At 69.6% G+C, this 57,671-nt stretch carries 50 protein-coding genes (2 of these 50 cut by a window edge); 22 read left to right on the top strand and 28 right to left on the bottom strand.

Going from position 1 to position 57,671, the window contains the following annotated elements; genetic code table 11:
- The 3 genes from ACZ45T_RS10840 to ACZ45T_RS10830 form a co-directional block, all read right to left on the bottom strand.
- Positions 1 to 83 carry the start of a transglycosylase family protein gene (locus ACZ45T_RS10840; protein WP_468439634.1) on the bottom strand. The gene continues 280 nt to the left of window position 1, outside the view, so 83 of the gene's 363 nt are visible here — the first part of the coding sequence; the start codon lies at positions 81 to 83; the stop codon falls past the left edge of the window.
- Between the two features lie 300 nt (positions 84 to 383).
- A complete protein-coding gene (locus tag ACZ45T_RS10835) occupies positions 384 to 1,583 on the bottom strand; it encodes a S8 family peptidase (protein WP_468439632.1) in 1,200 nt (399 codons plus the stop codon).
- Between the two features lie 210 nt (positions 1,584 to 1,793).
- Positions 1,794 to 3,269: a DUF6056 family protein gene (locus tag ACZ45T_RS10830; RefSeq protein WP_468439630.1), complete on the bottom strand. Its 1,476-nt coding sequence runs from the start codon at positions 3,267 to 3,269 to the stop codon at positions 1,794 to 1,796.
- A gap of 198 nt (positions 3,270 to 3,467) precedes the next feature.
- Here ACZ45T_RS10830 and ACZ45T_RS10825 point away from each other — a divergent pair, with 198 nt between their 5' ends.
- A complete protein-coding gene (locus ACZ45T_RS10825) occupies positions 3,468 to 4,952 on the top strand; it encodes a glycoside hydrolase family 15 protein (protein ID WP_468439628.1) in 1,485 nt (494 codons plus the stop codon).
- 32 nt (positions 4,953 to 4,984) lie between these two features.
- Here ACZ45T_RS10825 and ACZ45T_RS10820 read toward each other — a convergent pair whose 3' ends face one another.
- From ACZ45T_RS10820 to ACZ45T_RS10810, 3 genes are all read right to left on the bottom strand, one after another.
- Entirely contained in the window at positions 4,985 to 5,443 is a 459-nt protein-coding gene (locus ACZ45T_RS10820; RefSeq protein WP_468439626.1) for a hypothetical protein, read from the bottom strand.
- A gap of 170 nt (positions 5,444 to 5,613) precedes the next feature.
- Entirely contained in the window at positions 5,614 to 7,770 is a 2,157-nt protein-coding gene (locus ACZ45T_RS10815) for a PIG-L family deacetylase (protein WP_468439624.1), read from the bottom strand.
- 195 nt (positions 7,771 to 7,965) lie between these two features.
- Positions 7,966 to 8,199 (bottom strand): helix-turn-helix domain-containing protein, encoded by a 234-nt coding sequence (locus tag ACZ45T_RS10810; protein WP_468439622.1) that lies wholly within the window; start codon positions 8,197 to 8,199, stop codon positions 7,966 to 7,968.
- 644 nt (positions 8,200 to 8,843) lie between these two features.
- Between ACZ45T_RS10810 and ACZ45T_RS10805 the strand changes: the two genes are divergently transcribed.
- The 12 genes from ACZ45T_RS10805 (at position 8,844) to ACZ45T_RS10750 (ending at position 21,767) form a co-directional block, all read left to right on the top strand.
- Positions 8,844 to 9,539, top strand: a complete 696-nt coding sequence (locus tag ACZ45T_RS10805; protein ID WP_468439620.1) for a response regulator transcription factor — start codon at positions 8,844 to 8,846, stop codon at positions 9,537 to 9,539.
- Between the two features lie 46 nt (positions 9,540 to 9,585).
- The gene (locus ACZ45T_RS10800; protein WP_468439618.1) at positions 9,586 to 11,001 is read left to right on the top strand and encodes a sensor histidine kinase; all 1,416 of its coding nucleotides are present in this window, start codon (positions 9,586 to 9,588) and stop codon (positions 10,999 to 11,001) included.
- Between the two features lie 202 nt (positions 11,002 to 11,203).
- Positions 11,204 to 13,465, top strand: a complete 2,262-nt coding sequence (locus ACZ45T_RS10795) for an MMPL family transporter (protein WP_468439616.1) — start codon at positions 11,204 to 11,206, stop codon at positions 13,463 to 13,465.
- A gap of 265 nt (positions 13,466 to 13,730) precedes the next feature.
- Complete coding sequence (locus ACZ45T_RS10790) at positions 13,731 to 14,864, top strand: acyl-CoA dehydrogenase family protein (RefSeq protein WP_468439614.1); 1,134 nt, start codon at positions 13,731 to 13,733, stop codon at positions 14,862 to 14,864.
- A gap of 87 nt (positions 14,865 to 14,951) precedes the next feature.
- Complete coding sequence (locus ACZ45T_RS10785; RefSeq protein WP_468439612.1) at positions 14,952 to 16,028, top strand: SDR family oxidoreductase; 1,077 nt, start codon at positions 14,952 to 14,954, stop codon at positions 16,026 to 16,028.
- Positions 16,025 to 17,320, top strand: coding sequence for an aspartate aminotransferase family protein (locus tag ACZ45T_RS10780; RefSeq protein WP_468439610.1), 1,296 nt, complete (start codon positions 16,025 to 16,027; stop codon positions 17,318 to 17,320). The genes ACZ45T_RS10785 and ACZ45T_RS10780 overlap by 4 nt, the downstream gene beginning before the upstream one ends.
- Positions 17,320 to 17,814 carry a type II toxin-antitoxin system RatA family toxin gene (locus ACZ45T_RS10775; protein WP_468439608.1) on the top strand — a complete coding sequence of 165 codons (495 nt, stop codon included), beginning with the start codon at positions 17,320 to 17,322 and terminating at the stop codon, positions 17,812 to 17,814. The genes ACZ45T_RS10780 and ACZ45T_RS10775 overlap by 1 nt, the downstream gene beginning before the upstream one ends.
- Entirely contained in the window at positions 17,811 to 18,350 is a 540-nt protein-coding gene (locus ACZ45T_RS10770) for a flavin reductase family protein (RefSeq protein WP_468439606.1), read from the top strand. Before ACZ45T_RS10775 ends, ACZ45T_RS10770 begins: the two co-directional genes overlap by 4 nt.
- Before the next feature lie 43 nt (positions 18,351 to 18,393).
- A complete protein-coding gene (locus ACZ45T_RS10765; RefSeq protein ID WP_468439604.1) occupies positions 18,394 to 19,236 on the top strand; it encodes an SDR family oxidoreductase in 843 nt (280 codons plus the stop codon).
- The gene (locus ACZ45T_RS10760) at positions 19,233 to 19,898 is read left to right on the top strand and encodes a sterol desaturase family protein (RefSeq protein WP_468439602.1); all 666 of its coding nucleotides are present in this window, start codon (positions 19,233 to 19,235) and stop codon (positions 19,896 to 19,898) included. Before ACZ45T_RS10765 ends, ACZ45T_RS10760 begins: the two co-directional genes overlap by 4 nt.
- Positions 19,899 to 20,154: 256 nt before the next feature.
- Positions 20,155 to 21,315: a nitric oxide synthase oxygenase gene (locus ACZ45T_RS10755; RefSeq protein WP_468440033.1), complete on the top strand. Its 1,161-nt coding sequence runs from the start codon at positions 20,155 to 20,157 to the stop codon at positions 21,313 to 21,315.
- A complete protein-coding gene (locus tag ACZ45T_RS10750; protein WP_468439600.1) occupies positions 21,294 to 21,767 on the top strand; it encodes a hypothetical protein in 474 nt (157 codons plus the stop codon). The genes ACZ45T_RS10755 and ACZ45T_RS10750 overlap by 22 nt, the downstream gene beginning before the upstream one ends.
- A gap of 15 nt (positions 21,768 to 21,782) precedes the next feature.
- On the opposite strand, the gene ACZ45T_RS10745 is transcribed toward ACZ45T_RS10750, so the two are convergent.
- The 6 genes from ACZ45T_RS10745 to ACZ45T_RS10720 all read right to left on the bottom strand — a co-directional run bounded on the left by ACZ45T_RS10745 (position 21,783) and on the right by ACZ45T_RS10720 (position 29,201).
- Positions 21,783 to 22,541 (bottom strand): helix-turn-helix transcriptional regulator, encoded by a 759-nt coding sequence (locus ACZ45T_RS10745; RefSeq protein WP_468439598.1) that lies wholly within the window; start codon positions 22,539 to 22,541, stop codon positions 21,783 to 21,785.
- 77 nt (positions 22,542 to 22,618) lie between these two features.
- Positions 22,619 to 23,731 (bottom strand): AMP-binding protein, encoded by a 1,113-nt coding sequence (locus ACZ45T_RS10740; RefSeq protein WP_468439596.1) that lies wholly within the window; start codon positions 23,729 to 23,731, stop codon positions 22,619 to 22,621.
- Positions 23,724 to 23,924 (bottom strand): hypothetical protein, encoded by a 201-nt coding sequence (locus ACZ45T_RS10735; protein ID WP_468439594.1) that lies wholly within the window; start codon positions 23,922 to 23,924, stop codon positions 23,724 to 23,726. The genes ACZ45T_RS10740 and ACZ45T_RS10735 overlap by 8 nt, the downstream gene beginning before the upstream one ends.
- A 137-nt stretch (positions 23,925 to 24,061) precedes the next feature.
- Positions 24,062 to 24,976, bottom strand: a complete 915-nt coding sequence (locus ACZ45T_RS10730; RefSeq protein WP_468439592.1) for an SAM-dependent methyltransferase — start codon at positions 24,974 to 24,976, stop codon at positions 24,062 to 24,064.
- A gap of 144 nt (positions 24,977 to 25,120) precedes the next feature.
- Entirely contained in the window at positions 25,121 to 27,163 is a 2,043-nt protein-coding gene (locus tag ACZ45T_RS10725; protein WP_468439590.1) for an AfsR/SARP family transcriptional regulator, read from the bottom strand.
- A gap of 676 nt (positions 27,164 to 27,839) precedes the next feature.
- Positions 27,840 to 29,201, bottom strand: a complete 1,362-nt coding sequence (locus ACZ45T_RS10720; protein ID WP_468439588.1) for an MFS transporter — start codon at positions 29,199 to 29,201, stop codon at positions 27,840 to 27,842.
- A 208-nt stretch (positions 29,202 to 29,409) separates the two neighbouring features.
- Here ACZ45T_RS10720 and ACZ45T_RS10715 point away from each other — a divergent pair, with 208 nt between their 5' ends.
- Positions 29,410 to 30,108: a TetR/AcrR family transcriptional regulator gene (locus ACZ45T_RS10715; protein ID WP_468439586.1), complete on the top strand. Its 699-nt coding sequence runs from the start codon at positions 29,410 to 29,412 to the stop codon at positions 30,106 to 30,108.
- Positions 30,109 to 30,251: 143 nt separating this feature from the next.
- On the opposite strand, the gene ACZ45T_RS10710 is transcribed toward ACZ45T_RS10715, so the two are convergent.
- The 15 genes from ACZ45T_RS10710 to ACZ45T_RS10640 form a co-directional block, all read right to left on the bottom strand.
- The gene (locus ACZ45T_RS10710; protein ID WP_468439584.1) at positions 30,252 to 31,943 is read right to left on the bottom strand and encodes a fatty acyl-AMP ligase; all 1,692 of its coding nucleotides are present in this window, start codon (positions 31,941 to 31,943) and stop codon (positions 30,252 to 30,254) included.
- On the bottom strand, positions 31,940 to 34,672 hold the full coding sequence (locus ACZ45T_RS10705) for an aminotransferase class III-fold pyridoxal phosphate-dependent enzyme (RefSeq protein WP_468439582.1): 2,733 nt from the start codon (positions 34,670 to 34,672) through the stop codon (positions 31,940 to 31,942). Before ACZ45T_RS10705 ends, ACZ45T_RS10710 begins: the two co-directional genes overlap by 4 nt.
- On the bottom strand, positions 34,669 to 34,929 hold the full coding sequence (locus tag ACZ45T_RS10700; protein ID WP_360895924.1) for an acyl carrier protein: 261 nt from the start codon (positions 34,927 to 34,929) through the stop codon (positions 34,669 to 34,671). Before ACZ45T_RS10700 ends, ACZ45T_RS10705 begins: the two co-directional genes overlap by 4 nt.
- Positions 34,930 to 35,000: 71 nt before the next feature.
- Positions 35,001 to 35,567, bottom strand: a complete 567-nt coding sequence (locus ACZ45T_RS10695; protein ID WP_468439579.1) for a 4'-phosphopantetheinyl transferase superfamily protein — start codon at positions 35,565 to 35,567, stop codon at positions 35,001 to 35,003.
- Positions 35,568 to 35,585: 18 nt separating this feature from the next.
- Positions 35,586 to 35,837, bottom strand: coding sequence for an acyl carrier protein (locus ACZ45T_RS10690; RefSeq protein ID WP_468439577.1), 252 nt, complete (start codon positions 35,835 to 35,837; stop codon positions 35,586 to 35,588).
- A complete protein-coding gene (locus ACZ45T_RS10685) occupies positions 35,830 to 36,696 on the bottom strand; it encodes an alpha/beta fold hydrolase (protein WP_468439575.1) in 867 nt (288 codons plus the stop codon). Before ACZ45T_RS10685 ends, ACZ45T_RS10690 begins: the two co-directional genes overlap by 8 nt.
- Before the next feature lie 14 nt (positions 36,697 to 36,710).
- The gene (locus ACZ45T_RS10680) at positions 36,711 to 37,685 is read right to left on the bottom strand and encodes an NAD(P)H-dependent flavin oxidoreductase (RefSeq protein ID WP_468439573.1); all 975 of its coding nucleotides are present in this window, start codon (positions 37,683 to 37,685) and stop codon (positions 36,711 to 36,713) included.
- Positions 37,685 to 38,512, bottom strand: coding sequence for a class-II aminoacyl-tRNA synthetase family protein (locus ACZ45T_RS10675; RefSeq protein WP_468439571.1), 828 nt, complete (start codon positions 38,510 to 38,512; stop codon positions 37,685 to 37,687). Before ACZ45T_RS10675 ends, ACZ45T_RS10680 begins: the two co-directional genes overlap by 1 nt.
- On the bottom strand, positions 38,509 to 38,754 hold the full coding sequence (locus ACZ45T_RS10670) for an acyl carrier protein (RefSeq protein WP_468439569.1): 246 nt from the start codon (positions 38,752 to 38,754) through the stop codon (positions 38,509 to 38,511). The genes ACZ45T_RS10675 and ACZ45T_RS10670 overlap by 4 nt, the downstream gene beginning before the upstream one ends.
- Positions 38,751 to 39,632: a diiron oxygenase gene (locus tag ACZ45T_RS10665; protein ID WP_468439567.1), complete on the bottom strand. Its 882-nt coding sequence runs from the start codon at positions 39,630 to 39,632 to the stop codon at positions 38,751 to 38,753. Before ACZ45T_RS10665 ends, ACZ45T_RS10670 begins: the two co-directional genes overlap by 4 nt.
- 42 nt (positions 39,633 to 39,674) lie before the next feature.
- Positions 39,675 to 40,604, bottom strand: a complete 930-nt coding sequence (locus tag ACZ45T_RS10660; protein ID WP_468439565.1) for a hypothetical protein — start codon at positions 40,602 to 40,604, stop codon at positions 39,675 to 39,677.
- Between the two features lie 414 nt (positions 40,605 to 41,018).
- A complete protein-coding gene (locus tag ACZ45T_RS10655) occupies positions 41,019 to 42,776 on the bottom strand; it encodes a fatty acyl-AMP ligase (RefSeq protein WP_468439563.1) in 1,758 nt (585 codons plus the stop codon).
- Between the two features lie 318 nt (positions 42,777 to 43,094).
- The gene (locus tag ACZ45T_RS10650) at positions 43,095 to 44,024 is read right to left on the bottom strand and encodes an alpha/beta hydrolase (RefSeq protein WP_468440031.1); all 930 of its coding nucleotides are present in this window, start codon (positions 44,022 to 44,024) and stop codon (positions 43,095 to 43,097) included.
- 437 nt (positions 44,025 to 44,461) lie between these two features.
- A complete protein-coding gene (locus tag ACZ45T_RS10645; RefSeq protein WP_468439561.1) occupies positions 44,462 to 45,532 on the bottom strand; it encodes a ketoacyl-ACP synthase III family protein in 1,071 nt (356 codons plus the stop codon).
- A gap of 359 nt (positions 45,533 to 45,891) precedes the next feature.
- Positions 45,892 to 47,649 (bottom strand): ABC transporter ATP-binding protein, encoded by a 1,758-nt coding sequence (locus ACZ45T_RS10640; protein WP_468439559.1) that lies wholly within the window; start codon positions 47,647 to 47,649, stop codon positions 45,892 to 45,894.
- A gap of 1,402 nt (positions 47,650 to 49,051) precedes the next feature.
- Here ACZ45T_RS10640 and ACZ45T_RS10635 point away from each other — a divergent pair.
- From ACZ45T_RS10635 to ACZ45T_RS10600, 8 genes are all read left to right on the top strand, one after another.
- The gene (locus ACZ45T_RS10635; RefSeq protein WP_468439557.1) at positions 49,052 to 49,192 is read left to right on the top strand and encodes a hypothetical protein; all 141 of its coding nucleotides are present in this window, start codon (positions 49,052 to 49,054) and stop codon (positions 49,190 to 49,192) included.
- A gap of 237 nt (positions 49,193 to 49,429) precedes the next feature.
- Positions 49,430 to 50,017 (top strand): response regulator transcription factor, encoded by a 588-nt coding sequence (locus tag ACZ45T_RS10630; protein WP_468439555.1) that lies wholly within the window; start codon positions 49,430 to 49,432, stop codon positions 50,015 to 50,017.
- A gap of 1,379 nt (positions 50,018 to 51,396) precedes the next feature.
- Positions 51,397 to 52,566 (top strand): ATP-binding protein, encoded by a 1,170-nt coding sequence (locus tag ACZ45T_RS10625; protein WP_468440029.1) that lies wholly within the window; start codon positions 51,397 to 51,399, stop codon positions 52,564 to 52,566.
- On the top strand, positions 52,563 to 52,964 hold the full coding sequence (locus tag ACZ45T_RS10620; protein WP_468439553.1) for a roadblock/LC7 domain-containing protein: 402 nt from the start codon (positions 52,563 to 52,565) through the stop codon (positions 52,962 to 52,964). The genes ACZ45T_RS10625 and ACZ45T_RS10620 overlap by 4 nt, the downstream gene beginning before the upstream one ends.
- Positions 52,961 to 53,338, top strand: coding sequence for a DUF742 domain-containing protein (locus tag ACZ45T_RS10615; RefSeq protein ID WP_468439551.1), 378 nt, complete (start codon positions 52,961 to 52,963; stop codon positions 53,336 to 53,338). The genes ACZ45T_RS10620 and ACZ45T_RS10615 overlap by 4 nt, the downstream gene beginning before the upstream one ends.
- Positions 53,313 to 53,906, top strand: coding sequence for a GTP-binding protein (locus ACZ45T_RS10610; protein WP_468439549.1), 594 nt, complete (start codon positions 53,313 to 53,315; stop codon positions 53,904 to 53,906). Before ACZ45T_RS10615 ends, ACZ45T_RS10610 begins: the two co-directional genes overlap by 26 nt.
- 8 nt (positions 53,907 to 53,914) lie before the next feature.
- Entirely contained in the window at positions 53,915 to 55,258 is a 1,344-nt protein-coding gene (locus ACZ45T_RS10605) for a cytochrome P450 (protein ID WP_468439546.1), read from the top strand.
- A 263-nt stretch (positions 55,259 to 55,521) separates the two neighbouring features.
- Positions 55,522 to 56,649 carry a tryptophan dimethylallyltransferase family protein gene (locus tag ACZ45T_RS10600; protein WP_468439544.1) on the top strand — a complete coding sequence of 376 codons (1,128 nt, stop codon included), beginning with the start codon at positions 55,522 to 55,524 and terminating at the stop codon, positions 56,647 to 56,649.
- Positions 56,650 to 56,739: 90 nt separating this feature from the next.
- Here the strand turns inward: ACZ45T_RS10600 and ACZ45T_RS10595 are convergent, their stop codons facing one another.
- Positions 56,740 to 57,671 carry the 3' portion of a flavin-containing monooxygenase gene (locus tag ACZ45T_RS10595; protein ID WP_468439542.1) on the bottom strand. It continues 406 nt past the right edge of the window, so the window shows 932 of its 1,338 coding nt (coding positions 407-1,338); its start codon lies beyond the right edge, outside the window — the gene reads right to left on this strand; the stop codon is at positions 56,740 to 56,742.

Below are 57,671 nucleotides of genomic sequence, written 5' to 3'. Positions count from 1 at the left end.
AGAGTCACGGTCAACAACACTACAGAGGCCAGCAGTTGGCCGATCAGGCGCCGGCTTCGCCGGTCCTTCCGGTTGCGCGACATCAGTCCTCCTTCGCTGTTGGGGCGGACCTGCCACGAACAGCGGGCGGGCCCGCGTACGGCCGTCTTCCGGCCGTGGCCACAGCACAGCACGGACCGACGTGCTTCCAGCGGCACTTGCCGTCGGCGAAGGGATGAAGCCACCCGAACGGACGCTCTACGGCCTCTCTCCGCCCCCGCACGGCGCAATACGCCGGCAGAGCGGCCCTCCGCTGTGCGGAGGGCCGCTCCCGGTGGGGCGGCCGGGCGGGAACGGCGTTGCCGTGCCCGCCCGGGCCTACGCCGACATGCGGCGCTGCGCCGTTACGGCGCTACCTTCAGCAGCTTGTTCGCGGTGCCGGAGGACGGGTTCTTGATGGCACCCGCCGTCGCGGCCCCGGTCAGCGCGGCGGCCGTGTCGGCAGGTGTCGCCTTCGGGTTGGCCGCCAGGTAGAGAGCAGCGGCGCCCGCGACGTGGGGGGACGCCATCGACGTCCCGGAGATCGTCTTGACGCCGGTGTCGCTGTCGTTCCAGGCCGACGTGATGTCCGAGCCGGGCGCGTACACGTCCACCACCGAGCCGAAGTTCGAGAAGTCCGACTGCTGGTCCTCCTTCGTGCTGGACGCGACCGTGAGGGCCTCGGGCACCCGGGAGGGCGAGCCCTGGCCGGCATCGGAGGACTCGTTGCCCGCCGCCACGGCGAAGGACACACCGGAGGCGATGGCGCGCTTGACGGCCGCGTCCAGCGCCTCGTCGGCGCCGCCGCCCAGGCTCATGTTGGCGACCGACGGCCCGGAGTGGTTCTTCGTCACCCAGTCGATGCCCGCCACGACCTGTTCGGTGGTGCCGGATCCGTTGTCGTCCAGCACTCGCACCGCGACGACCTTGGCCTTCTTGGCGACGCCGTGGGAGGTGCCGGCAATGGTGCCCGCCACGTGCGTGCCGTGGCCGTTGCCGTCGTCAGCGGTGTCGTCGTTGTCGATCGCGTCGAAACCGTGACCGGCCCGCCCGCCGAAGTCCTTGTGCGAGACCCTGACGCCGGTGTCGATGACGTACGCGGTCACCCCCTCGCCGCCGTTGTCGGGGTACGTGTACTTCTGGTCGGGAGCCGTGCCGGCCTGGTCGATCCGGTCCAGGCCCCAGGACGGAGGCTTCTCCTGCGTCTCGTTGATGCTGAAGCGCTTGTTCTGCGCGACCGTGCCCACTGCGGGGTCCGCCGCGAGCCGCTTGGCCTCCTTCTCCGTAAGACCGGATGCGGAGAAGCCGTTGACCTGGGAGCCGTAGGAACGCTCCAGCTTGCCGCCGTACTTCTTTGCCAGATCCTCCTTGTTCGCGGATGCGTCGAGGATGACGACGAAGCTGCCGTCCACGGCGCCGGGGGCGCCGAGTCCGTGCACGGTCCCTTCGGCCGGTGTGGCCGCCCCCGCGAGGGGGCTCGCGAACAGGGCCGCAGCGGCCGCTGTTGCGGCGCCCGTTGCTATGGCCGCGGCGCGAAGACCGTTGGATCGCTTGTGAGTTGCCATGTAGAGGGTTCTCCTCGTCTTGACGTGTGGGGCGTCAAACGTTCTGAAGAACCCTGTTCCGATTGACAGGAGCAAATCAAGAGCGAACCCGGGGTAAGGACTTATTCAACAAGGTTTCTTAAAAGGTCCTCCACGTCACCCCCATCTCGCACACATGTTCCGTCGAACTCCCTTACGCAATGGGCACGTTCCCGCTCGAACGCCTCGGGCTCATCGAAGACGGTGGATCCGGTCGACGCCGTACCACTTCGACACGCAGGCGGCGGCCCAGTCCCGCTCGTAGGCGGAGGTGAAGAAGGGCTCGGCCAGAGCTCCGATGTACAAGGGCTTGTAGCCCACGTCCGCGGCGCCGTGCGCGGCCTCGGCGCGGATGCGGGAGTTCTGGGCGTCCCACGCCACCGCACGGGTGACCGTGACCGTCGTGAGCTGCCGGACGCCCGGGACGAGCACGGCCACCGAGGCCAGCGCCAGGCCGGCCGCCGCCACGATGGCGGCCGACAGGACCACGCCGGTGTTCCGGCGGCGTGCCAGGAGCCGGCCGCCCCACTGTCCGAGCAGGGCGCCGTACACGCACAGCGCCAGTTCCATCAGTACGAGAAAGCTCGTCCAGGTACGGGCGTACGTCCACCCGGTCGCGCCGTAGCCGCTGCGCAGGCCCAGCATCACCGCGAAGGACCCCAGCACCACCACGGGTACCGGGAGCAGCACCATGCCGATCAGCATGTTCCGCGGGGCGGCCCGTCGCGGCTCCCGCTCGCGGGGCGCGGCGGTACGAAGGCTCAGCCCCAGGCCCAGGAGGACGCCGACGGCGGCGGCTCCGAGGTAGGCCCACTGACTGGTGACGGAGTCCCACATGTGCAGCCAGCCCTCGTAGGTGCCCCTGAGTTCCCTCGCCGACAGCAGGGACTCCTTGTCGGGCTGCTGCGCGCGTCGCCACCGGGCGCCGGGGGACGTGTAGAGCACGATCAGGCCGCAGACGAGGCCGGAGCACCAGAGCAGGCACCAGGTGAACGGATACCAGTTCCGGGCCAGTTTGAGGCGGGGCAGGGCCAACAGCCCGGCTCCGGCCGCGAGCAGACCGCTGACGAGCGCGAACGGCTCGCTCAGGGTGCCGAGTGCGCATCCGACGAGGAGCGCCGAGGCGAGGCCGCCTCTGCGCACGGCGGCGCCGGGATGGCGGGCGGTGCGGATGCCCAGCAGGAGCGCCCACAGTCCGATGACGCTGGGCAGGGTGTGCGAAATCGTCGCGGGGGCCCAGAGCAGCACTTGGTAGCTGCGCGTACCGGCGTAGTAGAGCACTGCCTGGATGACGAGGGCGCAGGAGGTCAGGAGCAGCACCCGTGGCTTTCCGCCGCGAAGCCGGATGAACTCGCACCCCAGCAGGACCAGGCCGACGGTGAAGGTGACGGCGATGACCGTGGGCAGGATCTTGGGTCCGGCTAGGCCGTCGCCGTAGATGACACCGCTCAGGAAGGCATTGGCGATCCTGCCGTTCTGGGTCGTGTAGAAGTCGGACGTGATGCCGAAGACTCCCAGATCACGGGATTTCCAGGCGGCGCACCAGTCATCGGACGTGGGTCGCACGTAGAGCCCGAGGAAGCACCCGACGGCGATCAGGCCACCGGCAGCCGCCACCAGGAGCCCGCCCATCCCCGGCAGAAGCCTGTGGACGAAAGCAGGTCTCATTCGGCCACCCTTTACCGCCAGATCCGATCTGATGAACGGCTGATATGCCCGCCGATTGTGCAGGCTCCTCCGCCACCGGCATCGCAGACACGCCACCCGGCTCACCCGAGCGGCGGTGGCGCCGTGGCGGCTTCCGCACAGCTGTTCCAGCATGGAAGCTCCGGGGTCCGCGCAGGGAGCCCCCTGGAAGGAGTGGGGTTGCCGTTGCCCGCTGTGCTGCTCGTGCGCTGGGCGCTCATCACGACGTCTCTGGCAACCGTCGCCTTCCCCCCGGGTGCCGCGGGGCGCCCTGCCGGCCGGCCCTCCGGTGAAGAGCGGCCGGTGTTCTTCGTCAGTCCGGTGGGGCACCAGAGCCGTGGCGATGCCGAGGGCAGCTACGCCGCGATGTCGCTGCCGGCGGTCCCCACCGTCGGGCTCCTCTCCAACACGACCGCCGCCGAGGGCATCTCCCCGTTCAGCGCCAAGGGCGCGCGGTACGTCCGTCAGAGCAACGTGCTGCGGTTGCCGTCCGGCCGGTGGAAGTACCTCCCCGCCGGCCGGACGGCGTCGGCCGTGGTGGCCCCCGACGATCCGGCCGCCCGGCTGCAGATCACGCAGAGCCGCGCCTGGCTGGCCGCCGGTACGATCCCCGGCGGTACCCCCGAGCGGCGTGCGGCGGCCGAGCGGGCCCTCCTGGCGATGCGCGCCCTGCTGCAGCCGAACGGCGCCCTGGCGGCGGGATGGACCGCCGGCTGGAAGTACAGCTGGCCGCGTGACTCCAGCTTCGCCTCGGCCGCGTTCGCGCACACCGGCCATGACACGGAGGCCTACCGGATCCTCCTCTACAGCGCATCGACCCAGCGCAAGGACGGCACCTGGGACGCGCGGACGAAACTCGACGGATCCGGCCCGCCCGACGGCAGACGGTGGCAGCTCGACGCCAACGGCTGGGTCCCCTGGGCCACCTGGCAGTGGTACCAGGCGGCGCCCCGAGCCACCCGCCACGCCCGGTTGACCGGCCTCTACCCGATGATCCGCAAGGCGGCCGACCGCGCGGCGGCCTCGCTGCGGGCGGACGGGCTGCCCCCGGCCTCCCCCGACTACTGGGAGCTGGCGACGACCACGGCGAACATCGGTACGGCGGCTCCGCTGCTCGCGGGGCTGGGCGCCTCCGCGGACCTCGCCAGGGAACTCAACCGACCGGACGACGCGGCACGCTGGACCAGCGCCGGCCTGCGGCTCCGGGCGGGCATCTCCACGAAGTTCGCACCCCTGGGATATCAGCGCACCGTCGACGGGCGGCACGGGCATGACAGCGCGGTGGCGTTCATGGCGCCGCCCTTCAACGCGGCCCCGGCCGACCTTCCCCGAGCGCTCGATGTCACGTACAAGGCCCTGCTCCTGCCCAATGGGGGCCTCAGCCCCGGAAACGACCCCGCGGCCCCCTGGGGCGGAGCCGCCTGGACGCCCAGTACCTCGTTCTTCGCCCTCGCATGGGCCGGCACGGGGAGGACGGCGAAGGCAGGACAGGTGCTGGACTGGGTCCTGTCCAAGCGGAACTCGCTCGGCGAGCTGCCTGAGAAAGTGGACAAGGCGGGCAATCCCTCATCGGTCGCCCCGCTGGCCTGGACGGGTGCGATCGCCGTCCTCGCCCTCCTGGCACTGGACGGCAGGCCGCTCCCCACACCGCCCTTGCAGCGCTAGGGGGTGTCTTGTCGATCAGGCCGGGCAGCGCGTCAGACGGGCTGCATCCCGTCACCGGGAGGCGGAGCGGTGCGGACGCTCCGCAGTGCGGCGAGGAGGCGCTCGTACGCGCGCCTCTCCGCCTCCACCGCACGCCTGAACGGGAGGTGGTGCGGATCGCGCCGTGCCCGAGCCTCTGCCTCGGCGGCGACGCGCAGTGCCCTCGCTCTGTCCAGAGCGGTCATCGCCTCGACGTATCCGGCGTCGAGGAGCTCGTGGTCGAGCACCTCGCCGAAGGCGGCCGCCGCCAGCGTGCCCAGCCGGTCGAGATCGTCCACGCAGCTCGCAGGGGTCGTCTCGTCGCACTCCTCGTCAAGCGCCCGGGAAAACGACTGCAAGGTCGCCTTGAGCTCCGGGTACCCCCATGCCGGCACGGCGTCGTTCCTGCACGCGGTGGCGCAGGCCGCGAGGACGGTGAGGGAGGCCACCGCGCGGATCGTTCCCGATCTCACGCGCCTGTTCGATATGAGGGAGGGGATCATGCGAGCCCCGATCGTCCGTGGGTGAGGAGGCGACCGCCGCCGGACGCGACGTGGTCTGCCCGCATCCTCACCCGCCCCGATCCGCGCTGCCACCCGGAGGCCCGGGGGTGTGCGCCGCGGGGCCGGTCGGGGCCGGTCCCCTACGGCAGCCGCGACGCCGCGGAGGCCGGACCCGTGCGACCGGCCGGCGCCGTCGTCCCGGGCTGGCCGACCGCCCGGTGCCACGGGGAGGGAGAGCCGCTGCCGAACGGCTCCGACCCCGCCGAAACCGTGGTGACGTGCAGCTCGGCGTCCAGGCCGAGGGCGGCCGCGACGGACCTGCCGACCGACTCGGCCACGCCTGCCGGGGCGCCCGTGTACAGCATCTGGGACTCGAGCCAGGACGGCGGACCGTCCGTGCCGCCCACGCTGACCGTGCCCGCGCCCGCCCGGCCCGCGAGCAGCCGGCCCGCGACGCCCACAGCGCCGTAGCCCGCCCGGCCGCCCGTCTCCGCGACCGGGGAGAACGTCGGCGCGGGCCCTCCCGCGTCGGCCAGGCTCGTGCCGACGGTGCCCGTGCCGGGCCGACGGAAGTACAGGCGGACGCCGTCGCCCTCCGGGCTGACCGACAGCGGGCCCGTGGTCGACGGCAGCCCGGTCGGGACGGGGCCGCCGAGCGGGGCGTCCGGTGTGCGCTGGACCCAGACCTGCACGCTGCCGGCCGTCGCCGCGTACACGTGACGCCGCCCCGACCGGTCGGTCGCGGTGACGGGATCGCCCTGGAGACCGGAGCCGCCCAGAGCCTGCCACGCGCCGAACGCGCCGGCCGGGGTCTCCTGCGCGCGGGCGCGCAGCGTACGCCGGGAATCGCGTACATATACGGTCATGCGGCCCGCCGGGTCCACGGCGACGGCCGGTCCGCTGATCGCCGAGGTGCCCGACCTGTCCGCCGTGTCGGGGGTGCCCAGCGACCGCCACGGGCCGAAGGTGCCGTCGGCCGTGTCCTGGACGGCGTACACGAGGTCGCGGCCGTAGTCCTGCGGCGCCGCGCCCAGGGTGGTGCGGGTGGCGAACACCGCGATCCTGCCGTCGGGCAGCCGGACCGTCGTCGCACCCGTGTCGATGCCACCGCCTGGGAGGAACAGGGGCCCCTCCCAGGGGGCCTGCGGGCCGCCGCGCGACCAGTACGCCATCCGGCCGTCGAGAACGGCGAAGGCCCACAGCCCGCCGGAGACACCCTCGGTCATCCAGGAGGTGCTTTCGCCCCGGCTGTAGCGAATGGTCTGGCTCCAGCCGGCCCCCGCGGGCCGGGTCGCGGTCTTGCGGTCGCCGCAGCCGGCGGGGCTGCCGCACCAGTCCTGGTGGTCCATCCAGGCGTAGGTCTTGAGGTAGCCGAGCTTCTCCTCGGCCGTCCGCGGGTCGAGCGTCGGAGGCAGCGAGCTGTTGGGGTAGCTGACGTAGTTCTGGACCGAGAAGTGCGGCCGCCTCGTGGACTTCGCGTAACGGTCGGCGGCGGCCTGGACGAAGCGGGCGCCGTACATGTGGTCCTGGTGGTCCAGGAAGGCGCCGCCGCCCTCCGCCCTGCCGGGCGTCGGGTCCTGCGTCCGTATCGTGGTCGGCCGGTACCTCGCGAACACGCTCGCGATGGCGTCTATCGCCTGGTCCTTGGTGTACGAGAACGAGCCCTTGACCGGCGTCCCGGAGGTCAGCTGGGCGCCCAGTGCGGGAATCCGGCCGTCCCAGAGGCCGCGGAGGCTGTCCGGGTTGTCATCGGAGATGCTGCGGGCCTCGCGCAGCTGCATCCAGACCAGGTTGACCTCGGGCCTGGCGACGAGCACGTCCATCTCCGCGCTCCCCCCGCCGACGGTGGGTATGGACGTCCGCTTCCAGGCACTGGTGCGCAGACCGGTGGCCATCTCCGCGTAGGCGGCCCGTATGCCGTTCTGCCGGGCCTCCGCGTAGGCGGCGCGGTCGGCGGGACGCGCGGCGTCCTCCAGGTGCGGGCTGTGGGCCTCGTTCCTGCCGTCGGCCTCGCCGGAGGTCAGGTAGACGGTGGTGACCTTGATGCCCGTCGATATGGAACGGCTCAGGTCGGGGTTCATGAAGAAGAGGTCGTCATCGGGATGTGCGACGACCTGGAGGACCGAGCCCTCGGTCACGCTCGCGCGGACGCCGGGCGCGGAGGCGGGAGCGGGGGCGGCCGGCGGCTGCGCGGTCGCGTACCCGTAGGCCCAGGTCGTCGCGCCGACGGCGCCGACGGAGAACGCGGCGAGCGCGGCGAGCGAGGCCGCGAGGCGGGTGCGCCTGGCCAGGGACATCTAGAACGCCTTGAGGATCGATCCGGTGCGGGAAGGTGCCCGGGAGGTCAGAGGTCAGTCAGCCCCCCGATGGCTCCACTGCTTCCGGAGACGACCGGGGCCGATTATGCCTCACGTGTCTGCGACTGACACACCATCAAGGGGCAAGCTATTCTAAATCCACCAAAGTAGGACATAGTGCCAATTCGCGTATGTTTACCGACCTTTGAGCGGGTCGCTGCGCAGAGCGAGGAGCTCCGGCGCGCGCACGGTGACGGTGCGGCGCGTGACCTCGACCACACCGTCGCGGCGCAACCGGGCGAGCAGGCGGCTGACCGTCACCCGGGTCGTACCGAGCAGGTCGGTGCCGGCCGTGGTGGTGGGTCCCTGGGCGGACGACTCGGGCGCGCTGCTGGTGTTCGATGTGGAGCCCGCCGAGTTGGAAAGCATCCTCGACGCGGATCCGCACTACCGCACGCCGGGTGTGACGGTCGCAGGCATGCGGGAATGGACGCCGGTGGTCGGCCCGGTGGGACCTGGTCGCCGGTCGTCATGGGAGGCGGTCCGTGCGTGCGCGGCTACAGGCCGGTCACCAGGCAGCCCGTGGTTGCGCCCGCGGCCCAGGCCCTCCCGGGTCCGCCGGTGTGGGCCGCCGACCGGCCCCGGGCTTGCGACCCGGCCCGGGCCGGTCCGGCCGCAAAACCGGCGGCCACGAGGACGAGCTGCCGCAGGTTCTGCAGCGGCCGCCGGCCCGACGCTGCCGGCTCGCTCCCTTCCTGCTGTGACAACACCCGACAAGTTGGGCCTCCCCACCCGGTTTCGGGTGTGTGAGACTGATCGCTCACGCTGGGCGACGGCCGCGAGCAGCCGGGCGATCCGGCCGCGTCATCCTCCGCCGGCGGGGGTGGCCACTGCCCGCCGAAGGCGCCGGGGAGACACGCTTTTCATCGTCCGCAACCCGATGACGTGGGGGTACGTTCGACGGCCCAATTACTTTCAGGTTTCGCCATTCGTTCGTATCACATCGGTAGCATCCGATGTCGGAGCGGGCCGTCTGGGGGACGGCTCCGCTCGCGACTGGGGGGAACGGAAACATGCAGGTTCTCGTGGTGGAAGACGACACACGGATCGCCGAAGCGCTGACCGAAGCGTTACAGCGGTTCGGGCACGACGTGGACTGGGTGGGCAGCGGGGCCGAGGCGTTGAAGGCCGCGCAGTCCACCGAGTTCGTACTGCTGGATCTGGGGCTGCCCGACCTCGACGGCCAGGAGGTCTGCCGGCGCGTCCGGGAGACCTCGGCCGTGCCGATCATCGCGGTGACGGCCCGGTCCGAGGAGCTCGACCGGGTGCTGCTGCTCCAGACGGGCGCGGATGACTACCTGGTCAAGCCGTACAGCATGCGTGAGTTATTGGCGCGGATGGAGGCCGTGGCGCGCCGGGTGAACGCGTCGGCCCCCGCGCAGGCGTCCGGCGGCGCCGGTGGTGCGGCCGAACTCTGCCTGTTCGGGCCGCTGTCGGTGGACATACGGACGCGTCAGGTGGAGATGGAGGGAGCTGCGGTCCATCTGACGCGCCGTGAGTTCGACCTGCTGGCCGCCCTTCTGACGGACGCCGGCGCGGTGCACGCCCGGGAGGACCTGATCAACGAGGTCTGGGATCCCAACTGGCACGGTTCGACCCGGACGTTGGACGTCCACATCGGTTCCCTTCGGTCCAAGCTCGGCAGTCGCAAGTGGATCCAGTCGGTGCGGGGCGTGGGCTTCCGCCTGGTCCTACCCGACCAGCAGTGACCAGACGGCCGATGTGACCGGGGCGGGATGAAGGGGGAGTTCTGGCGTGCGACGTCATCTGGTGGCCGCGTTGGTCGCCTTACCGGTCGCGGTGGTCACCGTCCTGGGACTGCCACTGGCCCTGCAGCGCAGCGACGAGGCGCTGCGGGAACTCGCGCACACGCGGGCTGCACAAGCACGTGAGCTGTTACCCACCGCGGTGGAGGCGCTGGAGAGTGGTGAGCGGGCAGGGCTGCGGCAGCGGATCGCCGAGTACCAGGACCGTACCGGCGCCCGCGCACACGTCTACAACGCCCAAGGGCAGTCGGTGGAGGGGGCGTTGTGCCGGCTTTCGCCCGAGGAACTCGCGCAGCACGAGGTGGTGCGCGCGGCCCTGGACGGAAAGTACACCGACTCCTCCGACAGGCGGGGGCCGGAGAACTCCGAGAACTCCGAAGAACTGATCGTGGCGGTGCCGGTCATCCACGAGAAGTCACTGACCGGTGTCGTCGTGGTGTGCTCGTCCCTGGACGATCTGGAGGTTCAGCAGTGGACGATCTGGGCCGTGGTCGCCGTGATCGGGACCCTGGCCCTCGCGATGAGCGGCTTCCTGGCCGAGCCGCTGGCCCGCTGGATCCTCAGGCCCGTACGTTATCTGGAGGCGGCCGCGCGCCGGTTCGCCGCCGGTGACCACACCGCTCGCGTGCCGGTCCATCTCGGCCCGCCTGACCTCCGGGTGCTCGCGGAGACCTTCAACCACCTGGCCGAGCAGGTCCAGAACCAGGTCACGGTGCAGAAGGCCTTCGTCTCCGATGCCTCCCATCAGCTCAGGTCACCGCTGGTGGCGCTGCGGCTGCGCCTGGAGAACTTGGAACCCCACATCGAGCCGGACGGAAGTCGCGGTCTGGAGCAGGCGCTGGACGAGGTGGACCGGATGACCGGCATCCTCAACGCGCTGCTGCTCCTGGCCCGCGCGGAGTCCGGCGCCCAGGCCGTCGAGAGCGTGGACGTGCTGGCGGTCGCCGAGGAACGGGTGGCGTCCTGGCGGCTGGTGGCGGAGCCCAGGGACATCACCCTGACCATCGACAGCGAGGGGGACCTCGTCGCGTCGGCGGTCGCCGGCACCGTCGATCAGATCCTCGACGTGTTCCTCGACAATGCCCTGCGCATGTCACCGGCCGGTTCCACGGTCCGGGTGCGCCTGGTCGACGACGGGACCATGGTGGCGGTCCAGTTCATCGACTCCGGTCCCGGAATGAACGCTGCCGAGCGGGCTCGTGCCTGCGACCGCTTCTGGCGCGGGGCCAAGGCCGCCAGCGGCGAGGGATCCGGGCTGGGGCTGGCCATCGCCGCCAGTCTCGCCCGGGTGAACAACGGTCAGGTCCTGCTCGAAGAGGCTCCCGGTGGGGGGCTGCACGCCGAGGTGCGCCTTCCGGCACGCGGGCACCGCTCCTCCACCGTCCTTCCCATCCAACGAGGGTGATCTTGGCTTCCATCTTGCACGTCCCCTGCACAATCCCTGCCGGGCCGCTGCAGCGGGCGTTTCTACAGTGACGCCCGGTACCACCTTGCGCGGTAGGTCAGCCCGCCCCTGTCTTCCGACCCCCTACCCCCATTCCTGCGCGTCTCCGTACGGGCCGCTTCCCTGATCCCCCTTCTCGTATCTCATCCTCCAAGGAGGAAGCGTGGGTTCCCAGTCCACCGTCAGCAGTCAAACGCCGCCCAAGGCCCCAGCGCCGGTTCGCCCCAGGGGCTTGGCCGCACTGGGCCGCTGGCTGGCCCGACGCAGACTCCTGGTCCTGCTGCTCACCTTGGCGGCGCTGATCGTCGCGGTGCCGTTCGGCTCCGATGTGGAGAGCCGCCTGTCGGAGGGCGGCATCACCGTCCCCGGCTCGGAGTCGGCCCGCGCCGACGAACTGCTCAACACCCGCTTCGAGGGCGGCTCCCCGCACCTGGTGTTCGTCGCGGCAGCGGGCACCAGCGTCGACAGCCCCGAGGTCGCCGGCGCGGCGACGGCGCTGACCGAGCGCCTGGCCAAGGAGCCGGACGTGGTGCAGGCGGCGTCCTACTGGACGCTGGACAAGGCGTCCACGCTCCGCTCGAAGGACGGCAACACCGGTCTGATCATGGTGCGCCTGGCCGGGGACGAGGACCAGATCCGCAAGGCGGCGGCACGGATCCTGCCGGAGGTGGTCGGCGAGCAGGGTCCCCTGAAGGTCACCGCGACCGGCGTGACCGCCGTGCGCATGGAGGTCGAAAGGCTCAGCGAGGAAGACCTCAACCGGGCAGAGATGCTGTCCGGCCCGCTGGTGCTGATCATCCTGCTGCTGGTGTTCGGAAGCGTGGTGGCCGCCAGCGCACCCCTGGCGGTCGGCATCTTCGCCGTGATCGGTTCCTTCGTCATCCTGCGGCTGCTCGACATGGTCGTGCAGGTGTCGGTGTTCGCGGTGAACATCACCACCGCGCTGGGACTCGGCCTGGCCATCGACTACAGCCTGTTCATCGTCACCCGCTACCGCGAGGAACTCGCCCGCGGCCGCACCGTCCACGAGGCGATCGCCGAATCCGTGCGCACCTCGGGCCGCACGGTGCTGTTCTCCGCGCTGACGGTCGCCGTGTCCCTGTCGGCGATGCTCGTCTTCCCCATGTACCACCTGCGGTCCTTCGCCTATTCCGGGATCGCCGTGGTGCTCCTCGCGGCGTTCGGCTCCGTCGTGGTGCTGCCCGCGCTGCTGGCCGTACTGGGTCACCGCATCGACTCCCTCAACGTCAGGCGCCTCTTCCGCCGCAACGCCAAGGTGGCCACCGCCCGCACCGACACCGCGGGGTTCTGGCACAAGCTGGCCATGGCGGTGATGCGGCGGCCGCTGCCGTTCGCCCTCGCGGTCGCGGCCGTCCTGGTGGCGCTGGGCCTGCCGTTCATGCGGGCGGAGTTCGGTGACAGCGACGACCGTGTGCTGCCCGCCAGCTCCCCCGCGTACCAGGGCGCGCAGGTTCTGCGCGAGGAGTTCGACAACCGGGAGGGCTCGCCGCTGAACGTGGTCCTGCCCGACATCGACCCGGTCGCGGATTCCTACAAGGTGACCGACTACGCCAAGCAGTTGTCCACCGTGCCCGGCATCACCCGGGTCGACGCCCTGACCGGCTCCTACAGCGAGGGCACCGAGGTCGCTCCGCCGGGGTCGGCCTCCGAGCGGTTCAAGGCCGACGAGGGCACCTGGCTGTCCGTGGTGTCCGACACCGAGCCCTACTCGCCGCGCGGCATGGACCTGGTCGACACCCTGCGCGCACAGCCGGCTCCGGCCGACGTGCTCGTCGGCGGGCAGGCCGCGCTGCTGGTGGACTCCAAGGCCACCATCGGCGACAAGCTTCCCTGGACGCTGGGGATCATCGCGCTGTCGACGATCATTCTGCTGTTCCTGTTCACCGGCAGCCTCCTCATCCCCGTCAAGGCCATCCTGCTGAACCTGCTCAGCCTGACGGCCACCTTCGGCGCGATGGTCTACATCTTCCAGGACGGACACCTGCGCTGGCTGGTCGGTGACTTCACGCCGACCGGCATGCTCGACATCGACACGCCGATCCTGATGTTCTGCGTCGCCTTCGGCCTGTCCATGGACTACGAGGTCTTCCTGCTGTCCCGGATCAAGGAGGAGTACCACCGCACCGGCGACAACGTCTCCGCCGTCGCCTGGGGCCTGCAGCGCACCGGACGGCTGGTCACCGCGGCCGCCGCCCTGATCGCCACGGTCCTGCTCTCCTTCGCGACGTCCTCCGTGACCCCGCTCAAGCTCCTCGGCATCGGCCTGGCGCTCGCCGTGATCGTCGACGCCACCCTGGTACGCGGCATCCTCGTCCCGGCGTTCATGCGCCTGGCCGGCCGGGCCAACTGGTGGGCCCCACGGCCGCTCGCCCGGCTGCACAAGAAGATCGGGCTCCACGACTGACACACCGAAAGATCCTGGCGGGGCGCGGGCCGACACGGCTCGCGCCCCGTCGGCGTTCCCCGCCGAGCGACGGCCGTCACACGTACAACGACCATCACAGGAGATCATGCCGAACACATGAGCGGAACCTAGAGGTCCGCTGTACGGACCCTGCATCGTCGGCTCATAGCGTGGGCCGTGCCGTTGAGACGTCCGAATGATCCGCCCGCGTGGCGTCCCAAGTGGCCAGTAACGTGTCGAACTACCAGGTGGGGGGACCCGGGCCATGCGCTTTCTGCAGCGTGAACGTGCCGTCGTCGAGGAATTGCTGCCCGGCTTGGACCAGGAGCTCGCCTCGGTCGACCTGGTCGACCTGGAGGCCGCCGGCGGCCCCGGTGTGAAGCTGTTCCGTGAGGCCGGCGGTCCCCGCCTGCTGGTGCCCGCCGAGCACGGCGGCCACGGTGCGGACCTGCTGACCGCCCTGCGGGTCCAGCGGGCCCTCGGCTCCCGCTCCCCGTCGCTGGCCGTGGCGACCACGATGCACCACTTCTCCGTGGCGTCCATGGTCGAGGCGGCGGCAGCCAACAACGGCATGGAGTGGCTGCTGCTCGCCGCCATCGCGAAGGACAACCTGCTGCTCGCCTCCGGCTTCGCCGAGGGACGCACCGGCCAGGGCATCCTCAACCCGTCCCTGACCGCCCGCACCGATGGCGACAAGGTGTTCCTGAGCGGGTCGAAGAAGCCGTGCAGCCTCGCCCACTCCATGGACCTGCTCACCCTCTCACTGCCCCTGCCCGGCCCGGACGGCGAGGAGCGGCTGGCGTTCGCGCTGGTCCCCGCCGACGCCCCCGGGGTATCGGTCAAGCCGTTCTGGGGCAACCCGATCCTGGCCGGCGCCGAGAGCGACGAGGTCGTCCTGGACGACGTGGAGGTACCGGCCGAACTGCTGGTGCGTACGGACGTCACCTCCGACGGGCAGCTGGACCAGCTGCAGACCGTGGGCTTCGTCTGGTTCGAGGCCCTCATGACCGCCAGCTACCTCGGGGCCGTCTCCGCCCTGGTCGAGCGCGTCCTCGGCAACCCCCGCGGGAACGCGGCCGTCACCGCCGAGGCGGTGACCCTCGTCGAGTCCGTCTCCCTCACGCTGGAAGGGCTCGCCGCCGAGGTGACCCAGCAGGGCGTCACCCAGGACACCCTGGCCCGCTCCCTGGTGTGCCGGTACGCGGCCCAGGACGCGATCAGCCGGGTCCTCGACCTGTGCGTCGAGGCGCTGGGCGGCATGTCCTTCATCGGCTCCGGCGACGTCGCCTACCTCAACTCCGCGTGTCGCGCGCTGTCCTTCCACCCGCCGTCGCGTGCCCGCATGGCAACCCCCCTGACCGAGTTCTTCACCGGCACCTCCCCCCTCCGTATCCCCTGAGGGTGCCCCTCCCGCGGGGCCTCGGCCCCGCTCCCCCCTGGCTTCGACTCCTGTACGTCCGCTGAACCGTCCGTGAGGTGCTCGATCGTGCCCAGCCATCCCACCGTCCTCATCACCGGCGCGTCCGGTGTCGTGGGCAGCGCTCTGCTCCCCCAGCTGCCCGACTGCCACACCATCGCCCTGATCCACCGCAACCCCGTCGCCGGCGCCGACGAGCAGCTGGCCGGCGATCTGACCGCGCCGCGGCTCGGCCTCGACGCGGACGCCTACCGGCGTCTCGTCTCACGGGTCGACGTCATCGTGCACTGCGCGGCCATCACCGGTTTCTCCATGGGCCCCGAGGCCACCCACGCCCTCAACGAGGCCGGCACTCGGCAGATGGTGCAGCTCGCCGCGGATGCGGGTGCGGTGTTCTACCACGTGTCCACGGCGTTCGTGGACCGCACCGACCTGACCCGGGCACAGCTCGGCCAGGACCACGGCGAGGCCACCGCGCGGCCCGAGGACTACCTGGACTCCAAGCGCGCCGGCGAGGAAGTCGTCCGGTCCTCGGGAGTCCCGGCGGTGATCGTCCGCCCGTCGGTGGTGATCGGCGACGCCGTCACCGGTGCCATCTCCGCCTTCCAGGGCATGCACGGGATCATCCACGGGCTGCTGCGCGGACTGCTTCCGCTGGTGCCGGTGCCCGCCGCCTCGCCCGTCGACTTCGTACCGCAGGACCTCGTCGCCGCCACCATCGCGGGCCTGATCCGCGAGGGTCGGCGTGACGGCGAGGTCTGGGTCACCGCCGGGGCCAACGCACTGAGCACCGAGCGGCTCCTCCAGGTCGTCGGCGACACCGCGGACGACCTCGGCCTCGCCCCGACGCGGCCGCGCATGGTCGGCCCGGAGATGGTCGACCGGCTCATCCGTCCGGTGTTCATCGCGAACCTGCACCCCAGGGCGCGCCGCCGCTTCGACGACATGCTCGCGATGACGGCCCTGTTCGCCCACGGGCACGTGTTCCCCTCCAGCCTGGGCCAGCTCGCCGGAATCCCGAAGGCCCCCAGCACGACGGACCTGGAGGCCGCGCTGCGGACCTCGGTCGCCTACATGGCCCGCGCCAAGGGCATGGTCCGCGACCTGCCGGAGCCGGCGTTCGCGAGCGAGCGGGTGCCGGCATGAGCGAACTGACCATTCCCGCCCCGGCCGCCCCGGTCCCCGCCGAGGCCTCGACCGCGGAAGTGCTGGCCGTCTACCGCCGCCACCTGAGCAAGGGCCGGGCGCGTCTGGCCTCGCTGACCGGCGCCGCCATGGAGGTCGCCTCCGAGGGCAGCCTGGTGTGGGACGCGGACGGCAAGGAGTACCTGGACTGCGGCGGGTACGGGGTGTTCATCCTCGGCCACCGCCACCCCCGGGTGGTGGACGCCGTGATCGAGCAGATCCGCCGGCATCCGATGGCCACCCGGCTGCTGCTGGAGCCGGTCGCCGCGAAGGCGGCGGCGGCGCTCGCCGCCGTCACGCCGCCCGGCCTGGAGCGGGTCCACTTCGTCAACTCCGGTGCCGAGGCGACCGAGACCGCGATCAAACTCGCCCGCGCGCACGGCAAGCACCGGCTGATCTCCGCGATCGGCGGGTACCACGGCAAGACCACCGGCGCGCTCGCCGTCACGGCCAAGCCGCTGTACCAGGACCCGTTCAGGCCGCTGCTGCCGGCCGAGCACGTCCCGTACGGAGACGCCGACGCCCTGGAGCGGGCGCTCGCCGGCGGGGATCCGGCCTGTGTGATCCTCGAGCCCATGCAGGGCGAGGGCGGCGCCGTCCTTCCGCCGGCCGGCTACCTCACCCGGGTGCAGCAGCTGTGCGCCGAGCACGGGGCGATGTTCGTCCTCGACGAGATCCAGACCGGTCTCGGCCGGCTGGGCACCTGGTGGGGCGCCGACGCCGAGGGGGTGCGCCCGGATGTGCTGCTGGTCGGCAAGAACCTCAGCGGCGGAGTGATCCCGGTCGCCGCCGCGGTCGCCACGCCCCAGGCGTACGCGCCGTTCGACAAGGATCCGTTCCTGCACACCTCCACCTTCGCGGCCTCCCCGGTGGCGATGGCGGCCGCCGCGGCAGCGGTCACCGCGATCGCCGACGAGGGCCTGGTGGAGCGGGCCCGCACCCTGGGCGCGGTCCTGCTGGACCGTCTCCACTCGGCCCTGGCCCCGGTGCTCGGCAGCGCCGTGGTGGACATCCGGGGCCGTGGCCTGCTCCTGGGCATCGAGATGCGCGACGAGGGCGCCGCCGGCGAACTCGTCCTGCACCTCATGGAGTCGGGGCTGCTGGTCAACCACTCCCTCAACGCCCAACGAGTGGTGCGTCTGACCCCGCCCGCAGTGCTCACACCGGCCGAGGTCGACCGGATCACCGACGCCTTCACTTCCGCGGCCGCCGTCCTGGCCCGCACCACCGCTTCCACGAAGGGGACACGCTGATGCCCGAGGTGACTCTCGACGCCCTCATTCCCGACACGACCGCACCGGACGTCTTCGAACTGCTGCGGGACTTCGCCGCCTACCCGAAGTACACCGACGCCGTCCGCGAGGTGAACGTCACCGACACCGGCGGCGACACCATGGACTCGGACTGGTCGGTGAACTTCCGCAACGGCATCCTGTGCTGGACCGAACGCGACCGCGTCGACGCCGCCACCCTGACCATCGAATTCACCCAGACCGAGGGTGACTTCGACCAGTTCGACGGCGCCTGGAGCGTCATCGGCCACGACGACGGCACGGCCACCGTACGGTTCCACGCACGCTTCGACCTCGGCATGCCCAGCCTTGCCGCGATCATCGACCCGATCGCCTGCGAGGCCCTCGTCGAGGCGATCAGCCTCATCCTGCGCGGCCTGCTGGGGGAGCACATCACCCTCACCACCCCCGAGGCCGAGCCGGTCGGCGCCTCGGCGGCAGCGGACGCACCGTGACGGGAGCCCTCACGAGCGCCACCACGTACGCCCAACGAAGCACCACTTCGCCGGCGGTGACGGCCCGTGAGTTCAAGGACGTCCTCGCGCACCTGCCCTCCGGCGTCACCGTGCTGACCACCAGCGGACCCGACGGGACGGGGATGGCGGGCATGACGGCGAGCGCCGTCTGCTCCCTCTCCCTCGATCCGCCGATGATCCTGGCCTGCGCGGCCAACAGCAGCCGCACCCTGACCCGGATCCGTACCACCGGGGTGCTGGTCGTCAACCTGCTGCGCGAGGACCAAGCCCATCTCGCCCGGCGGTTCGCCGACCCGCAGCTCGACCAGGAGGCTCGCTTCGCCGCCACCGCCCACCACCTGGTGGACGGCGGCCTCCCGGTCCTCGACGACGCGCTGGCCTGGCTGGCGTGCACCGTCGAGGCCACCTACCCCGGCGGGGACCACACCATCCTCACGGCCGAAGTCCGCCAGCTCGGCCTGGGCGGCGGACACCCGTTGCTTTGGCACAACCGCACGTTCCGCACCCTCGTCTGACCGCCGCCCCGAGCGGACCGCGACTCTACTGGAGGCTCCCACAGTGCCCAGGGACATCAACAACAAGATCGTTGCCATCACCGGCGGCAGCCGTGGTATCGGCCGCGCCACCGCCGAGCAGTTCATCGCCGCCGGCGCGAAGGTCGCCATCGGCGCCCGCAACCTCGACCTCGCCGCCAAGGTCGCCTCCGACATCGGCGCCCGCGCCTACCAGCTGGACGTCACCAACCCGGTCAGCGTCGAGGCGTTCTTCAACGCGGTCGAGGCCGACCTCGGCCCCATCGACATCTTCGTCAACAACGCGGGCGAGATGATCGTCGGACCCTTCGAGAAGGAGTCCGCCGAGGACACCGCGCACCAGCTCGGCGTCAACCTGCTGGGCACCCTCAACGGGATGAAGACCGCCATCGGCCCGATGCGCCGGCGCGGCCGCGGCCACATCATCAACATGGTGTCGGCCGTGGGCATGATCGGCCTGCCCGGCTGTGCCACGTACTCCGCCGCCAAGCACGGCGTCGTCGGTCTGTCCGAGGGCGTGCGCGCCGAGCTGCGCGGGTCCGGCGTGGACCTGTCGATCATCCTGCCCATCCCCGCGCAGACCGAGCTGACCTCCGGTGTCGGCAAGGGCCGCTTCGTGCCCCTGCTCACGCCCGATGACATCGCGAAGTCGGTTCTGCGCACCGCCCGCCGGCCCGTCTACAACCGGTACGTGCCGGGCTGGACCAACCCGGTCACCCGCTCCCTGTTCCTGCTGCCCCAGCCGTGGCGGGACGCGATGGGCCGCTTCCTCAAGGCGGACCAGCTGCTGCGCACCACCGACTACCAGGCCCGCATCGCGTACGAGGCCCGGGTGAAGGTCCCCACCGCGGAAGGAGCCGGGGCGTGACCTCCGCCACACCCGCTCGCCCCAGCAACTACAAGGGCGCCGTCAAACGCGGCAAGGCGCCGGCCGTCGTCGGCTGGCGCTGGCTGGACCACCTCATCCACGTCCACCCGGTCACGACGATCGCCATGTTCACACCGGTGATGGCCGTCTGTGTCTGGTATTCGGTCGCCCGCGAGCAGACCGGGGGCTGGGCGCTGCTCGGTTGGGCGGCCGCCGGCTACCTGACCTGGACGCTGTCGGAGTACTGGGGCCACCGCATCGTGCTGCACTACGAGCCCGAGAAGGGCTTCGGCGCGCGCCTGCACTACGTACTGCACGGGATCCACCACGACTACCCCACGGATCCCCGGCGCTCCATCCTCAGCCCGCTGCTCAGCATTCCGATGGTCGGCGGCACGATCTACCTGGCTTCCGGGCTGGGGTCGCTGCCGCTGATCTTCGGAGCCGGCTACACCTTCGGCTACCTCACGTACGACCTGTTCCACCTGTACCTGCACCTCGCCACCCCGAAGAACCGGCTCATGCGACACCTGCGGTCGCTGCACATGCGCCATCACTTCCGCGACGACACCAAGGGCTTCGGCATCTCCGCCCCGTACTGGGACGAGCTGTTCGGAACCTCCATCGCGCGCCAGTCCCGGTCCGGCGAACCAGTCGCCTGACCGACCCCGCCGGTCCAGCGGTCCGGCTCCTGACCGGTGCGGGCACCCCCGCGGCGTACGGCTAAACCCTCAAGTCGTCGATGCCCCCCGCGCGGGTGCCCGCGCCTCGTCGCGCAACAGCTCACCCGGCATGTCCGCCCACCGCAAGGACCGGATGCCGGAGCCGAACGCCACCCGCGAGGAACCCATGAACTCCGAAACGCTTCTGGCTCGCATCTACACCCTCGACACCGACGCCGACGCCGCCGACCCGGGCATGTCGGATTCCCGACCCGCGCCGGCCGGCCAGTCGCACTCCGCCGAAGCCGACTGGGACGAAGCGGAGGAGTTCGTACGCCTCCACCACAGCGAGTACCCCGACCAGGCCGTGCCGCTGGCCGCCCGGCTGGAGCAGGTTCGCACGGAGATCGAGCAGACCGGCACCTACACCCACACCGACGACGAGCTCACTTTCGGAGCCCGGGTGGCCTGGCGCAACTCGAGCCGCTGCATCGGCCGCCTGTACTGGAAGAGCCTGCGCGTACTGGACCGCCGACGGGCCACCACGCCCGAGCAGATCCACCACGAGCTGTGCGAGCACCTGCGTCAGGCCACCAACGACGGACGCATCCGCCCGACGATCTCCATCTTCGCCCCGGAGACCCCCGAGAGCCGGGCGCCCCGGGTGTGGAACGACCAGCTCATCCGCTACGCCGGCTACCGGCAAGAGGGCGGCGACATCGTCGGCGACCCCACCTACACCGACTTCACCGAGGCCGTCCAGCGCCTGGGCTGGCAGGCCCCCGGCGGCGCCTGGGACGTGCTGCCCTGGGTGATCGACACCGACGGGGACAAGCCGCAGCTCTTCGACGTCCCCCAGGACCTCGTTCTCGAAGTGCACCTCACCCACCCCGACCGTCCGGACTTCGCCGACCTGGGTCTGCGCTGGCACGCCGTCCCGGCGATCTCCAACATGCGGCTGCGGATCGGCGGCATCAACTACCCGCTGGCCCCGTTCAACGGCTGGTACATGGGTACCGAGATCGGCGCCCGCAACCTCGTCGACACCGACCGGTACAACCTGCTGCCGGTCATCGCCGCCCACCTCGGGCTCGACACCAGCAGCGACACCACCCTGTGGCGCGATCGCGCCCTGGTCGAGCTCAACGTCGCCGTGCTGCACTCCTTCACCCAAGCCGGCGTCAAGATCAGTGACCACCACACCGAGTCCCGGCACTTCATGACGCACCTGGACAAGGAGGAGAAGCAGGGTCGCACCGTGCCCGCGGACTGGAGCTGGATCGTGCCTCCGGTCTCCGGCGGCATCACCCCGGTCTTCCACCGCTACTACGACGAGGCCGACCAGCGCCCCAACTTCTACCTGGACGACGACGCCAAGGACCGCGGCAAGGGCGGATGCCCCTTCGGCCACGGCTGACCGGCGCCGTGGACGAGTCCGCCGGCCGGGCCGCCGGCTTCCGCCTGCCGGCGAACCCCAGGATCCTGGCAGAGCTCGGCCCTCTCGTGGACACCGCGGACGTGCGGCACCGCGGTGCCCTGTGGCGCCTCACCGAACCCGGCCGGGAGCTGGACGCCAACATCGTCCACCTCCCGGCCGGCGCGGGCGTGGACAACCACGTCGAGGACGCCGTCGACGTCCTGCTGGTCGTCGTCGCGGGGCAGGGCTCTCTCGGTTCAGGACCGGACGCGACCGGCAGCGTCCTCACGCCGGGCGTGATCGTATGGCTCCCGCGTTCCACTCAGCGGTCCTTGCGGGCCGGTGACGACGGCCTGACCTATCTGACCGTCCACACACGCCGGCCGGCACTGGGCATCGGCAGGCCACGGGCCGGACAGCACATGTCCGGCTCGACGCCTGCCGGTGGCTAGTGCTGTGGCCGGCTTTCACGCGGTCCTCGCCGTGGCGGAATCCTCCCAGCGAACGCCGCGCAGGAGCTCCGAGGGCGCCAGGCCGAACATCTCGTGCACGACCCGGGTGAGGTGTGAGCTGTCACTGAAGCCCGCGCCGTACGCCGCCCGGGTCAAGGTCGCCCCGGAACGGACGAGTTCGATGGCGCGGCGCAGCCGCGCCCATCGCAGATAGGTCGGGAAGGACATGCCGACCTCCTGCGCGAAGAGGTGACCGAGCCGGCTGGGAGAGATCCCCGCGGCAGCCGCCACGTCCTCCAGACGGATCGGCCCGCCGAGGAGCGACTGCGTGCGGGCGATCGCCGCCCGCACGGCAGGATGCGTACCACCGGCCGCCGCATTTCCGCTGGCCACCACCAGCAACAGGTCCCGCAGCCGAGGCGCGGCGCCCTCCTCCCCCGGCCGCCCCGGCGGCCCCGCCCTCACCCAGTCGGCTATCCCGTCCCCCGCGGCGCCGGGTGACTGCACGCGGCGGCCGAGGAGGGAGTCCGCGTCGCAGTACACCAGGGTTCCCCAGGCGTCGAGAGCACGTACGGCGTGCACCGCCCGAGCGGGAATCACCGCGCCCCGCACCGAACGGCCATGACCGTGGCCGTCGATCACCTCGACCGTGCCGGACGTGACGATCACGATCTGCACGGCGGCGTGAGCATGTGCATGGGTCGTGCCGATCCTTCCCCGGAACGTGAGCCGTCCGGGCTCCAGGGTCACCTTGCCGTTCCACATCTGCGTCATCGGCGGCACCTGACCTCACATGAGGCAACCTCATCGACACATGAGATATCCCCCGGTGCGTGGCCTTCGAACAGCAATTACAGGACGGCGTCTCCTGCCGTGATGCGGCCTTCGACGAGTGGATCGTCGGTGTCCGTGTCACGGGTGAAGGTGTGCTGCCCCTCCGCCATCCCGAAGACCTGTTGCAGCCGGCATCCGAGGACCGGCCTGATGCGCTCCACGACCGAGACGGGCAGCCGGGCCCCGCCGATCTGCACGAGCTTCAGGCTCGACAGGTCGGCCGTGTTCCACTCGGCGGCCTCCAGCCACGCCTCGGCCAGGGCCGGCACCAACGCCGTGAAGGTGACGCCTTCGCGCTCGATGGTCTCGAAGCACTCGTCGGCGACGGGCGCGTCCATCAGGACCACGGTGCCCCCGGAGCTCAGGGTTCCCACGACGCCGGGACACCCCCAGGTGAAGTTGAACTCCGTCGGGAGCACGGCCAGGTGGACGTCCTCCTCGTCCAGTTCGAGCAGTTCGGCGGCCGCCCGGATCTGGTACGCGTAGTCGTCGTGGGTCCTGGGGATCAGCTTCGGCAGCGCCGTCGTACCACCGGACAGCAGGAAGAACGCGACATCGGACGGATCGGGCGCGGCCGGCGGCAGCGGCTCTGCGTCGACGTCGTCCAGCGCGACGAGCAGCCCTTCGGGGGCGACGGCCGCGGCCCGGGCCGCCGCGTCGAGGACGAAGACCTTCCGCAGGGTGGCGTACTCGCCCACGAGATCGAGGGCCAGCCGTGTGTGGTCGAAGCCCTGGTACGTGCCCGGCACCACGCAGGCCGCGGCCCCGGAGAGCGCGCACAGGAGACGGAGCTCGTCGAGCCGGTGCGAGACGAGCGAGAACACCGGCTCGGCCCCCATGCGGAACAGGGCGAAGCAGACGATGACGAACTCGGGTACGTTCGGCAGCTGTACGACGACCCGGTCGCCCGCGGCGATGCCCTGCGCGAGGAAGCCCGCGGCCGTCCGTGCCACCCGCCGGTCGAGTTCGGCGTAGGTCAGGCGGAGTCGGCCGTGCACGAGCGCGGTGCGGTCGCCGTGTGCCTCCGCGGCGTCGGTCAGCAGGTCCGCCAGGCTGTCGCCCTGCCAGTGACCCACCGCCCGGTAGTGCTCCGCCCGTTCCTCGGACCACGGCGTACATCCGTCAAGCACGGTCGTCCTCCAGGCCGAGGGCGCGTCCCACCGTGGGACCGTACGGGAACAGGGGCTCTCCGCCGCGGTGCAGCTCCTCCATCGACGGGGGCGACACCGAGCCCGCGGACGGCAGCGCGCCGAATTCCCCGGGCCGGTAACCGGAGCGGGCCGGCACGGTCCGGGCGGCGCGATCGGTTCGCCCCTCGCTCATGGCACTCCCCCGTAGGCATTCGATTCGGCGAGACGTCCACACGGCCGCTCGCTCAGGCCCATATCTTGCTGACGGTTGCTATACCGAGGCCGAAGGAAGCCATATCCCGGCTACATCCCGCAGGTCAGTGGGGACCCTCAGCGAACCGCGCTGATGAGCCACAGGCGTCCCCCGCCCCCTCCGGACGGTCCGAACAGAGCCGGAAGCTCCCGTCCGCCGCGGTCGGCGAGTTCCGCGGGGTCGGTCAGACCGAAGGTCCAGCCGTGCGGGGCGAGCCACTCTTCCGGAGCCTCCAGGGTGGAACGCCAGGACGCGCCGACCGCGCGCATGACCTCCGTCATCGCGGTGAGTTCCACCGCGTCCCGCAGGGCGCTGTCGACGTGGTCCGCCACCAGTCGGCTGCCCGGCGCGGACATCGCCGTGATCCCGCTCAGCAGCCGGTCGTTCTCGGTGCGGCTCAGGTAGGGCAGCAGCTCCTCGGCGGCCCACGCCGTGGGCCGCCACGGATTGAAGCCCGCGGCCCGCAGCGCGCCGGGCCAGTCGCCCCGGAGGTCCGCGGCCACCTCCACCCGCGCACAGCGGGGCTCCTGGCCGGCCCTGGCCACGATGCCCTGCTTGAACCGCAGGACGTCGCCCCGGTCCAGTTCGTACACCTCGGTGCCCTGCGCCCAGTCGAGTCGGAAGGCCCGGGAGTCCAAGCCCGCGCCCAGCAGGACCACTTGGCGGCACTGCGCCGACGCGGCGCGCAGTTCGTCGTCGAAGAACCGGGTGCGCAGGGCGATGAGGTCCCGCATCGACGCGCTCTCCCCTGCGGGCTGCCGCCCCGGTCGGCCGGGCGTACGCGGCGGCCCGCCGACGGCCTCGGCCGCCACCCGGGCGACCGGGTCCTCGAAGAGCCGGTCGGAGCGGTGGCTCTCCGCCGCCCGCGCCCTGGCCGTACACAGAGCCGTGAGGAGGCCGACACCCGTCGGAAGGCCCGGCACCGGAACCTGACGGCCACTCTCCGGGTGCGTGTGGTCCACGACCATGTCCCTTCGCGCCTCATCGGCCATGTCGGCGGGCTTCCGTCACTTCCCCCGCCCCGTGGGGACCGCGGCGTACCGGACTCAGACGGCGGGCAGGCCGAACGGGCCATGGGCGGCGCCGGGCAGCCCGCACCCGTGCACGCCGTAGCCGGCGCAGCGAGCGGCCCTGCCTCAGACCCTGGTGAGGGTCTGAGGCAGGGCCGATGAGGACCGGCGCCGGGTGACCGTGCGACCGTCGGCCGCACCACTGAGCCTGCGGAGCTCCGTCAGGGTACGGGCGAGCGAGCGGGCCGTGGCGTCGTGACCGTCGGCGTCCGCCTGACGGAACGCCGCGACGAGCCCGTTCTTCTCCGTCTCGAACCAGAACAGGGCGGTTCTGGCGCCCACTTGGCGCTTGTCGGCCAGGGCCACGACGGCAGCGCGGGCCCGCTGGAGCCAAGCGTTGAGCGCCCGGTCGACCGCCGCGCGGCGTTCGGCGGCGCTGCTCTCGGCCTCCGCGCGTTCGTGGGCGAACAGGCGGATCACGGGGGGCATCCGATAGCGGAGCCGGCCGGTGCGATCCGTCTCGCCGACTTCCAGCAGCCGGGCGTCGACCAGGGTTTCGAGCAGGTCCTCGGCCCGTGACTCGTCGGTCTCCAGCACGGCGGCCGCCAGCCAGGACGGTATCTCGCCGGTGTTCAGCAGCGACAGCCGGCACAGGGCGGTCCTGGCCCCGGCCGCCAGGCGCAGGTAACTGGGGCGCAGCGAGGACCGGACGTCTATGTCGGCGAGACGCAGTTCGTCCAGCGGGCGCCGGTCGCCGTCGGCCAGCCTGCGCTCCATCTCGGCCAGCGTCCAATGGGGTTTGGCTGCCAGCCGTCCGGCCACCACCCGGACGGCGAGCGGCAGTCGCCCGCACCGGTCGATCAGCGAGTCGGCCGTGTCGTGCTCCGCCACGACGCGACCGGGGCCGGCCACCCGGCGCAGCAGGGTGAGCGCCTCGCCCTGGTCGAAGACGTCCAGCTCCAGCGAGCGCGCGCCTTCCAGGGCGGTGAAGCGTGACCGGGTCGTCACGATCACCCGGCTGCAGGCGGCTCCCGGGAGCAGCGGTCGCACCTGCTGCTCGTGCTGGGCGTTGTCCAGGACGACCAGGACCCGGCGTTCGGCGAGCACGCTGCGGTAGAGCTGGGTGCGCGCTTCCACCGTCTCGGGCATCGGGCTTCCGGGCTCGCACAGCGCCTGGAGGAACCATTCGAGTACGTCGTGGGGGTCGCGCGGACCGTCCTGTGACCCGCCCAGGTCCGCGTAGAGCTGGCCGTCGGGGAAGGCATCGAGGCAGAGTCGGCCGGCCTGGACGGCGAGGGCGCTCTTGCCCACTCCCGCCGTACCGGTCACCACGACCGGTGCCGCTCCGACCTGGTCGCCGCACAGCAGGTCGGACAGCTCGCGCAGCTGGGTCTGGCGGCCCGTGAAGTCGGCGACGCAGGGGGGCAGCATCGCCGGCCGCACCTGGCGTCGGGACTGGACCCGGATCTGCTGGGGAGGCGCGGCGGGGGCGGTGAGCCCCGGGTCCGCGGACAGGATGGACTGGAAGACCTCGGTGAGCGCCGAGCTGGGCTCGATGCCCAGTTCCTCGGCGAGGATCTGCCGTCCGCGCTGGTACTCGGCCAAGGCGTCGGCCTGCCGCCCGACCCGGTAGAGCGTGGTCATCAGCTGGGCGCGCAGCCGCTCGCGGACCGGATAGGCCTCCACCAGGTCGACGAGCTCGGAAACGAGCGCGTCCTGGCGGCCGAGCGCGAGGTCGGCGGAGATCCGTCCCTCTAACGCGGCCATGCGCGCTTCCTCCAGCCGGGGGAGCTCGAGCCGGGCCAGGTGCTCGGTCACACCGCCGAGAGCGGGACCGCGCCACAGCGCGAGCGCCGCGGCCAGGTGTTCGGCGGCCACGGCGTGACGGCGTGTCTTCAGCGCGTCGTAGCCGAGGCCGGCCAGCCGGTCGAACTCGGCGTGGTCGAGAGTCGCGTCGGTCAGCACGAGCCGATAGCCCGGCCGGTGGCGCCGGATCACCGCGGCGGGATAGAGCAGCTTGCGCAGCCGCGAAACGTACGTGTAGAGCTGCTGGTTGACCGTGGCCGGAGGTGTCGGCCCCCAGGTGACCTCGCGTAAGTGCGCGTCGGAAACGACGCGGTTGCCCGCCAGGAGCAGCGCGGCGAGCACTGTCTTGGGCTTCTCCGCCACCAGCGTGAGATCCCGTCCTGCCTGACGTATTCCGACCGGTCCGAGAACGCGGAATTCCACTGCTACCCCCCTTGTGTGTGCTGCACGCTCCGGATCAGCCCAGACCGGGGAGGAGCAACGGCTCCCGGCTCCCGGTGGACGCGGGCCGCCCGCCCTCGTCCTTCACCACGCTTCGACCCGAAGTTGGGAACGCCCCAGTTCCCTGCCTGCCGTGCCCTCCAACCGGTCCGTTTCAGGCACGACCGGTTGGTTTGAGAATTCAGCTTCGACGAGCCGATCGAATGTCCGCACACACCGGGGAAACCAAGAACGGCCGGCGAATCGGAAGAACATACGGAACGCAGAAATCCACGGAAGCATCTCGACGATACCAGCCGGATATCACACAGCAACAGATCATTTCCACATTGAACCCCATGCATTTCACATATACGGAATGGAGCAATCAATTGAAGGATCGGCCCCGGGCCGGGGGAACGACGCGCGAACGCGACCCCTGTCAGTGATCGAAGGCTTCGACAGCCTTGATCATCAGAGGTCGCGTTCGACATGCAGGGTGCCCCAGCTCGTCTTGCCTGGAAGGATGACCTCGCAGACGGGTCAGGTCAGTCGGCGGCCCGCTCGCCGGTGTGGCACGGCGGGTCCGTCCCGGTCGGGGACCAGGTCAGCCGTTGCCCTACTGCGCCGCCTTCGGCGCGGGGGTGCGGGGCAGGACGCTGATGGCGATGAGCACGGCGCCGACCACCATCACGCCGCCGATCGTCATGCCCAGCGCGTACCCGTCGTTGAGGGCCTCGAGCGTGCCGACATCACCGGTCTTCTCATTGGCGGCGGTGCCGAGGGCGGCCAGTCCGATGGCGGCGCCGATCTGACGTGAGCTGTTGACCAGGCCGCCGGCGGTGCCCGCCTCGTGGGCCTCGACACCCGCGGTGGCGAGGTTGAGCATGGGCGCGAGGCAGAGGCCGAATCCGATGCTGGCGATGATCGACGGGCCCAGGACGTCGACGGTGAAGGAGCCGTCGGCGCTGATCAGGCCGAACCAGGCGAACCCGATCCCGGTGAGCAGCCCGCCGGCGAGCAGGATGAACCGGGGAGCGATCTTGTAGCCGAGCTTGATGGCGATGACCGACCCGACGATCACACCGAGCGCGAACGGCAGGAACTGGACGCCCGTCTTGGCCGGACCCGTCCCCAGCACGCGCTGGAGGTAGAGGGACACGAAGTAGAAGGCCGACGCCATGGCGCCGCCGAGCAGGAGGTTGAAGACGTTCGCGCCGACGACCGAGCGGTTGCTGAACAGTCCGAGTCGGATCAGGGGGTCGCGGGCGGTGGTCTTCTCGACGAAGATGAACGCGGCCAGCAGTACGACCGAGACCCCCAGCGCCGTCAGGGTCTCCGACGAGGTCCACGGGTGCTGGTCGGTGCGGACGACGCCGAACACGAGCAGGGTCATTCCGGCAGTGGCGAGGACCGCGCCCAGCACGTCCGGGCGGCCGCGGCTCGCGATGGGCCCGTCGGCGACGACACCGCGCCAGGTCAGGAACAGTGCGATGGCGGCCATGGGAACGTTGACGAACATCACCCATTCCCAGCCCGCGTACTCGGTGAGCACGCCACCGATCAGGACGCCCAAGGCGCCACCGGCGGCGTTCATCGCGCTCCACACGCCGAACGCCTTCACGCGCGCCTTGCCGGAGGGGAAGGTCGCGGTCAGCAGCGCCAGTGCGGCCGGAGCGAGGAGTGCGGCCCCGACGCCCTGTACGGCGCGGGCAGCCACCAGATGACCGGGTTCCGTCGCGAAGCCGCCGATGAGGGAGGCGAGACCGAATACGGGGAGCCCGAGCATCATGAGCCGCTTGTGGCCGTACCGGTCGGCGATCTTGCCGCCCAGGAGGAGCAGTCCGCCGAAGGTGAGGGCGTAAGCGTGGATCACCCAGGTCAGGCCCACCTCACTGAAGCCGAGACTGGAGCCGATCTCCGGGAGTCCGACGTTCACGACCGACAGGTCCAGGGAGACCATGAACTGCACGACGGCCACCGCGGCAAGGGTGAGCCCGGCCTGAGCACCACCGTCGGTTTCTGATGCCTCGTTAGTTAATTCCGTGTTTGTCACAGCAACTCAGTCCCTCTGCGATCTCAAGGTGTCAGTCGAGTTTCCGAACTCGTTCTAAAATTAACACCAGGACCGGCTCGCTGTCGAGCGCAGGGGTCGAAGGCGCCGGGTTGGGCTAGTGCATGATGGGACGATGTCTCCCAATGCAGCACCGCACGGCCGTGTCGGCCGACCCCCCGTGACCTCCCGTGCGCAGATCCTGAGCGCGGCCCGCCGGCTCATCGATCGGGACGGCTGGGACAAGCTGACCATCCGTCGGCTGGCTGCCGAGATCGGCATCGGGGCGACGACCCTGTACCACCACGTGCGGGACAAAGAGGACTTGCTGCTCCTGCTGATCCACGAGCACGCGGACCAGATCCCGCACCCGGATCTGCCCGCCGATCCGCGGGACCGCATCATCGGGGCCGCCACCGCGATCCACGATTCCCTCGCGGCGTGGCCGTGGGCCGCCGAGGTGCTCACCACCGACGGTTTCATCATGCGACTCGGCGACTCGGCCCTGTGGCTGGTCGAGGTCATCCTGGCCGGGGCCATCGACTGCGGATGCACGCCCGCACAGTCCGTCTATGTCTTCCGCAGCATCTGGTACTACACCGTCGGCGAGATCCTCGTCCGCGCGCACTCCGCCCGCGCGAGGGCGAACGACGAGGTACCGCTCTCCCGCGAATTCAGCAGCCACCTCGCGGCCCAACTGCCGCGCCTGGCCGCCCTCAACGACCAATGGGCGGAGCTGGCCTGGCAGAACACCTACCCCCAGGCGCTCCAGGCCTTCGTCGACGGACTGCTCGCACAGGCCGCGCCGGCGACCCCGCAGCGCCAGGATCGCTGATCAGCGCGATCGCTGATCAGGGCGCACAGGACCGAGCCGGTACGGGAGTTGCGGCATCCAGGGGCAGGCCGTGAACACGAAAACGCGCTCGCGGAGAACCCTGGAGGTTCATCCACGAGCGCGTCGTCGCCGCAAGCGTCGGATCAGGCGGGCAGCCATCCCTCGACGAACATCTGCCGGGCCTTCGCCCGCTGAAGCTTCCCGCTGGTCGTCTTGGGAATGCTCCGCTTCGGAACCAGGTGGATCGCGACGGCCCGCACCCCGGTCCGAGACGTGACGGCGGCCGTGATGGACCGGCGCAGCGCCTCGTGCTGCTCGGCGTCCAGCTCCGTCTCGACGATCAGGTGGAGTTCCTCCGAGTCGCTCCGCTCGTCCCGGTATCCCACCGCGACCACAGCGCCGAGGCGAACACCGGCCACGGTCTCCGCGGCCTGCTCGAAGTCCGACGGGATGTAGTTGGCACCCCTGATGATGATCAGGTCCTTGGCCCGGCTGGTGATCCGCAGGTGGCCGTCCCGCAGGTAGCCGACGTCACCGGTCTTCCACCAGTCCGGAGCGTCGATCGCTTCCGCGGTCGCCTCCGGCAGGTTGAAGTATCCGGTCGTGCGCGAGGGGCTGCGGAACTGGACGTGCCCGATCCCGTTCTCGCCCAGGGGGTGACCGTCGCCGTCCACGATGCGGATCTCCGTGTCGTCCAGCGGCTCGCCGCAGTCCACGATCTGCACCGCGTCCGGGCTCTGCGGGTCGACGTCGACCGCCCGCCCCTCGGTGGCGGCGGCCTGCCGGTCGATGGAGTCGTACGCGAAGGGCACGTCCGGCCGCGTGTAGGTGAGGGCCAGGGTGGCCTCCGCCATGCCGTAGCCGGCCGTGAACGCGTTGGGGGACAGCCCCCAGCGGGCGAAGCGCTCGGTGAAGCGCCGCGCGGTGACGGGCTGGATGGGTTCCGCTCCACAGATCGCCACGCGCCAGCTCGACAGGTCCACGCCTTCGAGTTCCTCGTCGCGCACGCGGGAGGTGACGTAGCCGTAGGCGAAGTTCGGCCCGGACCCGAACGCGCCGCGGTACTTGCTGATGAGCTGCAGCCACTCGGCCGGGGCGCGCAAGAACCGGGTGGTCGGCATGAGCACCGTGTTCCCGCCGCCGTAGATCGGGGTCAGGAGCCCGGTGATCAGACCCATGTCGTGGTAGAGCGGCGCCCAGCTGACCGTCGTGTCCCCACGCACCGCGGCGAGGGCCCTGTTGATCTGTTCGCAGTTGGCGACCAGGCTGGCGTGCGAGATCATGACGCCCTTGGGCGTGCCCGTCGAACCGGACGTGCACTGGATCAACGCCAGCTCGTCACCCTCCGGCAGGCGAATGGGCGCCATCGGCGCGTCACTCGACGTGGCGCGCGCGTACAGCGCGGCGCCGTCGAGCAGCTGGGTGTCGCCGACGTGGGGAAGGTTCGCGATCACCGCTGCCGTGGTGATGATCGCGGTGGGCCGCAGGTATCCCACGAGCTCCTTCAGCTGGCCCTCGAACCCCGCCGCACCCCCGAAGGTGATGGGCAGCGAGATCGCCGTCGGCATGGCTCCGAGCAGTTGGGCCCCGAAGAAGGAGGTAATGAACTCCACGCCGGTCGGCAGGCAGAACAACACCCGGTCGCCCTGGCGGACACCGTGCTCCGCGAGGGCTGCCGCACTCCGCGCGGCGGCCTCGAGGAGAACGTCGTAGCGCAGCGTTTCCTCTCTGCCCGGCTCAGGTATCAGGGTCACCCCCGATGCGTCGGAGCCTCGTTCTGCCTCTGCCACCAGTGCGTGCAGGATGCTCGGGAAACGCGGTCGAAGTGTGGTCATCCGATGTTCTCCTCGAGAGCGGTGCTGAGCGGGTCGACGGTCCACGGTTGTACCGAGACGTCGTCTGCGACGATGCGGGCGGGCAGCAGCCCGTGCCGAGCGGCCAGGTCCCTGGCGGCCAGCACGCCGGCCGAAGAAAGACCGCCGTAGGACGGGCTCGGCGTCTCCGGCTCGAGGCCGAGCAGGATGGTTTCGGCCAGGCAGGAGTACAGGATTCCCGGCGGCAGCGTGATGCCCGGGAAGTCGGGAGTCTGCCCGCCCGGAAGCTGGATGCGACCGCCGGACACCAGCTCCACGTTCGACAGGCCCTGCACCGCGGGGTGTACGTCGCCGGGGACGGCGAGATCGCAGACGAGGACCTTGCGGTCGCCGGCGAGGTGATGCGGCAGGATCACCGGGTCGGCCGAGTTGGTGGCGCTGACCACGATCGGGCAGTCCCGCAGAGCGTCGAGGTCCTCCGCCACGGAAACGTCCACCAGGTGGGAGAGCCGGTCGCCGACCGTCGCGAGTCGCCGCCCCGAGCCGGGCCTGCCGACCAGCACCAGCGAATCGCAGTACGGGGCGATGAGTTCGGCCATCACCGCGCCGATGTTGCCGAGTCCGCCGACGATGCCGACACGGCGCTCGCCGGGCCCGGACCGGGCCAGCTGCTGCAAGAGCAGATCGTAGGCGCAGGCGGCGGTCAGCGAATTGCCCGAGGTCACCCTGAGGTCGCTCTCCACCACATCGCGCCCGGCGTTGGTGACGATCGAGGTGTGGCCGCCGAGACCGATGACTTCGGCGCCGAGCGACACACCCAGTTCCACCGCGTCGAGCACGGCCCGGCGCAGCCACGACCTCTGGCCCGCCCGCAGCGCGGCATTGGCCTGGGCAGCGGTGAACGGGGCGGCCACCATGATGACCTCGACCTCGCCCTGGGTCGCGGACTTGATGTGGTGCCGAGCGACCTCGTACGGGTCGAACTCGCCCCACATCCGGTCGAGCGCGGCCTCGCACTGCTCCGCCGACCAGTCCGCCAACTCCGGCGCCATGGTCGAGAGTTTGCTCGGGACGTCCATGTTCGCGAGGAACGCGACGCGCTGGATGCCGCCGTTGGCCGGGCGGTGGAGCACCGGGCGGTCGCGGCGCGGCAGCGGGACGTGCTGCCGCGGCTGCCAGGCGCCGGCCGCCGGCACCGTCAGGTGCTCGAGCAGGGTCGCGTACTCGCGTTGCGACAGCAGCCGCGCGACCTCGTCGAACGCGACGGCGATGCGGTCCACATCGGCGGGCTCCAGGAGCGCCGACGGCTGGACGCGGACGGTCGTGCCCGCGGACAGGGTGGGGATGACCCGGATCCGGTGCTCGTGCAGCATCCGGCCGGCGATCAGGAAGCCGAGCGACTCGTCGTCGATCACTGCGCGCAGCATGGCCGAATCGGGCTGGGGCACGGCGAATTCGACGCCCAGGAGCAGCCCCCGTCCCCGCACCTCGACGATGGCGTCGGGCCAGCGCGCCGCCACCTCGGCCAGCCGGTCGCGCAGCAGCGCGCCCGTCTCGACGATGCGGCCCTGGTACTCGAAGGAGAGGTCCAGCGCGGCCGTGGCGATCCGCGACGAGAAGTCGTCGTCGGCGAAGGTGGACGTGTGGTGGCGTCCGAAGTCCGCGACGTACCGGTTCTCGGAGACGAGCAGCGCCGAGATCTTGGCGAGACCGCCGCCGAGGGACTTCGAGAACAGGTAGTAGTCGGCGACCACACCGGAGTTCTCGGACGCCAGGAAGGTGCCCGTGCGCCCCATGCCGCACTGGATCTCGTCGAACACCAGCGCCGCTTCGTGCCGATCGGCCAGCTCGCGCAGGGCGGCGAGGGTCTCGGCCGGAACCTCGTGCACTCCGGATTCGCCCTGGATGGGCTCGACGAAGCAGGCGGCGACCGGCGACAGGTGGCGGACGGCGGAGTGCGGCACTCCGGCGGCGTCGACACGGATCGTGTGGACCGGGACGCGCTCGGAATCGAGCGCGGTCACCACGGCCTCGGGCGTCCAGTCGTGCAGGCGTCGGTGCTGCGGTCCCGGTACGTGCAGGTCCTCGGGAGCGTTGCCACCGTGCGTCAGCGTGCCGGCGGCGGCCGACTTGCCGTGGAAGGCGTTCCGCAAGGAGACGAAGACCGGATCCACCTGCCGCAGGCCGGCGATCTGGTCGAGGGCCTCGGTCAGCACCGCCGCGCAGGGGCGCCCTTCCGCGGGCCCGCTCGCGCACGGGACGTCCGCGAGACCGTCGCGCCGCACGCGCCGCAGGGAAACCTCGATTTCCTCGTGCAACGCGCCGAGCCGCCGCCGGTGCTCGACCGTCGCGTGCTTCACCGCGCCTTCCACCGCGTCGGCGCCGGTGCTGCCGAGGGTGACCACGTAGCTCGAACCGGTCGTGGCGCCGACGATCTCCGACAGCCGCTGCGCCAGCTCGGCCGCGCCCGGGCGGATGCTGGCCTGGGCGTTGAACGGGGTCTGCTCGTCGAAGCACCGCCGCGCAACCGCGAGCAGCTGCGGGTTGTTGTGCCCGAACAGCGACGAACCCGCCCCGCCGACCAGGTCGAGTACCTCGTCGGCGGTCTCGGAGCGGTCCGCTCCGTCCAGCGGCTCCCGGGTCAGGCGGTCACCCTGGCCGGTCCGGTAGGTCACATCAAGATTGAGTGCGCGGAAGAGCCTGGCGAGCTCCGGCCGGGCGTATCGCGCGAAACCAGAATCGGCGTTCATGCGTCACTGTCTCCTTGCCCGACCCGCACCGTCAGCGACGCGGAGACCTCGTCCACGACGTCGCGCAGTGTCTGCATCGCAGCTGCCTGTTCATCCGAAATGTGCACATCGAACTTGGATTCCATTTCGACGATCAAGGTGATAGACCGGATGGAATCGAGGCCGTAATCCACAAGCGGGACGTCGGGGTCGAGTTCAGGTACCTGCAGCTCGCGACGGAACAACTCGTCGACGACCTCAAGAATGTCGCGGTTCATATTTCTTTCCCCATTCGAACACTATCCCTTCGGCCGATACGGGCTCAGAAGGACAAGGCGGATCGCAGAGTTCAACGCCGTATCGCCACGGCGAACGAAAGGTCTTCCCCCGAGCGAACCCACACCGGTACCGGTTCGCCGCGGTACGAGGCGATCAACGTGCCACCGGACTGTCTGAGTTCGATCCGCCAGAACAGGAACTCGCCCAGTGTGCCGATGCCGTTCAGAGCCTTGAAGGCTGCTTCCTTGGCGACGAACAGCTCGCGTGCGGTGTACTCCCCGGCCGGCGGGAGCAGCGTGTGCCGCTCCCGCTCACGAAGGACGAATGCGGCCATGCGAGGAGTGACGGCCGCACTCTCGATGTCGACGCCGACCGCCTCCGCATCGGGGACCACCACGGCGACCGCCAGGTGATCGGTGTGGGAGATCGAACCGGCGAAGCCCCGCGGGAAGCGCGGCCGCCCGTCGGGTTCACGGGGCACGATCCGATCAGCCGATCCGGCGGAGGCCAGCGCCGTGGCGGCGGCGCAACGACCCGCCACGGACTGCTGAGCCGGTCCGTGCGGCCACGGCACCGGGTGGAATTCGATCCACGTATCCGGCGCGAGGCCCGCGGGTAAATCCGGCTCACCAGCCACCACGTGTCCTTGTGTCCCTCAGCTGGCCAAAGCCAGGACGTGACCCGTCAGCGAGTCGATCGAGCGGAGCACCTCCGGCTGTACTTCGTCGTCCCACTCGAACCCGAACTCGTCCTCCATCGCCACCAGCAGACTGACCAGTGCGGTGGAGGGCAGCCCGGCCTCGCGCAACGACACGGAGTCCAGGGAACCGCCGACGAAGCGGTCACCGCCAATGCCGACCAGCAGTCCACGGATGCGCTGTCGGACTTCGGCTTCCTTGTCAGACACGCGATTCCACTTCTTCGACGAGCTTGGCGATGGTCACCTGGAAGCCCTCGGGGTCATCGAGGAACGGCACGTGGCCGGCGTTCGGCACGATCTCGCAGCGACCGTCCTGGAACAGCGCGGCCACACCGCGGGCGCGCTGCGGGCTCAGCAGGATGTCGTCGTCACCGACGTAGATCACCGTCGGCTGGGTGACCTGGGCCAGCAGCTCGGAGCTGGCGTCACCGGTGACCGCGCGCTTCAGGCCGTTGGCGAGGTCCTCCGCGGTGGACATCGCCAGGAAGCTCTCCCGGAAGCCGAGGAAGCCGGGGGTACCGCCCTCTTCGTTCATCTCGCCGCTGACCACCTCGGCGTAGATCTGGTTGTACAGACCCGTCATGCCGTGGTCCTGCAGCGTCTGCAGCCACGACTTGTTCAGGCCCCGGTGGCGCCGCATGTTCTTGAGGCCGAAGACCGGGCCGGCCAGCACCATGCCCTTGATCCGGTCCGGGTGCGCGATGGCCAGGTCGCGGGCGAGCTGGGTGGAGGCGGAGGTGGCGACCAGGTAGGTCGACTCGATCCCCAGTCCGTCGAGGAGACCGATCACGTCCTCCGCGTGCTCCTCCCAGGTCGGCTCCTCGTCGTGGTGCGAGGACTTGCCGTGGTTGGCCATGTCGTAGCTGATGACACGGTGGCCCTCAACCAGTCCCTCGACGTGCGCCCGCCAGAACGGGGCGGTGATGAAGAAGTTGTTGAGCAGCGTGATGGCGGGGCCCTCACCGCTGGACTCGTAGTAGAGCTCGACGCCCTCCCGGGTACGGATCCGCTCGGTGCCCTCCTGGTAGGACAGGTCGTAGGGGCCCTGGATTTCGCTTTCCGACATGGCTTTCGTCCTTTCTAATTGCTGGCGAGTTCGGCGCCCGGAAGGACACTCGCGAATCCGGCGACCACGTCGGCCGCCGAGATCTCCTGGGAAACGGCGCTGCAGGACTGGCCGCAGTACAGGGCCATCTCCTCGATACGGCCGGTGGTCGCGGTGGTCGGCACCGCCGAGCTGAACCGCGGGACCAGGTACGGCTTCCCCTCGACCACCGTCTTGCCGATGAACTTCTTGGGCTGGTCGGGGTCGGCGGTGACGGCCGTGGCCAGCACGCGGTGTCGCCGGCCCGTCCAGCCGATCTCGTAGACATCGGTGATCACGGTGTCGGTCTCGTCGGCGGCGGTCACCGCCGACTTGAACTGGCTGTGGGCCCGCGATTCGTGTGCGACGACGAATGCGGTGCCGAGCAGTACGCCATCGGCTCCGGCGGCGATGGCCCGCTCGGCCTCGGCCGGCGAGCCGATTCCGCCCGAGGCGACGATGCAGGCCTCCGGCAGCCGGTCGCGCAGCGCGGCGACCAGGTCGTCCCGCTGCGAGTGACCGAGGAGGTGACCGCCGGCCTCGATGCCCTGGGCCACCACGACGGCGCCCCGCTCGGCGGCGTGCACCCCGTCCTCGACGGTCCCGACCTGGACGACCAGGTGCCGGCCCGCCGCGACGACGCGCTCGAAGACCGCGTCGTCGGGCATGCCGAACAGGGACACGTACACGTTCTGCGGCGTCTCGGCGAGCACCTGCGCCACCTGGCGGTCGAGCTCCTCCGGCCCGACCACCTCCGGGATCAGGTTCACGCCGACGGGGCGGTCGGTGCCGGTGGTCAGCCGGTCGAGGATGGCGGACAGCGCCTCGTCGACCAGCTTGTAGCCGCCCACGCAGCCTGCCGCGCCGGCGTTGGACACCGCGCAGGCGAGTTCCGCGCCCGCGACGCCGCCCATGCCAGACTGCAGCAGGCCCACTTCGAGGCCGAGCACCTCTGCCAGCGTGGAACGCATCAGCGCAGGCTTTCGAGCGCCGACACCGCCGCTTCGGCGCTGCCGAACCGCTCGGTCAGGGTGTGCACCCAGCGCTCCAGGCCGAAGGCGAGGCAGCTGGTGTGCGCCGTGTCTCCGCCTGCCTGGATCTCGCACCGCTCACCGAAGAAGTTCCGGTGGTAGTTGACGGAGCCGATCGCCAGGCCGTTGACGGTGAACTCCTCCTTCACCGGGAACAGCTTCTGCATCTTCGCCTTGCCGCCGTTCTTGTCGAAGAACGGGTCGGTGGCGACCTCCAGCTTGAGGTCCAGCCCGAGCTCGGCGCACAGGCCCGTCACGGCTTCCTTGGCGCGCACCAGGTGGTTCTTCGCCCCGTCCTCCGGTCCGACGAAGACGATCTCCCGCATGGAGAAGCCGAGCAGCCGCTGAAGACCCTGGTAGTGGTCCTCGTTGCGGAAGCAGGTGCCGACCGTGGTCCGCAGGGTGCCCTCTGCGGGCAGCGTGGACCCGGCCAGGTCGAGGTAGATCGAGTAGCACGCCGCGGAGGGCAGCGCGAACGCGGTCGGCTCCATCACCTCGGTGGGCATCCGGTCGACCGGCCGGGGCGTCTCGGCCAGATGGGCGCCGAGGCGCTGCGGGTCGAGCCGGGTCGCGGCAAGGCCCAGGTGCGGGAAGTTGTCGTAGTAGTCGAAGGTGTCGAGATCCTTGCAGCGCATCAGGAAAGGGAACCGGAACTCCGGTGCGTCCCAGGACTCGGCCCAGCGCAGGACCAGCGCGTCGAAAGCCCGCAGCAGCCGCAGCTGGCTGCCGTTGAGAACTCCCAGGCCGTTGTCGGTTGCTGTGGTCATCGCGCCGCTTCCTTCTTGAAGAATCGTGCTTCGAGCGCATCGAGGGTGCGGAAGTCGTCCAGATCCAGGTCTTCCGGATCGATCGACTCGCCGGTCAACTCCTCCAGGAGGAAGATGAACTCGACGAAGGCCAGCGAGTTGATGGCCCGGCTGTCGATCAGGTCCAGCTCGCGGGTCAGCTGGTCGAGCTTGGGGTTGCGGCCCAGGATGAAGTCCTGGACCGCCTGCATCGGGTCGGTCATCGCTTGATCGTTTCCCTGCCTACGCCTGACTTGGAAAGGAACTTCCGGGTCCGCTTCAGCACCTGCTCGTGGGCCTCGTTCCGGGCGGGGTGCTCCAGCGCACGCCGCCGCAGCGCGAGCGCGTCCGGGATGCCCGCGTCGCGGTAGGCGGCCGGGTTGTAGAGGGTGCCGATGCTGTACTGGAGGTAGTTCTCCAGGTATTCGGCGACCACCGGCGCCTCGGCCGGGTCGCGCTTGACCACCTGGCCGAGCAGATTGGTGAAGATCATCCGGCCGAAGGCGACGTGCCGGCTCTCGTCCTGGTGGTGCACCCGGTTGATCTCACGGGCGATGTGCGGGAGCGTCTGGTCGGTCGCCATGAGCGCGTTGTAGTAGTCGACGATCTCCTCGAAGATGAGGATGCGCGCGAACACGATCAGCTCGCGGGCGACCGGCGACAGGTGCTCGACCGAATCGGCCTTCAGCGTCGGCTGCGCCGGGTACAGCTTGCCGCCGTAGCGCAGGCAGAACTGCGCGAAGAACCACATGTGCTCGTTTTCCTCACCGATGAAGTGGTGCAGGAACTCCGAGACGTCCGCGTAGGTCCGGTCGTGAATGCGCATCACGACCTCGCTCATCAGCTCACGGATACCGTGGATGTTGAGGCTGAAGAAGTTGATCGCCTCGTACCGGGTCAGCGCGATCTGCTGCTCACGCGTCAGCTCGTCCCACATCGGCGTGCCGGCCAGCGTGGTCAGGTTCTCGCTCATCCACGGCATGTCAGGCTCGATGGCGTCGGGCCAGTCAAACATCGTGTACGGGTTGTAATAGCCGGATTCGGCCATGTTCTCCAACCGGTCCAGCTCAAGCACGACCGGTTCGATTTCACGTACCGCCATTTATATTCGTCCTTCCAAACACAGTGGTGCGAGAATTCAACTTCAGCGAGCCGATCGAATATCTGCGTGCACATGGGCCGGCAGTCGTGAACCACATTCGTGATAGCCGAAAGAAGCATTACCGGAAGCGGTGGACGGGATCACCTTGTTGTAGATCGACCCGAGGCACAGCTCCTGGAAATCCCCGGTGTTCGGCGACAGTCGCGCGGCCAGCTGCGCCTTGGCGATGTCGATGGTCTTGAAGACGCCGTCCTCGTCCTCGACCTCCACGCACGCGTGCGGCAGATCGAGGGCGCCGCCGAGCACTCCGCAGAACCAGCCCCGCTTCGCCTCGGCCCGGTAGCCCGCCGCACGGAACCGCTCGGCCAGCAGCAGGCTCGCGGCGATGCAGCTCGTCGCGCCCAGCTCGTGTACCAGCTTGTAGTCGGCCTGCATGGCGACCGGGATCATCTGCCAGCGATAGCCGGCGTCGAGGTACTCGCGGGTCAGGCTCCGCAGCTCGGAGGAGACCAGAGGAGTCCGCGCGCCCGTCGTGGTGATCGTGGCCGCGTACTCGGCCGACCCGGAGCTCGGCTCCGGCATCGCCCCGCCGACGACGCTTCCGCCGAACCGGACCACATCGGGCGCTTCGAAATGCCAGGGCGCGACCCCTTCGCACTCGACGCAGTCCAGGCGGACGCGGAAGTCCCATGCCTTCGGGCGCAGCAGATCCTCGACCGAACGGCCGGCGAAGCGGAAGAGCAGGCGGAACGTGAGTTCCGGCTGCGTGTTCGACTTCTGCGAATACATCCCGAGGTTGTACAGATCGTTCGCGTCGAAATGGCGCACACCCGACCGGTCCTCGAACGGCAGACCCGCGTCGACGAGCGTGTTGATATCGACAGGGTCACAGCGCAGCATTTCCTGCGCCACGGATTCCGACTGGGTCTTGCTGGAATATTCGGCGGGGATGAATTCGATAGAATTCGCCACCTTTTCCCAGGGCGTATCCGAGGCTACAGTTTCGTGTGGCACAGCCTATCCCTCCAGGCAATAGGACCGCGCCGAAGACCCGGTGCCTATCATTGCGACCATTCCCGCCAGCTCTTCTGCTGAATCTGCGGAACGAACTCGACGGTACCAGCCACGGATCGGGCCGCAACAGATTAACTTCACATACGTCCCCATGCGTTTTACATATACGCATTGGAGAAATAAATGCGGGCCGGACTCGACTGCTACCCATCACCGAGCTGTTTCAGTGCTCCTGCTCGGCCCCCGACGGAAAAGTGCCTCCGACCGCGGCGGGAACAAAGACCTCGGAGCTCCTCGTTCTCGCTGGTCAGAGGCACTTCGTCGAATGCGGCCCCGCCCGGGGCGGGCGGATCCGGCCCGTCACACTTCCTTTCAGGCGGTGGCGGCACCCGCGCTCACGGAGGTCAGATCGCCGTTCTCGTAGCGCCGCTTGCACTCCCGGCGCTGCACCTTGCCGCTGGAGGTCTTCGGCAGCGATCCGCGCCGTACGACCAGGACGTCGTCCGGGGTGATCCGGTGCCGGTCCCGAATGGTGTCGTACACGCGTCGGTGTACGGTGTCGGCGCCCACGGAGTTGAGGAGCCGGCCGTCGGCCTCGACGACCACCACGAGCCGCTCGCGCTCACCGTCCTCACAGGAGAAGGCGGCAGCGCTGTTCGGGTGCAGCCCCGGAACGGCGCGTTCGGCGGACAGCTCGAAGTCCTGCGGGTAGTGGTTGCGGCCCTTGCGGATGATGACGTCCTTCAGGCGTCCGGTGACGTACAGCTCGTCCTCGTACAGGAAGCCGAGGTCGCCGGTGCGCAGGTGGGTGCCGCCGGGTGCGTCCTCGCCCGCGATGCGTGCCCGGAACGTCTCCTCGGTCGCCTCGGGGCGCCCCAGGTAACCGGCCGCCACGCAGGGGCCGTTGATCCAGATCTCGCCGACCCGTCCCTCGGGAAGGGCCCGCAGGGTGGCGGGGTCCACGATCCGTACCCGGGTGCGGCCCGCCGTTTTGCCGGTGCTGACCAGGGGTACGGCTCCTTCGGCGCCCTCGCCGACGGGCTGCACGGTGCCCTCGCGCAGGACCTCGGCGGACACCCACAGGGCGGTGGGCTCCAGGTCCGGGGCGTGGCCGGTGGTCTTGAGGGTGTTCTCGGCCAGACCGAACCCGGGGCACATGGCGCGCGGGTTGAAGCCGTACGGCGCGAACGCGTCGATGAACGACCGGACGGTGGACCAGCGGACGGGCTCGGCGCCGTTGGCGGCGACCCGCCAGCGGGACAGGTCCCCCACGGCGCCGGCCTTGCCTTCCGCGGCGGCCCGCGCGCACAGCTCGTAGGCGAAGCTGGGCCCGGCGGAATGCGTTCCGCCGAACCGGGCGATGGCTTCCAGCCAGCGGGTGGGGCGGCGGATGAAGGCTTCCGGGGCCATCAGGTACGAGGGGATGCCCGCGCACAGGGGCATGACGACACCGAACAGCATGCCCATGTCGTGGAAGTGCGGCAGCCAGCTCACCACGGTGCCGTCCGGCTCGCACGGGCACACCTCGTCGGTCTCGGCCACGTTCGCCAGGAAGTTGGCGTGGGTGACCACGACCCCCTTGGGGTCCCCCGTGGAACCGGAGGTGTACTGCAGGAGGGCGGTGTCCTCGGGGCTCGGGGACGGCGGCTCGGCCGCGTCCGCGTCGTACACGAGGGTGTCCGTGGCCAGCAGGGTGAGCCCGGCCAGGGCGGCCATGTCGCCGAAGTTCTCCTGGACGTCGCGGGCGACGTCGGCGGTGGTGAGGACGGTCGAGGTGCCGGCGTCGTCGGCTATCCGGCGCAGCCGCTCGACCTCGTCGCGGCGCCGGGGCACCTGCACGGGGGCACTGGCCACGCGGCCGTACATGCACCCGAGGAGGGTCCGTACGAACTCCAGGCCCGCGGGGTACATCAGTACGGCGCTGCGGCCGGCGAGCCCCGCGGCCGCGAACGCGGCGGCGCGCGGCCCGGCCTGGTCGTGGAGTTCGCGGTAGGTGAGCGCTTCTTGCGGTTCCTCGCCGTCCCGCAGGAAGACGTAGGCGGTTTCGTCGGGTTGTTTCTCGTTGCGTAACCGCAGGGCGTCGGGGAGGGTGCGCACGTCTGCGGTCGAATGGCTTCCGGTGGTGCTCACGGTCAGATCTCCTTGTTGGCCGGTCGTCGTGCACGGAGCCGGGTGGTGGGGGGCGGGCCTGGGCGGCGTGCTGCTCGTCCGGGACCGGACGATGGGCAGCCGGGCGCCACTCGCCTTTCATTGCGGATCAGCACGTCGGTGCACGTCCCGTTCAGGTGCACCGTCTGCCCGTCGGGGCTGGGGATGTCGAAGGAGTGGTCCAGGGCTGGAGGCCGGGAATTCCGGACGGTCACGGTGGGGCGCCTCGGCTCCACCCGGGCCGGCTCTTGGCGCACCGCGCCTGGGCCCTGCCCGGCCGAACTTCGCGGGGGCAGGGACCTAGTTCGGCACCGGTACCGACGTCAACGTCCGGTCCAGCACCGCCAGCACTTCGCGTGTCGCCTCGGCGGCCGCGGGGACGACGTCGGCCAGGAGGAGATAGCCGTGGACCAGGCCCGGCGCCGGAACGTGCTGCACGGCAACGCCGCTGGCGGCCATGCGCGCCGCCAGTTCGACGCCCTCGTCGTGCAGCCCGTCGAATTCGGCCGTGCCGATCACCGTCGGCGGCAGCCCCTGGTGGTCGGCGTTGATCAGGTCGATCGCCGGGTCGGTGGCGTGCTCCGGATTCGTCACGTACTGCTCGTAGTACCAGCGCAGATCGTCGAGGTCCGCCAGGTATCCCGATGCGTACCTGTGCAGGGATTCCGAGGTCATGCTCGGATCGGCCGGCGGATACACCAGCAGCTGTGCGGCGAACTCGACACCGCCGTGGTCACGGTGGTGCAACGCGATCCCCAAGGCCAGCCCCGCTCCGGCACTGTCACCGGCGATCACGTGGTCGCGGCCGGGGAACTGGCCGGCCGCCCATTCCGAGGCGGCGATGCCGTCCTGGAGCGGGCCGGGATAGGGGTGTTCCGGGGCGCGGCGGTAGTCGACGGAGACGACGACCGCTCCGAGGGCGGCGGCCATGCGACGGCACACCCCGTCGTGGGTGTCGACGTCGCCGACCACCCAGCCCCCGCCGTGCAAGAAGGTCACGAGGCGGCCCCGGTCGGTGACCGGCAGATACGTCCGCACACGGAAGCGGCCGCCTCGGCCGTCGATCAGCTGGTCCGCCACCGCGGCAACCGGTTCCGGCTCGGCACCACCGCGCTTGCTGGCCGCACTGTCGGCGTACCGACGGCGTACCTGCTCCACGGTGAGGGTGCGCGCCGGCGCAGGCCGGTCGGCGGTCTGCCATTGGATCAAGGCGCGGATGAAACGGTCCATGGGCACGAGACTCTCCTCGGGTCACACCAGCGAAGGATTCAGCAGTTCGAACCCGCGAAGCCGGTGGTACGGGAAACACGGGCCGCGTGGTCCAGGTCAACGCATCGACGCGGAACCTGTGTTGGCGATTTCGCCCACCATGCGGCGCGACCGGAGCCGGTCGCCGGTGACTGCCCGCACCGGTACCGGCTCCGTCGCCGAACAGCATGGTGGACCCCCGACGGGACCCGCGCGGATTCCGGTGCGGCGCGAACGGCGCCGTCGCCGGCTGCTGTGGATCCGGTGTCGGGGTTACTCAGATGTGGCCTGGCCGGGTTCGGCCCGGCGACGTTCGCGCATGCCTGTTTCCGCACGATCCAGGCATCGTCGACATCAGCCGGGCCGCCCACCTCGGCATGGGCGTCACACGGACCGGAACACAGGTTCCGGCGCCGATGTCATGCCGTGACGTCGGCGGGCAGGGCGAAGTCCGTGGTGACTTCGGTCCAGTCCGGAACCGACTCGATCTCGACCACCGCTGCGGTCAGCGAGTAACCGCCACCGGTACCGACGAGGAGCAGGAGGTCGCCCGGGTTGACTTCCTTCGTCTCCACCAGACGGGCCACGGCCGCGCTCAGGTCGCCGGCGCCCAGGTGCCCGGTGTAGCGGCCCCAGTTCCACAGCGTGCGTTCGGCCGGGATGCCCAGCGGGTTGAAGAACTGGACCTGCATCATCATGCTGCCCATGTTGGGCAGGAGGACCTTGGCGAAGTCGTCGAGCTTGTGTCCGGTCTTGTCGAGCACCGTACGGACGACGCTCAGCAGCGCGTCCTCGGCGCGCTTCAGCACCGACTCGACTCCGACCTCTTCCAGATAGGACTTCTTGGGCGTGCGCAGGTTCTCGTCGACGACCACCCCGTACGCATTGGTGAACGGGCCGGTGCCGCGGTGCAGCGGTTCCAGGGTGGCGTCGGTGAGAGACGCGACGGCGTGGATACGGGCGAAGCCACCGGTCGTGGAGAGCACCAGCGCCGTGGAGCCGTCGCCGAAGACGATGCCGTACGAACCCCGCCACCGGTCGAATCCGGGCGCACAGAACCGGTCCGCGGTGGTGATCAGGGCGCTCGTCCCCCGGCCCACTTCGAGCTGGGCCATCGCCAGGTCGATCGCCGCCATACCGCCGTTCGACATCCCCTCCACGTTCACCGCGAAGGCGTCGGTGATCCCCAGCTCGCGCTGGATGTAGGGAGCCGAATTCCAGTGGTGATCGCGGCCCTGGTGATAAATCGATGCGTGCAATATCAGATCGACCTGGTCTCCGACCACGTCTGCGGCTCGCTCGAGAGCCTTGCGTCCGGCTATCACGCCCATGTCCGGAACCGAGAGCTCATCCGTGGAGACCGGCAGGCAAGGGATGTCGTTGACGGCCATTTCGTCGGTGGTGTACTTGCCGGCGGCCACCGCATCCTTTGCCGATTCCGCGGGCGGAATCCAGGCCGCAGCCGACGCAATGTAGACAGGGGTGCTCATTGTCTAACTTCCTCCGAGTGTGAATGCCCGTCGAGTATCGCGTCGGTGGCGACCTGATCCGTGTGCCATCCGGCGCGATCACGCTCGGCGATCCGGGCCATCAGATCGCGAACGTTTCATCGGAATAAAGCCCACGCTACAGCGTCGCCCCTGATCATTCGCATATGTGTTCCTCATGACTTGCGATTAATACTGCACAGCCTTGAGAAACCCCCTGGCCGGGCAACACCCCGGCTGACTTCACGGGGCGGCACCAGGTGATTCCGGTCGCTAATTGAAGCTTACCGGCGAGTAGTGATCTTTTAAACACCCAGAGCCATGCACCGGGCGTGTATATGTCACGAGACGGGATGAGGAACTCATGTATGGACAGGCATTACTGGCCTATGAGCGAGGAGTGTCGGGGAATCTCGGTCGGCTCTTATTCCCTCGTTGCCGGTGCCATGGAGATGTTCCAGAATTCGGCGTAGCGGCCGCCGTGTTGGAGGAGTTCGTCGTGGGTGCCTTCTTCGACGATGTGGCCGTTGTCGAGGAAGACGACGCGGTCGGCGCGTTGGACGGTGCGCATGCGGTGGGCGACCATGACGACGGTGCGGCCGGCCATGAGGCGTTCGATGCTTTCGTGGACGGCGGCTTCGTTGACGGGGTCGAGTGCGGAGGTGACTTCGTCGAGGCGGGCCGCGGTGGCGGCGGCGCGGATTTCGGTGTCGGTGGCGTCGGGGCGGCCGAGGCGGATGTTTTCCTCGATGGTGCCGTCGAAGAGGTAGACGTCCTGGAAGACGATGGCGATCTGCCAGGACCGTGCGGTTGCCTTCGAGTGTGGCCAGGGCGCGGCGTACTGCCTGTTCGGTCTGGGGGTCTGCGAAGGCGGTGGCCTCGTCGAGGACCAGGATGGGGGTGTCGGCGAGCAGGGCGCGGGCGATCGCGATGCGTTGTGCTTCGCCGCCTGAGAGGCCCGCGTCCTCGCCGATCACCGACTCGTAGCCGCGCGGCAGTTCAAGGATCCGGTCGTGGATGTTGGCCAGTTTCGCGGCGCGCACCACGTCGTCGAGGTTCGCGTGGGGGACCGCGAGGGCGATGTTGTCGGCGACCGTCGCGCGCAGGAGACGCACGTCCTGGAAGACGAAGGAGACCATGCGGTAGAGCTGGCTGGACTTGCCGCTTCCGGAGGGGCCGACGGCCGCGGTAACGGTGCCCGGCTCGAGGACCAGGTCGATGCCGCGCACGACCTCGCGGTCCTCCTCGTAGCCGAAGCGCACATCACGCAGCTCCACCCGGTGCCCCTGCGGCGCGACGGGCGTCGCCGGCTCCGGCAGGGACTGCACGTCCAACACCTCGCGGATCCGTCCGACCGCCCGCTGCGCGGCCTGGATGTCGTCGAAACCATGGCCCAGGGCCGCCACGGCCACGAAATCATCCGTGGACTTCAGGAACTTCCGGTGCGCCCGCCCCGACTGGCCGATCGCCTTGACCACCGCGATGCCCTGCACGAACTCGATCACCGAGGAAGAGATCCGGCCCATGGCCGTATCGAACTCCTCCTGCTCCCGCGTCCGCGTCCGCGTCGGCGTCATCATGAACGGAACCTGCGCCATCGCCGCGACCACCGGCACCAACGCGATCAGCGTCAACCGCCAGTCAACAGTGAACAGATACACCAGCGAAGCCAGCGGAACCACGAACGCCGAAACGATCTCACCAGGCGTGTGAGCGATGAACGGATGGACCGCGCTGACGTCCTCCCCCACCACCTTCGCCAGCTCACCCGTCCGACGCTTGGAGAACCAGCCGATCGGCACCCGGCCCAACCGGTCCGCCAACTGCCGGCGGAACGCCAACTGGACCTTGCCGTCCATCACATGGCCGATCCCCGACGACGCCGCCGTGAACACCAGACGGACGAACATCCCGACCGCACCCACGGTCACGACAGCCCACACATGATCACGATCAACCGGACCCGGCTTCAGCAGACTACGCCCCAGCTCCACCACCGCCAGCAACGGCGCCAGACCCGCCAAAGCACCGATGACCTGCAGAATCACCACAGCCGCGAAACTCCGGACGAAGGGGCGCAGCAGCTGTCCCGTGTTCCGGGCAGGGCCGATCGTGCTCATCACGCATCCCTCCGTTTTGAAACGCGTGCGAATATTACCCTACCTCGGACCAGGGCTGACGCGTTCTCAGGTTTCCGGGACACGCGCGTCGACTTGCGTCCGCTACAGGTATGCTGACGCAACGTCACCATTGACATACGGAGGGGTGCCAGTGGCGAGAGTTCGCTCAAAGAAGTTGTGTCGGCCTTTGGCTGACGCGCAGGTGGTGACAGGGCGTCGCCCGAGCGACGGCGAGCATGTCGGCGACCTTCCCGAGCGTCGCGCCGAGGGCTCCCCCGCTGCTTGCCGAGGACCCGTGGGAGCCGCTCTGACCACGGCATCCGTCGGCGAAATGCACTCCCTCGACTGCCATCAGATGTGGCGCGCGGCCGGATTCCGGCATGCTGCTCGCGGGCGTTGACGCGCCGCGAGGGGGAGGGGTGACAACCAGCCGGGCCACCGCTAATGTCTGCTACGAGTACATCTTACGGGTGACAAGACGGGGGAAACGTGCTCAGTCAATCATTGACTGGTGGTTTACTCGGGGGATTTGATACGGCTGCGCCGACGCACGGACGCCGGCGACCACGGCGGTACTCGATAGCGCCATCGCTGCCATGACGACCCTGTAGGCGTCTCGCATAGGAGTTGATCCAGCGAAGGCCCCTGGCTAATCTGACCTGCGGCCGTCCGGGTTCCGATGGTCGACGACCGACGGTGCCAGCTCCTCATGGAGGTGCGGGTCGCGGCATTTCAACCTGACGTCCAGCACGTCATTTTGCCGTTTCAATCGTTCCCGCGCCGCCTTCATGGCATCGAGGCGCGGCGACGCGTGCTCATTTTCGCGTTTGCGGGCCCGTATGTTGTGGTCTGCTCATGCGGCACACCTCTTTCTGCTGAATACGTGCTACGGGCAAATCCTTGACGCGATTACCCCTGCCCAGAGGAGAGATATGTGATGGAAACGGCAGCCGGACTCTTCGCCTCCGATATTTTTACCACGCATGCGCTGTACAGGGAACCCGACAGTTCGTCTATATCCCTGAATATAGAAATTGCGGCTCCGCTACATGTGACACATTCGGACTTACCGGGACGCAAGCCGCAACTCTTGGGACCGGCACGCGCCCGACCGCACGTGTCAGGCACCACTCCGCCGCAACCTCCTCCCCCGGCCCACCGGTTTGTGGGCCGACACCAGCAACTGGCTGAGCTGAAAGCACTGTTGAACGACGAGAGCTCGCGCGAGCGAACCGGGACTCCACCCGCAGGTTGCTCTCGCTCCAGGCCGCCGACCAGCTGCTGAGTCGCCGAGGCGTCAATGACCAACCGCTCCGGCAGCCGCAGTCCTCGGGGCCACCGTCTTCGCTGCCGCCAGAAGCAACCAAACCGGTACACCGGTACGTCATGGGAAGTGGATGCCATGGGACAGCTGGATCAGAAGGTAGCCCTCGCGGCCGGCGGCTCGATCAGGACCCGTCTGGCGACAGCCCGGCGGTTCGACGCCGAGGGCGCCGCCGCGCACCTGACCGCACGACCACGTGACCGACGCCGGATCCGGTGAGCTCGCCCCGATCCCGGATCAACCCCATGGCTGCACATCGGAGTGACAACCCCTCAGACCCGGGTGATCACCAGCCCGATCGGCCCTGATCCGCTTTTGTGCCGGATGTGGCACGGAATGGAGACCGACTTCAGGATTCAGAAAACGAACGGTATTATCGAATGAGCATTACAGATTACAGCCCAATAGGGCGGTCGAGGAACTACCTTGGGGGATCGAGTGGGAATCGATGTATTGGTGTCCGACGACCTGCACTTGTCCCGTTTCGGGCTCACTGCATTACTTGAGCGACACGAGGAGATCCGCGTCGTCGGATCAGCGGACAGCAACCTTGACGCGCTGGAGTTCGCCGAGCGGCACAAGCCGGACGTGGTGATCATCAGTTTCGAGGGCGGGGACATTGACGCGATCGCAATTGCCGAGAAGATTGCGAGCCTTCCGGGGTGCCGGAGCATGTTGCTCGCCACGGCGTTCACCCGATCCGTCGTCCGCCAGGCCTTCGCCGCCGGGATCGGCGGCATCGTGGAGCGAAGCATGCCTCCGCGCCAGTTCTTCGAGGCCATCCACCGGGTGCATCAGGGTGAGCGGGTCTTCGACGCGGAGCTGACCGTCGCCGCGCTGGTCAACGAGGACTGCCCCTTGACCCTGCGGGAGTTCTCCGTGCTCGAGCATGTCTCCCGAGGTGACACGGTCACCGAGATCGCGGCGCGCTTACACCTCTCTCAGGGGACCGTGCGCAACTACCTCTCGTCCATGGTTGCCAAGCTGGGGGCGCGCAACCGAATAGACGCGTTACGGATTGCCCGGGATTCGAACTGGGTCTGAGTGCCGCGTTTTCCGAATAGGGCTGTGCCATCGACTGTCGAGGTGACCTTCTCCTCGTCAGGTCGACCGTGCACGGCCCTATTTTTGGTACACGGGCGCGAGCGCCCCACCGGCACAGACCCGGCATCGGACGCAGAACTAAGATTAACCACCAGAACGCCGATAGCGCAATGACCCACCGAAGTCGATCCCGTTCCAGCGGAATGAGATCTTAATAATCGAATGCGCGATTTTCACTTCTATCGGTCGACTGCTGGATGACTTCACCGTGACCGTGTTAGCCTCACACTTTTACGCATGGGTCGTCCGGCTGTGATCAGCACACATAAAATGCCTCTGACCAGTAACAACGAGGACGACCGAGCCCGATTCCCGCCGTGGTCGGAGGCGCTTTCTACGTCCTGCGGGCCGAAGTCGGCTAACAGTCCGATGAGTCGGCCTCGAGGTTCCGCTTCCCGGCAGCGCGGGGACGCCACACCCTGATCCACTCCGACCCGGCCGAGCCCGGAACCGTGGACGCTGATGCCCCTCCCCCGTCAATGTCCGTGCGCGCGCCGGACTTTGTGCGGACGAGGCCTTCGGGCCACACGACACACCCTGCATGAGGATCCTGATCCGCTCCGCGTGAGAAGACAGCGGCAGGACAGTTGATCTCCTCAAGAGAGCTTCTCCCGGCCCGACTTGAAGGCCGCCGTGAAATCGGCCGGCTGGCCGCCGAAACACGGCTCCATCGCCTGAAGCATTTCGGCACATCACGGCGCGAGGCGGTTCTCCGGCGTCCGGCCCCGGACCGGGGGCCGGCGAGCGCCGGGCCGCAGGGCTCCCGGGCCCGGCCGGCACGGCCGCCGGGCGCCCCGTACCCCGGTGCGGACGCGAGCCACCCGTATGACCCTCGCCACTTGAGAGCAATTCCAAGCCAACTGGCGAATGTCCGCACGCTCCTTGCGTCGCGCCGCCCGCTCGACCCTCGGCCCGGTCGGCGCCTACGGCCGCCTCACGGCCGGCAAAGGGCGTCTGGATAGGCATCGACGAAGAGGCATCCAGTCGGCCGCCCCCAAGTCTCGAAAGCCATAGATTGCCTCAATCGGACACCGTGCCATCCCGGCACAACCTCTGTTGCGAGATGCTCCCGCTCTTCATTCACTTCCAGTGAAGTCGGCCGAATCAGGCCAATGCACACCAAGGAACTCCTTGTTGACGGTCGGTCACGTCCTGACGCCCGGTGATACGATCAACACACTTGCGGAGCGGCGGATGGGCGTACTACGACATCTCCGACCACGGCGGCCATCCGGCAGTGCCCCCGGTACGCATGGTCCGCCGGTCCACCCGCATTGACGGAATTCAACAACTGGCCGTCAGCGCCTGAAGAGAGTCTTATGACGCAGTACATACAGAACCCAGTGCTCTGGGCCCTCCTCGTCGCCGCCCTCGGCGCATTCGCCGTCATTGCTCGCCAGCGCACGGCGGCACAGGCGTTGCGGCGCGAGGTCGAGGAGATCAAAGCCCATTACGCCGAGCTGGAGCATGGCTTCTCGAAATCCGTCGAGATCGAGAAGGAGCATGCTCAGGACGCGACGAAGTCGGTCCTGAAGTCCGCGATGCGGACGCTCCAGGGCCTTGCCGCCGAGCAGCAGTCGGTCATCTCCGGGCTGCAGAGCAAGTATGGCGAGTCCGTCATTCTCCAGGACCTCCTGGAGATCGACCACACGAACTCTCAGTTCGGACGGCGCGCCCAGTCCATCGCCGTTTTGTGTGACGGCTGGCTCGGGCGACAGCGTGACGCCGCCTCGGTTTATGACGTGGTCCGCAGCGCGCAGGGCCGGATCCGTCACTTCCGGCGAGTGGAAATCCTCTCGCAAGTCGACTTCGGCATCACCAGCCGGGCCGTCGAGCCGGTGGCACTGGCTCTCGCCGAGCTGCTCGACAACGCCACCAGCTATTCCAGCCCGGACACCGTGGTCGAAATCAACATTCGTACCGTCCCCAAGGGCATCTGCATCGTCGTCGACGATGCCGGCGTCGGCATGAACGACGAGGAGCGGGCCAAGGCCGCGAAGCTCCTGACGACGGAGCGGGTCTCCGGCGTCTCAGGGCTCGGCAGCCCCCCGCAGTTCGGCTTCGCGGTGATCGGCGTGCTCAGCGAACGCTTCGGCTTCGAGGTGTCCGTGGACTCCGACTCTCCGTACGGAGGCGTCCGCGCGGTCCTCCTGCTGCCGCACGAGCTGCTCTCCGGCATGCCGGAGAAGAAGGCCCCGGCGCCGGCCGTCCCCGCCATGTCCGCGGCGGACCCGAGCGGCCCCGAATCCGCGGTGACCACGTCCTCGACCGTGGACGGTCTGCCGAAGCGCAGCCGCAAGCGGCCGATGGCCATCGTGCCGGGCAGCACGTCGGGCATGCCGGCGGCGACTCGCTCCGGTGCGGAAACGGCAGCGATCATGGGGGCCTTCCAGCGAGGCACGCAATCCGGACGGGCCACACGCTCGGACTCGCCGGATCAAACGAGCAGCACACGTGATGCGAGCAGCGAAGGGCATGGGGTCTCGTGAACGACGATCTGTCATGGATGCTTGACAGCGCCTTGGAGATTCCCGGGGCGCTGCACGCGGTCCTGGTCTCCGCCGACGGTCTGCTGATGGCCCGGACGAAGGACTTCGGCAAGGACAACGCCGACACCGTCGCCGCCGCGATGAGCGGCGTACAGTCGCTCAGCCGCTCGCTCGGGTTCTTCATCGAGTCGGGCCAACTGCAGTGGCGCCAGACGCTGGTCGAGTTCGACGGCGGCTGGGTCTTTCTGATCTCCGCCGGGGAGGGTGCCTACCTCGGCGTCTCGGCGACCCCGGACGTCGACATGCAGGACATCACCTTCCGGATGCAGCAGCTCGTCGGCCAGCTCGGCAAGGCCTTGACGACGCCGCCGCGTGAGAACCTCGGCATCCGGTCATGACCGGCTTCGACGGGTGGGAGCCCGGGGCCGCGGATTTAGTGCGTCCGTATGTCATCACCAAGGGACGCGGTCTGCCCGACGAGGCGCAGCTGTCCCTGATCACCTTGGTCACCGCCGCGGGCGATCACCAACAGCGGCCGACCCGGTTGTCTCCCGAGGAGCAGAGCCTGCTGGACCTGTGCGCCGCCGGCTATCTCTCGGTCGCCGAGATCGCGGGGCACATGCGGCTGCCGATGGGTGTGGTGAAGATCCTCCTCTCCGCCCTCACCGAGGGCGGCTACCTCATCACCCGCCCACCCGTGCAGCGCGCCCCGCTCACGGACAGACGCATCCTCGAGGAGGTACTGAATGGACTCCGCACCAAGTTTGGGTGAGCGGGCGTACGTCCGTGGCGGAGCGACCCAGACCGCCGTGAAGATCCTCGTCGTCGGTCACTTCGCCGTCGGCAAGACCACTTTCATCCGTGCGATATCGGAGATCCCTCCGCTGTCCACGGAGGAGACGATGACCCGCGCCGGCGAGTCGTTCGACGACCTCAAGGGAGTCCGGAGCAAGACCACCACCACGGTGGCCATGGACTTCGGCCGTCTCACCATCAGCGAACGCGTGGTGCTGTACCTGTTCGGGACCCCCGGCCAGCAGCGCTTCGTGCAGATGTGGGAGGACATGGCACGCGGCGCGCTCGGAGCGCTGGTGCTGGTGGACCCCGAGCGGCTGGCGGACTCCTTCGCCGTGATCGACCTGATCGAGCAGTACGGCCTCGACTACGCGATCGCCGTCAACCGCTTCGACGGCACGCCCGACCGCGAGGTACGGGCGCTGCGCGAGGCGCTGGACCTGCTCGACGACACCCCGGTCGTCACCTGCGACGCGCGCGACGAGAAGTCGTCCGCCGACGCGCTGATCACACTCGTCCGCTATTTGCTGCACCGCGCTCACTAGGAACAGACATGGACGCTCGACCCACCGCCCCCGTGCCCCCGCCGGGGTGCCCTGCCCACCATTCCGGCGCCCGGGTTCCGCTGCACGGACCGGGGTTCGCGGCCGATCCGCAGGCCTACTACGCCTACCTGCGACACTACGGCCCGACCGCCCCCGTGGAGCTCGCTCCGGGAGTGGAGGCGACCCTCGTCACCGATTACTCGACGGCGCTGCAACTCCTTCAGGACTCCGGCTCCTTCCGCAAGGACGCGCGCCGCTGGCGGGACCTGAACGAAGGCCGGATCAGCCCGGACAACCCCGTCGTGCCCGTGCTGGCGTACCGGCCCAACTGCATGTTCACCGACGGCGCCGAGCACCTGAGGCTCCGTCAGGCGGTGACGGACAGCATGGCCCGCGTCGACGCGCGCAGGCTGCGCCAGAGCACCGAGCAGGTCTCCAATTACCTCATATCCCTGCTCGGTTCACGTGGTTCCGCCGACCTGCTCGGTGACTACGCGAAGCAGTTGCCGCTGTTCGTGTTCAACGAGCTCTTCGGCTGCCCCGCCGACATCGGCGACCGCGTGCTGTTCGGCATCAGCGGCATGTTCGACGGCGTCAACGCCGACCGGGCGATCGAGGTGCTGTTCGGAGCCGTCGGCGAACTGGTGGCGCTCAAGCGTGCCCGGCCGGGCGAGGACGTGACCTCGTGGCTGATGCAGCACGAGGCGAAGCTGACCGACGAGGAGATGGTCCATCAGCTCGCCCTCCTGTTGGTGGCGGGCAACGAGCCGCTGCGCAACCTCATCGGCAACACCCTGCACCGGCTGCTCACCCACGACGCGTACGCCCACAAGGGCGGTCTGATCGACGAGGCCATCGACGACACGCTGTGGGAGAACCCGCCCATGCAGAACCTCGCGCCGCACTATCCGGCGGCCGACATGGAGTTCGCGGGGCAGAAGCTCCAGGCGGGCGAGCTCGTGCTGGTCAGCTTCGCGGCCGCCAACACCGGGCCGGCGCTGTCGGCCGCGCGTCAGGCCGGCAGCAACCGCGCCCACCTGTCGTGGAGCGCGGGCCCGCACGCCTGCCCGTCGAAGGAGCCGGCCCGGCAGATCACCGTGACCGCCGTCGAGAACCTCCTCAACCAGCTTCCCGACGTCGAGCTCGCCGTGCCGGAGGACAGCCTGGTGTGGCGCCCCGGCCCCTTCAACCGCGGCCTCGCCACGCTGCCCGCCCGGTTCACGCCGGTCGAGGAGGTGCGCCGGACGGTCCCGCAGGCCGGTCCGGAGGCGCCCGCCCGCCCCGAGGCGGCCAAGGCGAACGGCAAGCGCGAACGCATGTGGAGCCAGTTCCTCAACTGGCTCACAACGTGAGCCACTTAACTCACACCGGCTCCCCCTCCACCGCATGAACGTTCGACCTCGGGGGTAGTGAGGAACGCGTTGTTCACTCCTACTCACGAGGCAAAGGAGGTGTCGTGGACCAGATATCCGACGACGCCGCTGTCATACAGCACCCCACCGAGCTGGGAGCCCTCGATACCCGCCCCTCCAGGCGGGTATCTTCTTGGGCGCTCCGGTCCGCGGCCAGGGTTCCGGTGACCGCCCCACCGCTCGCCGGCCCGAGACCGCCCGTTGTGGAGACACTGGGCGGTCACGCGGCGAGACAGGTGCTGCGGCTGTGCGAGGCCTCGGGGTTGAGCGGGGCCGACTCCGCGGAGTACGCGCGGACGCTGCTCGCGGTGCTGGGCCCCGTCGCGGAGCGATCGCTCGATCTGCCGCCCGACGACCGCTCGTTCCTCTCCGACGATCACACGCCGGTGGAGTTCTCGCTCGCCTTCGTACCGGACGCGGAGCCGACCCTGCGCGTGCTGCTGGAGCCGGGGTACGGCGCCGGCAGCCTGACGCAGAACGGCCGCACCGGGCTGCGGGTCGTCCGCGAGATGGCGCAGCGATGGGGATTCGACACCAAGCGGCTGGACGAACTGGAGGACCTGTTCTTCCCGCCGTCCCCCGAGGGCCCTCTGGCGCTCTGGTGCGCGCTGGAACTGCTCCCCGGCGGAGTCCCCAAGATCAAGGTGTACCTGAACCCCGCGGCGTCCGGGCAGGAACGTTCCGCCGAGACGGTGCGCGAGGCCCTGCGCCGGCTCGGCCACCGGCAGGCGTTCACGGCGCTCCCCGAGGGCGACCGCTACTTGTTCTTCGCCTTGGACCTGGGCGACTGGGAAGAGCCCCGGGTGAAGGTCTACCTCGCGCACCAGGACCTGTCGGCCGCCGAGGCGGCCGGCCTTTCCCGCGTGGACGGCGGCCCCGGGCAGAGCGAGGTCACCAGCTTCTTCCGCATGGCGGCCGGGCACGACACCGACGCCGACGCCGACGGCTTCGACGCGGCGAACGGGCAGGACTCCCGACTCGTCCGCCGGCCCTTCCAGTCCTGCCACGCCTTCACCGAGACGGCGACCGGCCGGCCGAGCGGCTTCACGCTCTACATCCCGGTCCGCGACTACGCGCGGGACGACGGCGAGGCCCTCGACCGGGCGGTGACCGTCCTCGGCCGGCACGGCATGGACGCCGCCCCGCTCATCCGGTCGCTGTCCGCCGTCACGGCCCGGCCGCTGCAGGACGGTGTGGGGCTCATCGCCTACCTGGGGCTCGCCCACCAGCAGGGTCGGCCGCCGCGGGTGACCGCCTACATCTCCTCGGAGGCGTACGAGGTGAGGCCTCCGGCCGCCGTACCGTCCCCGCGGACCGCAGCCGCCCACTGAGGCACCTCGCCGGCGAGCGAAGCTCTCGGAGGTCACCCACCAGGAGCTTCGCCCACCGGATCCGCCACCGGATCCGCCCGTCGGCGGACCCTACGCGTCCTGCAACTCCCGCAGCTCCCGCAGGTAGGAGCCGACGTCCACCTGGATGGAAGCGCCCTCGGTCCGCCCGTAGCGCTTCTCGATGCGGCTCAGGTACGTACTGATCTCCTCGCGCATGACGTCCGCGGACGGCAGGGCGAGGTCTCCGTCGACGATCCGCGCCACCCACCGCGACTGTGCTTCCACGAGGCGCGTGATCGAGCCGTGGGGACGGATCAGACCGACGAAGTACAGGCCGGGCCGGTCGGGCGCGACGACACGCTTGTACAGCTCGACCGCCTCCTGCCGCGGACCCGCCGGACACCCGGCGGGCAGGAACGGGAAGGCCATGCGGAATCCGGTGCAGTAGACGATCGCGTCCGCCTCCACCGCGGTCCCGTCGGTGAAGCACACCCGGCTGCCGTCCAGGGAGTCGATCGCGGGCCTCGGGAGCACCGCGCCGTGCCGTATCCGGCTGAGGATCTCGTCCGAGATGGTCACGGCCGAGGAGAAGACGGGATGGTCGGGCTCGGGCAGGCCGTAGTCCGACAGCTTCCCCCGCGCCACGAGCAGCGCCTGCTCGACGAAGCGCCGCTGTTCGGGGAAGGACATCTCGTTCCACCACGGCGCATCGGCGATCAGGTCCACGGACATGCCGAAGAGCTGCTTGGGCACGATGTGCAGCCCCCGGCGGACGGAGAGCACGGTCTGCGCGGCGTGCCGGGAAAGGTCCGCGGCGATGTCCACGCCCGACGCCCCCATCCCCACGACGACGACCCGCTGCCCGGCGAAGTCACTGCCGTCGCGGTAGTCCATGGAATGCAGAATCGTTCCCGCGAAGGAGTCGGAGCCCGGCGGCAGCGGATTCGGCAGCACCGCCTCCGTGTTGTGGCCCGAGGCCACGATCACCTGCCCGAAACGCCGCTGCGTCGTCTCGCCCCGCG

Source organism: Streptomyces sp. NPDC030995, from assembly GCF_055571215.1.
The sequence above is the reverse complement of the archived record's forward strand: the minus strand, read 5'-3'. Positions and strand labels throughout refer to the sequence as shown.

Bases quoted from the DNA above. Each gene is read 5' to 3' on its own strand.
- ACZ45T_RS10835 (WP_468439632.1), bottom strand. From the start codon at position 1,583: ATGGCAACTCACAAGCGATCCAACGGTCTTCGCGCCGCGGCCATAGCA.
- ACZ45T_RS10830 (WP_468439630.1), bottom strand. From the start codon at position 3,269: ATGAGACCTGCTTTCGTCCACAGGCTTCTGCCGGGGATGGGCGGGCTC.
- ACZ45T_RS10815 (WP_468439624.1), bottom strand. From the start codon at position 7,770: ATGTCCCTGGCCAGGCGCACCCGCCTCGCGGCCTCGCTCGCCGCGCTC.
- ACZ45T_RS10810 (WP_468439622.1), bottom strand. From the start codon at position 8,199: ATGCTTTCCAACTCGGCGGGCTCCACATCGAACACCAGCAGCGCGCCC.
- ACZ45T_RS10805 (WP_468439620.1), top strand. From the start codon at position 8,844: ATGCAGGTTCTCGTGGTGGAAGACGACACACGGATCGCCGAAGCGCTG.
- ACZ45T_RS10790 (WP_468439614.1), top strand. From the start codon at position 13,731: ATGCGCTTTCTGCAGCGTGAACGTGCCGTCGTCGAGGAATTGCTGCCC.
- ACZ45T_RS10780 (WP_468439610.1), top strand. From the start codon at position 16,025: ATGAGCGAACTGACCATTCCCGCCCCGGCCGCCCCGGTCCCCGCCGAG.
- ACZ45T_RS10775 (WP_468439608.1), top strand. From the start codon at position 17,320: ATGCCCGAGGTGACTCTCGACGCCCTCATTCCCGACACGACCGCACCG.
- ACZ45T_RS10755 (WP_468440033.1), top strand. From the start codon at position 20,155: ATGTCGGATTCCCGACCCGCGCCGGCCGGCCAGTCGCACTCCGCCGAA.
- ACZ45T_RS10750 (WP_468439600.1), top strand. From the start codon at position 21,294: ATGCCCCTTCGGCCACGGCTGACCGGCGCCGTGGACGAGTCCGCCGGC.
- ACZ45T_RS10745 (WP_468439598.1), bottom strand. From the start codon at position 22,541: ATGACGCAGATGTGGAACGGCAAGGTGACCCTGGAGCCCGGACGGCTC.
- ACZ45T_RS10735 (WP_468439594.1), bottom strand. From the start codon at position 23,924: ATGAGCGAGGGGCGAACCGATCGCGCCGCCCGGACCGTGCCGGCCCGC.
- ACZ45T_RS10730 (WP_468439592.1), bottom strand. From the start codon at position 24,976: ATGGCCGATGAGGCGCGAAGGGACATGGTCGTGGACCACACGCACCCG.
- ACZ45T_RS10715 (WP_468439586.1), top strand. From the start codon at position 29,410: ATGTCTCCCAATGCAGCACCGCACGGCCGTGTCGGCCGACCCCCCGTG.
- ACZ45T_RS10710 (WP_468439584.1), bottom strand. From the start codon at position 31,943: ATGACCACACTTCGACCGCGTTTCCCGAGCATCCTGCACGCACTGGTG.
- ACZ45T_RS10705 (WP_468439582.1), bottom strand. From the start codon at position 34,672: ATGAACGCCGATTCTGGTTTCGCGCGATACGCCCGGCCGGAGCTCGCC.
- ACZ45T_RS10700 (WP_360895924.1), bottom strand. From the start codon at position 34,929: ATGAACCGCGACATTCTTGAGGTCGTCGACGAGTTGTTCCGTCGCGAG.
- ACZ45T_RS10685 (WP_468439575.1), bottom strand. From the start codon at position 36,696: ATGTCGGAAAGCGAAATCCAGGGCCCCTACGACCTGTCCTACCAGGAG.
- ACZ45T_RS10680 (WP_468439573.1), bottom strand. From the start codon at position 37,685: ATGCGTTCCACGCTGGCAGAGGTGCTCGGCCTCGAAGTGGGCCTGCTG.
- ACZ45T_RS10675 (WP_468439571.1), bottom strand. From the start codon at position 38,512: ATGACCACAGCAACCGACAACGGCCTGGGAGTTCTCAACGGCAGCCAG.
- ACZ45T_RS10670 (WP_468439569.1), bottom strand. From the start codon at position 38,754: ATGACCGACCCGATGCAGGCGGTCCAGGACTTCATCCTGGGCCGCAAC.
- ACZ45T_RS10665 (WP_468439567.1), bottom strand. From the start codon at position 39,632: ATGGCGGTACGTGAAATCGAACCGGTCGTGCTTGAGCTGGACCGGTTG.
- ACZ45T_RS10650 (WP_468440031.1), bottom strand. From the start codon at position 44,024: ATGGACCGTTTCATCCGCGCCTTGATCCAATGGCAGACCGCCGACCGG.
- ACZ45T_RS10645 (WP_468439561.1), bottom strand. From the start codon at position 45,532: ATGAGCACCCCTGTCTACATTGCGTCGGCTGCGGCCTGGATTCCGCCC.
- ACZ45T_RS10640 (WP_468439559.1), bottom strand. From the start codon at position 47,649: ATGAGCACGATCGGCCCTGCCCGGAACACGGGACAGCTGCTGCGCCCC.
- ACZ45T_RS10635 (WP_468439557.1), top strand. From the start codon at position 49,052: ATGGGACAGCTGGATCAGAAGGTAGCCCTCGCGGCCGGCGGCTCGATC.
- ACZ45T_RS10625 (WP_468440029.1), top strand. From the start codon at position 51,397: ATGACGCAGTACATACAGAACCCAGTGCTCTGGGCCCTCCTCGTCGCC.
- ACZ45T_RS10615 (WP_468439551.1), top strand. From the start codon at position 52,961: ATGACCGGCTTCGACGGGTGGGAGCCCGGGGCCGCGGATTTAGTGCGT.
- ACZ45T_RS10610 (WP_468439549.1), top strand. From the start codon at position 53,313: ATGGACTCCGCACCAAGTTTGGGTGAGCGGGCGTACGTCCGTGGCGGA.
- ACZ45T_RS10605 (WP_468439546.1), top strand. From the start codon at position 53,915: ATGGACGCTCGACCCACCGCCCCCGTGCCCCCGCCGGGGTGCCCTGCC.